Origin of the sequence: Mycobacterium sp. IS-1590, assembly GCF_001500025.1 — a bacterium.
GTDB lineage: Bacteria > Actinomycetota > Actinomycetes > Mycobacteriales > Mycobacteriaceae > Mycobacterium.
In genome coordinates this window covers 1-57,671 of sequence record NZ_LQIW01000008.1, presented here as the reverse complement: position 1 = coordinate 57,671, position 57,671 = coordinate 1, and the positions used below count along the sequence as shown (strand labels likewise).

Annotated in this window: 50 protein-coding genes and 4 pseudogenes (1 of these 54 running past the window's edge); 30 read left to right on the top strand and 24 right to left on the bottom strand. The window is 67.6% G+C overall.

The window, feature by feature from the left end:
• The 6 genes and pseudogenes from AU197_RS07855 to AU197_RS07830 all read right to left on the bottom strand — a co-directional run.
• Positions 1-2,789: the 5' portion of a helix-turn-helix transcriptional regulator gene (locus tag AU197_RS07855; RefSeq protein WP_064401967.1), read on the bottom strand. 10 nt of this gene lie to the left of the window's left edge; the window shows 2,789 of its 2,799 coding nt (coding positions 1-2,789); its start codon is at positions 2,787-2,789; its stop codon lies off the left edge, out of view.
• A 173-nt stretch (positions 2,790-2,962) separates the two neighbouring features.
• Positions 2,963-3,717: pseudogene (locus AU197_RS07850) on the bottom strand (SDR family oxidoreductase).
• Between the two features lie 249 nt (positions 3,718-3,966).
• On the bottom strand, positions 3,967-5,070 hold the full coding sequence (locus tag AU197_RS07845) for a spore photoproduct lyase family protein (protein ID WP_502687865.1): 1,104 nt from the start codon (positions 5,068-5,070) through the stop codon (positions 3,967-3,969).
• A gap of 2 nt (positions 5,071-5,072) precedes the next feature.
• Positions 5,073-6,281, bottom strand: coding sequence for a flavin-containing monooxygenase (locus tag AU197_RS07840; protein WP_082696553.1), 1,209 nt, complete (start codon positions 6,279-6,281; stop codon positions 5,073-5,075).
• A complete protein-coding gene (locus AU197_RS07835; RefSeq protein WP_064401965.1) occupies positions 6,282-7,358 on the bottom strand; it encodes an NAD-dependent epimerase/dehydratase family protein in 1,077 nt (358 codons plus the stop codon).
• 38 nt (positions 7,359-7,396) lie between these two features.
• Positions 7,397-8,518, bottom strand: a complete 1,122-nt coding sequence (locus AU197_RS07830; RefSeq protein WP_156434343.1) for an alpha/beta hydrolase — start codon at positions 8,516-8,518, stop codon at positions 7,397-7,399.
• Positions 8,519-8,746: 228 nt separating this feature from the next.
• On the opposite strand from AU197_RS07830, the gene AU197_RS07825 reads away from it, so the two are divergent.
• Complete coding sequence (locus tag AU197_RS07825) at positions 8,747-9,718, top strand: aldo/keto reductase (protein ID WP_064402016.1); 972 nt, start codon at positions 8,747-8,749, stop codon at positions 9,716-9,718.
• Here the strand turns inward: AU197_RS07825 and AU197_RS07820 are convergent.
• From AU197_RS07820 to AU197_RS07800, 5 genes and pseudogenes are all read right to left on the bottom strand, one after another.
• On the bottom strand, positions 9,715-11,523 hold the full coding sequence (locus AU197_RS07820; protein ID WP_064402015.1) for a fatty acyl-AMP ligase: 1,809 nt from the start codon (positions 11,521-11,523) through the stop codon (positions 9,715-9,717). The two genes, AU197_RS07825 and AU197_RS07820, sit on opposite strands and share 4 nt — an antisense overlap.
• A 55-nt stretch (positions 11,524-11,578) precedes the next feature.
• Positions 11,579-12,741, bottom strand: a pseudogene (locus AU197_RS07815) (metallophosphoesterase).
• Positions 12,742-12,889: 148 nt separating this feature from the next.
• Entirely contained in the window at positions 12,890-13,978 is a 1,089-nt protein-coding gene (locus tag AU197_RS07810; protein WP_064401964.1) for an acyl-CoA dehydrogenase family protein, read from the bottom strand.
• A gap of 7 nt (positions 13,979-13,985) precedes the next feature.
• Entirely contained in the window at positions 13,986-15,158 is a 1,173-nt protein-coding gene (locus AU197_RS07805) for an acyl-CoA dehydrogenase family protein (protein WP_064401963.1), read from the bottom strand.
• 84 nt (positions 15,159-15,242) lie between these two features.
• Positions 15,243-15,962, bottom strand: coding sequence for an NUDIX hydrolase (locus AU197_RS07800; RefSeq protein WP_064401962.1), 720 nt, complete (start codon positions 15,960-15,962; stop codon positions 15,243-15,245).
• Positions 15,963-16,044: 82 nt separating this feature from the next.
• Between AU197_RS07800 and AU197_RS07795 the strand changes: the two genes are divergently transcribed.
• The 3 genes from AU197_RS07795 to AU197_RS07785 are packed head-to-tail and all read left to right on the top strand — an operon-like array spanning position 16,045 to position 18,441.
• On the top strand, positions 16,045-16,293 hold the full coding sequence (locus AU197_RS07795; protein WP_064401961.1) for a hypothetical protein: 249 nt from the start codon (positions 16,045-16,047) through the stop codon (positions 16,291-16,293).
• Positions 16,294-16,306: 13 nt separating this feature from the next.
• The gene (locus tag AU197_RS07790; protein ID WP_064401960.1) at positions 16,307-17,551 is read left to right on the top strand and encodes a cupin domain-containing protein; all 1,245 of its coding nucleotides are present in this window, start codon (positions 16,307-16,309) and stop codon (positions 17,549-17,551) included.
• Positions 17,548-18,441 (top strand): ferredoxin family protein, encoded by an 894-nt coding sequence (locus AU197_RS07785; RefSeq protein ID WP_064401959.1) that lies wholly within the window; start codon positions 17,548-17,550, stop codon positions 18,439-18,441. The genes AU197_RS07790 and AU197_RS07785 overlap by 4 nt, the downstream gene beginning before the upstream one ends.
• Positions 18,442-18,486: 45 nt before the next feature.
• Here the strand turns inward: AU197_RS07785 and AU197_RS07780 are convergent, their stop codons facing one another.
• Positions 18,487-19,344: an acyl-CoA thioesterase gene (locus AU197_RS07780; RefSeq protein WP_064401958.1), complete on the bottom strand. Its 858-nt coding sequence runs from the start codon at positions 19,342-19,344 to the stop codon at positions 18,487-18,489.
• A gap of 28 nt (positions 19,345-19,372) precedes the next feature.
• Complete coding sequence (locus tag AU197_RS07775) at positions 19,373-20,437, bottom strand: threonine aldolase family protein (protein ID WP_064401957.1); 1,065 nt, start codon at positions 20,435-20,437, stop codon at positions 19,373-19,375.
• Between the two features lie 106 nt (positions 20,438-20,543).
• Between AU197_RS07775 and AU197_RS07770 the strand changes: the two genes are divergently transcribed.
• Together AU197_RS07770 and AU197_RS07765 are read left to right on the top strand one after the other, a co-directional pair.
• Complete coding sequence (locus AU197_RS07770) at positions 20,544-21,026, top strand: MarR family winged helix-turn-helix transcriptional regulator (RefSeq protein ID WP_064401956.1); 483 nt, start codon at positions 20,544-20,546, stop codon at positions 21,024-21,026.
• Positions 21,023-22,273, top strand: coding sequence for an MFS transporter (locus tag AU197_RS07765; RefSeq protein WP_064401955.1), 1,251 nt, complete (start codon positions 21,023-21,025; stop codon positions 22,271-22,273). The genes AU197_RS07770 and AU197_RS07765 overlap by 4 nt, the downstream gene beginning before the upstream one ends.
• An 11-nt stretch (positions 22,274-22,284) precedes the next feature.
• Here AU197_RS07765 and AU197_RS07760 read toward each other — a convergent pair whose 3' ends face one another.
• The 5 genes and pseudogenes from AU197_RS07760 to AU197_RS07740 all read right to left on the bottom strand — a co-directional run bounded on the left by AU197_RS07760 (position 22,285) and on the right by AU197_RS07740 (position 28,001).
• On the bottom strand, positions 22,285-23,124 hold the full coding sequence (locus AU197_RS07760; protein WP_064401954.1) for an SDR family oxidoreductase: 840 nt from the start codon (positions 23,122-23,124) through the stop codon (positions 22,285-22,287).
• 54 nt (positions 23,125-23,178) lie between these two features.
• Positions 23,179-24,537 carry a WS/DGAT/MGAT family O-acyltransferase gene (locus tag AU197_RS07755; protein WP_064401953.1) on the bottom strand — a complete coding sequence of 453 codons (1,359 nt, stop codon included), beginning with the start codon at positions 24,535-24,537 and terminating at the stop codon, positions 23,179-23,181.
• A gap of 141 nt (positions 24,538-24,678) precedes the next feature.
• Positions 24,679-26,256, bottom strand: coding sequence for an FMN-binding glutamate synthase family protein (locus AU197_RS07750; protein WP_064401952.1), 1,578 nt, complete (start codon positions 26,254-26,256; stop codon positions 24,679-24,681).
• A 43-nt stretch (positions 26,257-26,299) separates the two neighbouring features.
• Positions 26,300-27,058 (bottom strand): class I SAM-dependent methyltransferase, encoded by a 759-nt coding sequence (locus tag AU197_RS07745; protein ID WP_231744856.1) that lies wholly within the window; start codon positions 27,056-27,058, stop codon positions 26,300-26,302.
• Positions 27,055-28,001, bottom strand: a pseudogene (locus tag AU197_RS07740) (methylenetetrahydrofolate reductase). The gene AU197_RS07745 and the pseudogene AU197_RS07740 overlap by 4 nt, the downstream one beginning before the upstream one ends.
• A gap of 141 nt (positions 28,002-28,142) precedes the next feature.
• Here AU197_RS07740 and AU197_RS07735 point away from each other — a divergent pair.
• Positions 28,143-28,874 carry a ZIP family metal transporter gene (locus tag AU197_RS07735; protein ID WP_064401951.1) on the top strand — a complete coding sequence of 244 codons (732 nt, stop codon included), beginning with the start codon at positions 28,143-28,145 and terminating at the stop codon, positions 28,872-28,874.
• Between the two features lie 7 nt (positions 28,875-28,881).
• Here the strand turns inward: AU197_RS07735 and AU197_RS07730 are convergent, their stop codons facing one another.
• The gene (locus AU197_RS07730; protein ID WP_064401950.1) at positions 28,882-29,484 is read right to left on the bottom strand and encodes a TetR family transcriptional regulator; all 603 of its coding nucleotides are present in this window, start codon (positions 29,482-29,484) and stop codon (positions 28,882-28,884) included.
• 231 nt (positions 29,485-29,715) lie between these two features.
• Here AU197_RS07730 and AU197_RS07725 point away from each other — a divergent pair, with 231 nt between their 5' ends.
• From AU197_RS07725 to AU197_RS07690, 8 genes are all read left to right on the top strand, one after another.
• Positions 29,716-30,459 carry a hypothetical protein gene (locus AU197_RS07725; protein ID WP_064402013.1) on the top strand — a complete coding sequence of 248 codons (744 nt, stop codon included), beginning with the start codon at positions 29,716-29,718 and terminating at the stop codon, positions 30,457-30,459.
• Positions 30,456-31,205 (top strand): hypothetical protein, encoded by a 750-nt coding sequence (locus AU197_RS07720; protein ID WP_064401949.1) that lies wholly within the window; start codon positions 30,456-30,458, stop codon positions 31,203-31,205. The genes AU197_RS07725 and AU197_RS07720 overlap by 4 nt, the downstream gene beginning before the upstream one ends.
• Before the next feature lie 112 nt (positions 31,206-31,317).
• Complete coding sequence (locus tag AU197_RS07715; protein ID WP_197415486.1) at positions 31,318-31,836, top strand: cytochrome c oxidase subunit 3; 519 nt, start codon at positions 31,318-31,320, stop codon at positions 31,834-31,836.
• 50 nt (positions 31,837-31,886) lie between these two features.
• A complete protein-coding gene (locus tag AU197_RS07710) occupies positions 31,887-32,138 on the top strand; it encodes a cytochrome C oxidase subunit IV family protein (protein WP_064402011.1) in 252 nt (83 codons plus the stop codon).
• 27 nt (positions 32,139-32,165) lie between these two features.
• Positions 32,166-33,005, top strand: a complete 840-nt coding sequence (locus AU197_RS07705) for a class I SAM-dependent methyltransferase (protein ID WP_502687864.1) — start codon at positions 32,166-32,168, stop codon at positions 33,003-33,005.
• 185 nt (positions 33,006-33,190) lie between these two features.
• Positions 33,191-33,655 (top strand): hypothetical protein, encoded by a 465-nt coding sequence (locus AU197_RS07700; protein ID WP_064401948.1) that lies wholly within the window; start codon positions 33,191-33,193, stop codon positions 33,653-33,655.
• A 53-nt stretch (positions 33,656-33,708) separates the two neighbouring features.
• Positions 33,709-35,178, top strand: a complete 1,470-nt coding sequence (locus AU197_RS07695) for an amidase (protein WP_064401947.1) — start codon at positions 33,709-33,711, stop codon at positions 35,176-35,178.
• Between the two features lie 41 nt (positions 35,179-35,219).
• Positions 35,220-35,993 (top strand): enoyl-CoA hydratase/isomerase family protein, encoded by a 774-nt coding sequence (locus tag AU197_RS07690; protein ID WP_064401946.1) that lies wholly within the window; start codon positions 35,220-35,222, stop codon positions 35,991-35,993.
• A 3-nt stretch (positions 35,994-35,996) separates the two neighbouring features.
• On the opposite strand, the gene AU197_RS07685 is transcribed toward AU197_RS07690, so the two are convergent.
• A complete protein-coding gene (locus AU197_RS07685) occupies positions 35,997-36,812 on the bottom strand; it encodes a formate/nitrite transporter family protein (protein WP_064401945.1) in 816 nt (271 codons plus the stop codon).
• 198 nt (positions 36,813-37,010) lie between these two features.
• Between AU197_RS07685 and AU197_RS07680 the strand changes: the two genes are divergently transcribed.
• The 8 genes from AU197_RS07680 (at position 37,011) to AU197_RS07650 (ending at position 47,143) form a co-directional block, all read left to right on the top strand.
• On the top strand, positions 37,011-37,427 hold the full coding sequence (locus AU197_RS07680) for a hypothetical protein (protein ID WP_064401944.1): 417 nt from the start codon (positions 37,011-37,013) through the stop codon (positions 37,425-37,427).
• 129 nt (positions 37,428-37,556) lie between these two features.
• A complete protein-coding gene (locus tag AU197_RS07675; protein WP_064401943.1) occupies positions 37,557-38,651 on the top strand; it encodes an acyl-CoA dehydrogenase family protein in 1,095 nt (364 codons plus the stop codon).
• A 1-nt stretch (position 38,652) separates the two neighbouring features.
• Positions 38,653-39,855 carry an acyl-CoA dehydrogenase family protein gene (locus tag AU197_RS07670; protein ID WP_064401942.1) on the top strand — a complete coding sequence of 401 codons (1,203 nt, stop codon included), beginning with the start codon at positions 38,653-38,655 and terminating at the stop codon, positions 39,853-39,855.
• A 3-nt stretch (positions 39,856-39,858) separates the two neighbouring features.
• Positions 39,859-42,201, top strand: a complete 2,343-nt coding sequence (locus AU197_RS07665) for a CaiB/BaiF CoA-transferase family protein (RefSeq protein ID WP_064401941.1) — start codon at positions 39,859-39,861, stop codon at positions 42,199-42,201.
• 65 nt (positions 42,202-42,266) lie between these two features.
• The gene (locus tag AU197_RS07660) at positions 42,267-43,199 is read left to right on the top strand and encodes a LysR family transcriptional regulator (protein WP_064401940.1); all 933 of its coding nucleotides are present in this window, start codon (positions 42,267-42,269) and stop codon (positions 43,197-43,199) included.
• The gene (locus AU197_RS07655) at positions 43,192-45,723 is read left to right on the top strand and encodes a DEAD/DEAH box helicase (protein ID WP_064401939.1); all 2,532 of its coding nucleotides are present in this window, start codon (positions 43,192-43,194) and stop codon (positions 45,721-45,723) included. Before AU197_RS07660 ends, AU197_RS07655 begins: the two co-directional genes overlap by 8 nt.
• 131 nt (positions 45,724-45,854) lie before the next feature.
• Complete coding sequence (locus AU197_RS26760; RefSeq protein ID WP_263987676.1) at positions 45,855-45,986, top strand: hypothetical protein; 132 nt, start codon at positions 45,855-45,857, stop codon at positions 45,984-45,986.
• A gap of 62 nt (positions 45,987-46,048) precedes the next feature.
• Positions 46,049-47,143 carry an NADH:flavin oxidoreductase gene (locus AU197_RS07650; RefSeq protein ID WP_064401938.1) on the top strand — a complete coding sequence of 365 codons (1,095 nt, stop codon included), beginning with the start codon at positions 46,049-46,051 and terminating at the stop codon, positions 47,141-47,143.
• 29 nt (positions 47,144-47,172) lie between these two features.
• On the opposite strand, the gene AU197_RS07645 is transcribed toward AU197_RS07650, so the two are convergent.
• Together AU197_RS07645 and AU197_RS07640 are read right to left on the bottom strand one after the other, a co-directional pair.
• Positions 47,173-47,571 (bottom strand): DUF302 domain-containing protein, encoded by a 399-nt coding sequence (locus AU197_RS07645; protein ID WP_064401937.1) that lies wholly within the window; start codon positions 47,569-47,571, stop codon positions 47,173-47,175.
• Positions 47,572-47,598: 27 nt separating this feature from the next.
• Positions 47,599-47,868, bottom strand: coding sequence for a metal-sensitive transcriptional regulator (locus AU197_RS07640; RefSeq protein ID WP_064401936.1), 270 nt, complete (start codon positions 47,866-47,868; stop codon positions 47,599-47,601).
• 132 nt (positions 47,869-48,000) lie between these two features.
• On the opposite strand from AU197_RS07640, the gene AU197_RS07635 reads away from it, so the two are divergent.
• The 5 genes from AU197_RS07635 to AU197_RS07620 all read left to right on the top strand — a co-directional run bounded on the left by AU197_RS07635 (position 48,001) and on the right by AU197_RS07620 (position 52,585).
• Positions 48,001-49,380 carry an MBL fold metallo-hydrolase gene (locus AU197_RS07635; RefSeq protein ID WP_064401935.1) on the top strand — a complete coding sequence of 460 codons (1,380 nt, stop codon included), beginning with the start codon at positions 48,001-48,003 and terminating at the stop codon, positions 49,378-49,380.
• A gap of 28 nt (positions 49,381-49,408) precedes the next feature.
• A complete protein-coding gene (locus tag AU197_RS26880; protein WP_502687863.1) occupies positions 49,409-49,573 on the top strand; it encodes a DUF8730 family Cys-rich protein in 165 nt (54 codons plus the stop codon).
• Positions 49,574-49,591: 18 nt separating this feature from the next.
• On the top strand, positions 49,592-50,365 hold the full coding sequence (locus AU197_RS07630) for a sulfite exporter TauE/SafE family protein (protein ID WP_064401934.1): 774 nt from the start codon (positions 49,592-49,594) through the stop codon (positions 50,363-50,365).
• A 16-nt stretch (positions 50,366-50,381) separates the two neighbouring features.
• On the top strand, positions 50,382-51,722 hold the full coding sequence (locus AU197_RS07625; protein ID WP_064401933.1) for an MBL fold metallo-hydrolase: 1,341 nt from the start codon (positions 50,382-50,384) through the stop codon (positions 51,720-51,722).
• 68 nt (positions 51,723-51,790) lie between these two features.
• On the top strand, positions 51,791-52,585 hold the full coding sequence (locus AU197_RS07620; protein WP_064402009.1) for a TspO-related membrane protein: 795 nt from the start codon (positions 51,791-51,793) through the stop codon (positions 52,583-52,585).
• Positions 52,586-52,661: 76 nt separating this feature from the next.
• Here AU197_RS07620 and AU197_RS07615 read toward each other — a convergent pair whose 3' ends face one another.
• Positions 52,662-54,173 carry a flavin-containing monooxygenase gene (locus AU197_RS07615; RefSeq protein WP_197415481.1) on the bottom strand — a complete coding sequence of 504 codons (1,512 nt, stop codon included), beginning with the start codon at positions 54,171-54,173 and terminating at the stop codon, positions 52,662-52,664.
• Between the two features lie 139 nt (positions 54,174-54,312).
• Here AU197_RS07615 and AU197_RS07610 point away from each other — a divergent pair, with 139 nt between their 5' ends.
• Positions 54,313-55,572: an oxygenase MpaB family protein gene (locus AU197_RS07610; protein ID WP_064402007.1), complete on the top strand. Its 1,260-nt coding sequence runs from the start codon at positions 54,313-54,315 to the stop codon at positions 55,570-55,572.
• On the opposite strand, the gene AU197_RS07605 is transcribed toward AU197_RS07610, so the two are convergent.
• Positions 55,573-56,244 (bottom strand): L,D-transpeptidase family protein, encoded by a 672-nt coding sequence (locus AU197_RS07605; RefSeq protein WP_064402006.1) that lies wholly within the window; start codon positions 56,242-56,244, stop codon positions 55,573-55,575.
• A gap of 187 nt (positions 56,245-56,431) precedes the next feature.
• Here AU197_RS07605 and AU197_RS07600 point away from each other — a divergent pair.
• Positions 56,432-57,671 (top strand): annotated as a pseudogene (locus AU197_RS07600) (HNH endonuclease signature motif containing protein); the annotation flags it as partial.

Sequence of the window (57,671 nt, the reverse complement as noted above, 5' to 3'; positions counted from 1 at the left end):
CACGAGACGGTGCGAAGCTGTCTGCGGGAGGTGATGCCGAGCTTGACGAACACCTTGCGCAGATGCCATTCGACGGTGTGCGTGCTGATGAAGAGCTGGGCCCCGATTTCCTGATTCGTCAGACCGTCGGCGGCGAGCCGGGCGATCTGGGCTTCCTGGGCGGTCAGCTCGCCACCACCCGAACTCGACTGCTTTTTGCGCACCTTCTCACCGGTGGCCACCAGTTCGCGGCGCGCACGTTCGGCGAAGGCCTGCGCACCGATGCGCGTGAACGTCTCGTGGGCTTCGGTGAGTTCGCGCCGGGCGTCGATCCGGCGATTGGACCGGCGCAGCCATTCGCCGTAGAGCAGCCGGGCTCGCGCGACGTGTACGTTGATGCCGGCACGGTCCAGGCGTTCGATGGCCTCGGTGAACAGCCGATCCGCGTCGTCATTGTCGGCCAACAGGGCCTGCGCGTTGGCCACCGCGCCGAGTCCCCAGTCGGTGCCGCTGGCGCCCGCCCGCTCTTCGAGACGACCGAGGGCCCATCTGGCCACGTCCTCGGCCCCGGCGCGCGTCGCCGCCTCGACAAGTTCGAAAAGACACCACCCGTGGATTCCGAAGTCGTCGTAGTCACACGCCTCGCGCGCTGCGGCGAGCGCCTCCTCGTAGCGGCCGAGCCCGTTGTACAACAACGCGGTCGCATAACCCGTCAGACCGAGCAAACGGCCTTCGCCACTGGCGATTCCGTCGGCCGCGGCGCTCTCGAGCAGCGGAACGGCCTCCGTCGTGTCGCCGCGCCACGCGCTCAGCAGCACCCAGTGGTACCGCACCGGGGAGTTGTGGTCGGTGGCCGCGGTGATCGACGCGGCCTCTTCGAGAAGCTCCGCTGCCGTGGCGAATTCACCGGCCAAAGTGTGGACGCCGGCTCGGTAGATGAGTGCTCGCGGCAGGCCCGCGAGCGCCCCGGTTGAACGGGCATAGCGCACTGCGGCGGTCGACAACTTTCGCAATGTCCGCTCGTCCCACAGTTCGTGGGCCGAGGACTCCTGCAATATCGGGAATCCGGGTACCTTCAACCATCGGCCGACCGCGGTTTCGTCGGACTCCGCCTGCTCACACATCGCCTCCAGCCCCGCCCGCAACGCGGCCCAACCCTGTCCGACCCCGCCGGTGATCCGTTCGGCCACCCCTTTGAGCAGATGGTCAATGGCGCGCGGCAGTTCCGAGACATCCTGCAGCGCAACGCGTGCATCCTCGGCAGCTCGTACGAGCGCACCGGATTCCCCCAGGCGGCCCGCGTACATCAAAGCCGCGATTCCCTCGAGGTAGCTCTCCCTGGACGAATAACCGTCGACACCGTGGAGGCGGCGGGCGGCGTCCAGCAGCGGTGGCGCGGTCTGTGCCAGTCGCGGCGCACCGGCTTCACCCGCCCGGCTCCGGACGAAGTCCATCTGTGCCCGCAGCCGCGCCACCTGTGCCCGCTGCAGGTCGGTCAGGGGGCCGAGTTCAGCGATCGCGAGGAGTTCGTGTGCAGCTCCCGGTGCCGCGGCGTCCCGTTTGGCGTAAGCGGCCGCCAGTGCCCTCGCCCCACGCAGCAACGGGTCGGAGGTCAACGCGGTGGCGCGCTCCAAAAATGTTGCCGCCGCGGCTATTCCGCCTCTGCCCTGGGCCCGGGCGGCGGAGTTCTCCAGCTCGGCAGCGATCCCCTCGTCTGGGCCCGCCGCGGCGTTGGCCGCGTGCCACGCGCGGCGGTCCGGGTCGACCAAAGGATCGGTGACGTCGGCGAGGGCGCGGTGGACGGCACGGCGGTCCGGCAGCTCTGCTGCACGGTAGGCGGCCGAGCGGATCAGCGGGTGATGGAACCGCATCCGTGGGCCGAACTCGATGAGTCCGTCGGCTTCCGCGGGGGCGAGCTCGTCGACCGGGATGCCCATTTGCGCTGCGGCGCCGAGGAACAACGCCGCGTCGCCGATGGGTTCAGCGGCGGCGATGAGCAGCAATTGCCGGGTGGGTTGCGGTAGCGCCTGGATACGGCGGATGAAGCCCTGTTCGACCGCTGCCGCCGACGAGCGTTTACCCGATATCCAGAAACCACCCGAGAGTTCGGTCGCCGACACGCTGCGCGGCACCTCGAGGATGGCCAGCGGAATGCCGCGCGTCTCGGCGACGATGCGGTCACGCACCCGAGTGTCGATACCGCCGAACATCACCGATTCCAACAGTTCTCGCGCATCGGTGTCGGACAGCCCGTGGATCGGCAGCTCGGGCAGGCCGGCCAGCAGTTCGGGTCGGTCACGGACGGCGAACACCAACGCGACGGGTTCGGCGAGCAACCGGCGCGCGATGAAACCGAGTGTCTCCACCGAAACCTGGTCAAGCCATTGCGCATCGTCGACGACGCAGAGCACCGGTTGTTCGTCGGCCGCGGCGGCCAGCATGCTCAACACGGCGAGGCCGACCAGGAAGCGGTCGGGTGTCTCTCCGACTCCGCGACCGAACGCGACATTGAGCGCTTGGCGTTGTGGTTCGGGGATCGCGTCGAGATGCGCCATCAACGGGGCGCACAGCTGTTGCAGCCCCGCGAAAGCGAGTTCCATATCGGATTCCACACCGGCAACGTGCACGATCTGGAACCCGGACGCGGTTTCGCAGACGTAATCGAGCAGGGCCGTCTTACCGACGCCCGCCTCGCCGCGCAGGACCAGCACCTGACAACTACCCGACCGCACCGTCGCGACCAGGTTCTTCAGCGCCTCGCATTCGCGGGTGCGGCCACGGAGGGCTTGTGCTCCACCCTGGCCAGACATAGACACCACCGCGCTCTGGGGCGGACCCGCGACGGTCGCCGGCTTACCCGATCTTGGATCGTACGAGGCGCGCGGCGAGGGGTCCACACCGCGATTTGTGAGTGATTCCGCTCGCTGGGCGAACGTTTTCACTCACAAATCGCCCCGGGGGGCCGGGGGGGCGGGGGGCCGGGTCAGGCTGTCGCGGCGGCCTCCAGGATCCAGTCCTCGAACCGAGTGCCGAACAGCGTCGCGCCCTCACCGGGCACCAGCGTGCGTTCGGCCAGGTCGATGCCCCAGTACTTCGCCGACGGGTCGGTGACGACCTGACGGGTATCGCCGCGGGCGGTCAACGCTGTCCGGATCAGGTCGGGAAGCAGGAACTGCACCGGTCCGCCGATCTCGACGATGCGATTCACCGGCTCGTTCACCGCGGCGATCGCGAGCCCTTCGGCGACGTCGGCGGCGGCCATCGGCTGGAAGTACGCCGGCGGCATTCGCACCGTGTCACCCTCGGTCGCCGAGTCGGCGAGTGTCTGGAGGAACTCGAAGAATTGGGTGGCGTGCACGATCGTGAACGGGATCGGGCCGTCGCTGATCAGCCGTTCCTGATCGAGCTTGGCCTGGAAGTAGCCGCTCTGGGGGCCATCTGATCGGTGCCCACCACCGAGAGCGCGACGTGGTGGCCGACGCCTGCGGCCCGTTCGGCGTCGAGCAGGTTCGTCGTCGCGGTCTGGAAGAACTCTCGGGCCGAGTCGTCGAGTTGCGGCGAGTTCGAGACGTCGACCACCACCGCCGCCCCTTCGAGCGCGTCCCGCAAGCCCTCGCCGGTGAACGTGTTGACTCCGGTCGACGGCGCCGCAGCGACCGTGTCGTGGCCCTGCCGGTCCAGGATCTGCACCAGTTTCGAACCGATGAGGCCGGTTCCGCCGATGACGACGATCTTCATGATGAGCCTTCCGTTTGGTCGACAGCTTCCTGCCCACCAGAACGGATAGCCGCAAGCGAACTCATCCCGACCGCCGGAAAACCCTCCCGCGAGCGACCGGGTCTGCACGCGACACGCCGCGCGCAGCTGGCGTTGCGCGGTCGCTCGCGGCACTTGAGGGACCCACAGGCAACAGTGGAGGGACCCACAGGCGACAGTCGAGGGACCCAGTGGCGGCAATTGCGCGGTCCCTCGCGGCAGTTGAAACCGTCAGAACGCGTAGCGCACCCGGCACGTCGGTAGCTTCGCGGCGATCAGGTCGGTCAGCTCGGTGACCCAGCGACCTTTCCACGGCGTCTTGTAGCGCACGTTGAACTGCCCGCTCTGGCTGCGCTTGACCTGCTGCAGATCTGGACGCCACAACAGGTCCTCACCTCTGGGATGCCAGCCGAGGTTGACCTCGTGCAGGCCCTCGTTGTGGGTCAGGAAGATGATCTCGGCGGCCAACTGCTGTTTGGTGCGATCCGATGTGCCGTCGGCGATCTGCTCGAGCAACTCGGCCCACTCGGAGAGCCAATTCTCGTGTACGACAACGGGACTGAAGTTCAGATGTACCTCGTATCCGGCGTCGACGAAATCGTCGATCGCGGCGATCCGTTCGGCGATCTTCGACGTACGCACATCGAGCACCCGCGACGTCTCGACGGGCATCAGGCTGAATCGCACGCGGGTTCCGCCGCGGGGGTCGTAGTCGAGCAGACCGCGATTGACGAGCTTGGTCGCGAAGCTGGCCTTCGCGTTGGGAATTCGCGCGAACAGCTCGACGAGGTCTCGGACGTTGTCGGAGACCATCGCGTCCACAGAGCAGTCGTTGTTCTCGCCGATGTCATAGACCCAGTCGACCGGATCGCACTGGTTCGGGACCGGCTTCACGCCCTGCCGGGCGGCGTGACGATCGAGGTATCCGATGATCTTCTCGATGTTGGTGAACACCGTGATCGGGTTGGCGTAGCCCTTGCGGCGCGGGACGTAGCAGTACGAGCACGCCATCGCGCAGCCGTTGGCGGTGGACGGGGCGATCCAGTCGCTCGACCGCTCGTTGCGCCGCGCGCTGAGGCTCTTCTTCTCACCCAGCACCAGGACTTCCCGCTTGTTGCGGACCCAGTCCTCGACATTGCCCTCGTTTCCGTACAGACCGGGTATCGCCTGGTGCGACAACACCTCGATGCGCTCGGCGTCGGGGAAGCGTTCGAGTACCTGACATGCGCGGGAGAACCGCTCGATGTCGGGCTCGTGGTAGATCCGCTTGATATCAAGAAGACGGTCGGCGAGGGCGGCGGGTGCGCGCCGGGCCACGGCGTCCGGGTCGGCCACTGTCATGCCTCGTTCAACGAACGACGGCCGCGCTGCGATGCAGTTGATCTTGTTGGCTGGCAATGATGTTCGTCACTCCCGCCGAGGTGGCCGGCGATATCGCGCGCGATCGGCGAGGCCTGTAGGCGGAAGGACCGGAGCGGTCCGATCAGCGGCTCGTCGTATCCGGCGAACCACAGCCCCGGCGCTGCGGCAGGCACCCCGTTGCCCTTCGGGGCGCCCTCGTCGTCCAACACGTCGTGATGGCCCACGAGTGGCTCGAGTCCACGCCGGTAGCCGGTCGCGGCGATCACCGCGTCGGGTGCCAGCGAGCTGCCGTCGGACAGCACCACCCTCTCACCGTCGAACGACTCCACTGCGGCGACAACCTCGATGCGCCCCGCCTTGACATGCGGGACGAGCTGGTCTCCGATCGTCGGGATCTGTTCGTCGGTCAGCAGCGCCGAATAGATCCCCCGCCGCGGCACCGGCAGCCCCTGGCGACGAAGGTCTCCGAACCACACCCTGCGCATCAATGCGGCCGCCCGGTCCAGTACGGGCACCGGCAGGCGTTCGAACGCCGCGCTGAACGTGTCGACCGGTATCCCTGCGGCCGACCGGGGCACGAGATGCGGCGGTGTGCGCACCGCCATCCGCACCCGCCGGGCTACTGATGAGCTGAGCTGCAACGCGATGTCGACCGCGGAGTTCCCCGCGCCCGCCACCAGCACGTCGCGGCCGGCGAACGGCGTGGCGTTGCGGTAGCGCGCGGAGTGCAGCACCTCGCCGGCGAACGACTCGATTCCGGGCCACTGGGGCAGCACCGGTGTGTGGTAGTTGCCGGTCGCGACGACGACGGCCTCCGCGGTGATCGAGGCGTCCCCGGTCGACAGTCGCCAACCACGTCGCTCCCGATCCACCCGAACCACGTTGACGCCCAAGGCTAATCGCAGAGACTGCCGCTGAACGTAATCGTCGAAGTAGTCGACCATGTCGTCGCGGTTCGGCCAGCGTCCGTAGCGCAGTGGTATCCGCTGCCCGGGCAGATGTGACCACCACCCACAGGTGTTGAGCCGGAACCCGTCGTAGCGGTTCCGCCACGCCGATGCCACCGCATCCGCCCGATCGACGACGAGCGCGTCGACACCGCACTCGTGGCGCAATTGTCGTGCGATCGCCAGTCCGCAGGGACCGGCGCCGACGATGACGACGGACTCGTCGTGCTCGGCCATCTACGGCAGGCGTCGTGTCGTCAGCAGGCCCTCGGTGAGGTCGCGTTGGAACTGCTCGATCAGCGACCGGCGTCGCAGGGGCGGACTCTCGGTGTGCGCTTGTCGGGCCACCCCGCCGATGACGTCGGCGAGCGCGTCGACCGCATTCCACCGGGGGCTCCAGCCGAGTTCGGCCTCGGCGCGCCCACAGTCGAGCAGCGGAACGCTGAACGCCATGTCGAGCCAACCCCGGTCGATGGGCTGCAGCCGGGCCCGCCAGCTGAAATCGACCAGGGCCCCGAGCGCCCCCGAGGACACGTGGACCGGTTTCGCGTGCAACACCTCGGCGACCTGCGCGCGGCCCACCGGGGGTTCGGCCGCCACATTGAACGGCCCGCTCGCACCGCGCTCGATCACCCTGGCCAGCGCGTCGGCGACATCGTCGGCATGGATCAGCGGGATGCACAGGCGCCGGTCCAGCGGCAGCACCGGCAACAGGGGAATCGCGAGCATCGGCACATAACCGGGCAGGGCGTAACGCATCAGGCCGCTGGCCGCGGCGCGCTGCACGATGAAGCCGGGGCGCATGCGCGCAATCGGAACTCCCGCCGCCCCGTTCTGGCGTTCGTAATCGTCGAGCAGCGCTTCCGCGTCCGACTTGTCGCGGCTGTAGGGGGAGGTCCGGATGCCGGTGGTCGGCCACGACTCGTCGACGTACTGCCCGTAGCGGCCCGGCGCGTAGGCGCCGACCGACGACTGGTGCACCAGCCGACCGACCCGCGCGTCATGCGCCGCCTCGAGGACGGCAGCCGTGCCGCCGACGCCGACGCGGTTCAGGTATCCGGTGTTGCGGGTCGGCTGAAAACCCCATGCGAGGTGGACGACGGCGTCGGCGCCGTCGAAGAGCCCGCGCAGCTGGGTGGCCGCGTCGGGATCGGCGAGGTCGAGTTTGTGCCAACGGATCCGCCCATAGACACCGGTCTGCTCGGGCGGCCTTCGCACCACCCCGACGATGTCGTGTTCGGTGCCGCTCTCGGTGAGCCGCCGCAGCAACGCGGTTCCCACGTTGCCGGAGGCTCCGGTGATGACGATGCGCATGCCTGCAGACTTCCCGCGTTGCGCCCGATCAACACGGGTCAGACGGCTGCGGCGCTCAGACTTTCGAGTTGCCGGGATCGGACACCGTTGAGGAACCTACCGACCTCGACCGCAAGCCGACGCGCGTGCGACGAGTCCACAAGGTCGAACGCATGGCCGGCACGCCGAATTTCGGCGTATTCCACAGGATTTCGTGACACCGCACGCAATTCTTCGGCGAACACGCGGGCCTCCCCGACGGGAATGATCGTGTCCTGCTCACCGTGGATGAGGAAGAACGGCGGCGCATCGGCATGGATTCGCGCCAGCGGTGACGCAGCAGCGAAGACGTCTGGCTCGCGAGACTGCTTGCGCCCGACGACAACTCGTTCCAGGAAGTTCTGGAAGTTCTTGCGCGTGGGCGTCGAACGGTCCTGCCAGTCATACCGGCCGTAGATTCCGACGACGGCGTCGACGGTGGTGTCGGCGTCCTCGGTGAGCTCGCCGCGGAACCTCGGGTCACCGGGAGTCAGGCCCGCAAGGGAGGCCAGGTGGCCGCCCGCGGAGCAGCCGGCGATCGCGACGAAGTTCCGGTCGCCACCGTATTTGTCGACGTTGGCACGCGCCCACGCGATCGCCGCGTTGACGTCGCCGATATGGCGAGGCCAACGGTGCACCGGGGAAACCCGGTAGTCCATCGTCAGACACACCCAACCCTGCTTGACCAGGTGATGCAGCATCGTGTGCCCCTGCATGACGCGAGAGCCCTGCACCCACGCGCCGCCGGGGACGAACAACAGCACCGGCGCATCCGGCGGCAGGTCGGGCAGCCGCCACACGTCGAGCAACTGGGCGGGATGGTCGCCGTAGCGCACCGAGCTGCGATAGAGGCACCGCTGACGCTGTGCGCGGAAGCGCAGGTAGGGCGGCATCCGCTTACCGCGCGAGGGTGTGATGGCCTCGTTGGAGACATCGACGGGCGCGGCGGCCGCCGGCTCGGCGCTGAGACGGCGCGAAACCATACCCTTCAGCGCTGCGGGCGCGTAGTGGTGGCCGTACATCATCATCGCGGTCAGGCCCGCGAACGGCTCGAGGTGCCTGCCGACCACCGGTAGCGAGGAGTACATCCGCGTCGAGGCCATGACCAGGTCGAACGGGTGCAATGAGCGGTTAACAGACATCGTTACCCAGCCATCGCCAGGTCGGTGTCGCCGGCGCGACCGCTGCAGGACCCACAGACGGCTTCTTCGAGGCTGAAATGCCCGCACGTGGGGCAGATGAACTCGAGCATGCGTTACGCCTTTCGAGACTTGTGTCATGCCGACTTTCTGCAGCCCGCCTCACATACCCCGGCGTCTGGGCGGCGAAACCCGCCGTTATCGATCCGATGCGTCAGTACTGTGGCGTCCGTGAAGTACTTGGAGGTCGAGGGAGTTGGCCGGGTCAGCCGGATAGGGCTCGGGACCTGGCAGTTCGGGTCTCGGGAGTGGGGGTACGGCGACAGCTACGCCGCGGGTCCCGCCCGCGAAATCGTGCAACGTTCGCTGGCGCTGGGCGTCACATTGTTCGACACCGCCGAGATCTATGGTTTCGGCAAGAGCGAGCGGATCCTCGGTGAGGCGCTGGGCGACCGGCGCGCCGAGGTCGCGGTGGCCAGCAAGGTCTTCCCGGTGGCCCCGTTCCCGGCGGTGGTCAAGCAACGGGCGCACGCCAGCGCGCAGCGGCTCGGGCTGCAGAAGATCCCGCTGTATCAGATCCACCAGTCCAACCCGGTGGTGCCGGATTCGGTGATCATGCCGGGGATGCGCGACCTGATCGATGACGGTGTGATCGGCGCGGCGGGTGTGTCGAACTACTCCCTGTCGCGCTGGCAGCGGGCCGACACCGCGCTCGGACGACCGGTGATCAGCAATCAGGTGCACTTCTCGCTGGCCCATCCCAAGGCGCTCGAGCGTCTGGTGCCGTTCGCCGAACGGGAGAACCGCATCGTGATCGCCTACAGCCCGCTGGCGCAGGGGCTGCTCGGCGGCAAGTACGGTCCCGACAACCGGCCCGGCGGCGTCCGTGCGACGAACCCGCTGTTCGGCACCGAGAACCTGCGCCGGGCCGAACCACTGCTGCAGACGCTGCGCGATGTCGCCGCCGACGTCGGCGCGAAACCCGCGCAGGTGGCGCTGGCGTGGTTGATCCACTTGCCCAACGTGGTCGCGATCCCTGGTGCGTCCAGCGTCGAACAGCTCGAGTTCAACGTGGCAGCCGCCGACATCGAGCTCAGCACCGAGGCTCAGGAGGCGTTGACCGCCGCCGCCCGGGCGTTCAACCCGGTGTCGGCCGTTCGTTCCCTCGCCGACACGGTGCGCGAGAAGCTCGGCGTCGGTTAACCTTTCAGCTTCTCACTGAGGTACTCGCTGCGACTGGCCCCGCGGGCCAGCTTGCCGCTGGTCGTGCGCGGGATGGCGCCCGCCGCGACGAACCGGATGTCGACGACCGGAATCCTGTGCCGCGCAAGCACATCGGCGCGAATCGCGTCGATCTCCGGGCCGGGATCGTTACGGGCGGTTCCGGTGGCGCGTTCGGCGACGATCACGAGCGCGTCATCGTGGGGGCCGGGCACGGTGAATGCGACGACATGTCCTGCGCGCACCATCGCCGAGGCGGTTTCGGCGGTCGCCTCGATATCCTGCGGATAGTGGTGTCTGCCGTCGATGACGATCAGATCGGCACGCCGTCCGGTGACGAACAACTCGCCGTCGAGGTAAACGCCGAGATCACCGGTACGCAGCCAGTTCGCCTGCTCGTCAACCCCTTCCGCATGGCTGGCCGGTGCGGTCCGGGACTGGAGCCGGGCCCCGAAGGCGTGGCGCGACTCGTCCGGGCGGCCCCAGTAGCCGCGCCCGAGGTTGTCGCCGTGCAGCCAGATCTCGCCGACGTTCCCGTCGGACAGTTCGGTGCCGGTGTCGGGGTCGACGATGACGGCCCACTGGCTGCGCGCGACCCGGCCGCAGGACACGTGGGCCACGGCATCGGGTGAATCGGCGGTGACGGGTACCGCGCGGCCCGCGCTGAGATGCGCGCGGTCGAGGTAGACCGCGGTGGCGCGGGCGTCGGGTTCGATGGTCGCGACGAACAGCGTGGCCTCGGCGATTCCGTACGAGGGTCGAAATGCGTTCGGCGGCAGCCCGTAGGGTGCGAACGCGTCGTTGAAGGCGGTGATGGCGTCGATGCTGACGGGCTCCGAGCCGATGATCAGCACCGCTTTGCTCAGGTCGAGGTCGTCGCCGTCTGCGGGTCGGCCGCGTTGTGCCGCGTACTCATAGGCGAAGTTCGGTGCGGCGGTGACCACCCGGCCTTCGCGCGACCCGTCCGACAGCGCCCGGAGCCAGCGTCGGGGGCGGCGGATGAACGCGGTGGGCGACATCAGCGTCGAATGTCCCCCGTACACGGCGGGAAATCCGATCATCGACAGACCCATGTCATGAAACAGCGGTAACCAGCTGACGCCGTGTACTTTTCGGTCGAGCAGATCGATGGACAGGATCATCTGGATCAAGTTGGTGCCGACCGCGCGGTGCGTGATCTCGACTCCGGCCGGGGGTCGCGTCGCACCGGAGGTGTACTGCAGATGGGATACGGCGTCGAGCGCCAGCTCGACCGGCTCGAAATCGCCTGTCGCGCCGATGTCGTCGATCACCACCACCCGAGGCGTCGGTACGCCGTCGAGGTCGGACAGGAAGCTGCGCACGTTCGAGGCCGCGGCCGCTGTGGTCACCACGACGGACGGTTCGCAGTCGCGCAGCGCGGTGTCCAGTCGTTGCGCATGGCCCTGCAGCTCGGGTGCGAACAGCGGGACCGCGATCGCGCCCGCCTTGATCGCGCCGAAGAAGGCGACGACATAGTCGAGTCCCTGCGGCGCCAGGATCGCGACCCGGTCGCCTCGCCGTGTCACGCGCTGCAGGCTCGCGGCCACCGCCCGCAGGCGTACGCCGAGTTGTCTCCAGGTGAGTTCGTCGACCCGTCCGTCGCCGGTGTGGTCGAGGTAGCGGTAGGCAGGCGCGTCGCCGACGTTGGCGATGTTGCGGTCGATCAGGGAGATCAGGTTCACCCCTGCCGGCACCCTCACCCGGCCCTCGGCGTCCAGGCAGTCCTCGATCCGCAGCAGTCCGTCGTGCGGTACGGGACGGGACATCATGGAAGCAGTCTAGGTAGCGCCCGCGCCCGTCCTGGTACGGCCGTACCAAGACCTACGGCTCCAGCGTCAGCACCGTGATGTCCGGCGGGGCCCCGATGCGCGCCGGCGGGCCCCAGTAGCCCGCGCCGCGGGTCACGTACAGCTGGGTGTCGTCGACTGTCGAAAGGCCTGCGAGCGAGGGCTGCACGGCGCGCACGAGGTAGTGGAACGGCCACATCTGCCCGCGTGGGTGTGTCCGGACAGCTGCAAATCCACCCCGCGCGCGGCGGCCTCCTCGACGAGCACCGGCTGATGCGCGAGCAGCACCGTCGGCCCGGCCGAGGAGATCCCCGCCAGGGCGCGGTCGAAATCCGGTCCGTCCGAGACTCTTTCACCGGCGAGGTCATTGACGCCTGCCAGGTTGACGACCGCGCCGCCACGGCGGATTGCGGTGTTCTCGTTACGCAACGGATGGATGCCCAACCGCTCCATCTCGCGCAGCCACTCGAGAGTGTCGTCGACGAAGTACTCGTGGTTTCCAGTGACGAAGAAGGAGCCCTCGCGGGTGGTCAGATCGCCCAATGGTGCTGCGGCCGGGCCGAGCTCGGCGACGGAGCCGTCGACGACGTCGCCGACGATCGCGACGAGGTCGGGGCCGGTCTCATTGATCATGTCGACGATCCGCTCGGTGTGCGCCCTGCCTGCCAGCGGGCCGAGGTGGATGTCGGACACCACCGCGACGCGAAACCCGCGAAACGCCGGGTCCAGGTTGCGCAGCCGCACCGGCACCCGCAGTACGTCCGGCGGACCGACTGCGGTGGCCGTTCCGACACCGACCAGCCCCACCGACGCTGCGCCCGCGGCGACGGCACTCGCACGGGCCAGGAACAGTCGGCGGCTCAGCCCGTCCGGGTCCTCGGGGTCCGGAGCCGCCGCCGGCGCCCCGCGGACCCACCGCCGCAGCGCCAGTCGCACGGGCTCGAGGACCAGCAGCGCCAACAGCAGGTATGTGGCCAGGCCGAACCACACATAGCCCGGCCAGGCGTACGAGCCCGCGTCGGCCGGACCTGTCAGCCGGGGCAGGAACAACGCCGCGAGCAACAGCCCCGCCAGCCCGGCGAAGGCGGCGCTCAGGATCCTGCGCACTCGACCGGGCCGGGTGGTGTCCTTGATCAGCCGCTTCCACAGATAGGCGTGCATCAGCGCGAGCACCGCGCCGAGGATGACGATGAACATGCACACCCTTCGCTGCCGAGCCTCCGCGGCGTTGCGCGGGCTCACCCATCATGCCCTCGGCCCAACGAGCGGCCCCGCCGGGCCGAGCGCTCAGCCTTGTACAGCTGCGCGGCCGGAACCGTACAAGGGTGCGCGCTCGCGCCAGGGGCTACAGCGACACCGTTCCGTAGTCGCCGACGTGCTCGATGAGCGTGCGGAGCTGATCGTCGGTGGTGCCGAACGTGTTGTCGATGGCCGTCAGTCGCGCCGCGTAGTGGCCGACGGGATACTCCGCGGTCATTCCGATGCCGCCGTGCAGCTGGATCGCCTCCTGCGCGATGTGCCGGCCCGAACGCCCGATCTGGAACTTGGCTCGCGCGGCGATCACCGGATCGAACCTGCCGTCGGCGATCGACATCGCGGCATAGAAGTTCATGCTGCGCGCGAGTTCGAGCGAGACGTACATGTCGGCCGCGCGTTGGGTGAGCGTCTGGAACTTGCTCAGCGGAACACCGAATTGCTTTCGGCTGGTGAGGTATTCGGTGGTGAGCCGTAACGCCTCCTCCATCGCTCCGACCGCCTCCGAGCACAGCGCCGACTGATAGCGGATGACCGCGCGAGTGACGTGTTCGGTCGCATCGCCGCCGCCGAGGGGTTCGGCGGGTGTGGAGTCGAAGTCGAGTTGCGCACCGCCCCGGCCGTCGAACATCCGGTAGGGCGCGCGGTTGACCGCGTTGCCGTCGACGACGAACAACCCCACGCCGCCGCCGGGCAACGCCGCGGTGACGACGATCGAGTCGGCGGTGTCGCCGGCCAGGACGGGATTCTTACGACCGGTGAGAGTCCAGGCGTCCCCGTTCTGTTCGGCGCGCGTCGCGGGTGCGGCCGACGGCAGCCGCGATCCGGGTTCGGAGTGGGCGAAGGCCAGTAACGCCTCACCGGTCGCCACCGCCTCGAGGATCTCCTTCTGCTGGTCGTTGCCCACCTCAGCGATCAGGACGCCCGGGATCATCGCGGCCTGCGCGACCGGTTCGGGCGCGAGCCGCCTGCCGATCTCGGTCAACACCACCATCACCTCGATGGGGCCTGCCTCGTCGGGATCGAAGCCGAGCCCGAGGATGCCGACCTCGGCCAGTTGGCCCCAGACCTCTCGGCTCCAGCCGGGCTCGCCTTCGACGCGCACACCCTCGCGCCGTGAGAGCACGTCGCGGGTGACGTCGCGCAGTAGTTGCTGTTCCTCGGTCAGGTCGAAGTCCACGGCAGGCTCACAATCCCAGGATGGTCGAAGCGATGATGGTGCGCTGAACCTCGTTGGTGCCGCCGTAGATCGACGTCTTCCGATAATTCAGGTAGCGCGGTGCGGCGTCCTGCGCCCAGGTGGGCACGTCGAGGTCCCCGGCCTCGAACGGCAACGCCTCCGGTCCGGCCACCTCGACGAACAGCTCGGTGGCGGCCTGCTGCAACTGGCTGCCGCGCAGCTTGAGGATCGACGACGCGGGGTTCGGCTTTCCGTCGGCTTCGGATCCGCTGACGCGCATCTGCGTGAGTTCCAATGCGAGCAGCCCGGTTTCGATCTCGGCCACCCGAGCGGCGAACAGCGGATCCTCCAGCAGCGGCGTGCCGTTGACCTCGAGCTTGGCGGCGTGTTCCTTGACCTGCGCCATCCACAGCTTCGTCAGGCCGATGCGGGCGATGCCGGTGCGCTCGTTGCCGAGCAGGAACTTCGCGTACGTCCAGCCCTGGTTTTCCTCGCCGACGAGCTGGTCGGCCGGGATCCGGACGTCTTCGAAGAAGACCTCGTTGACCTCGTAGCTGCCGTCGATCAGTTCGATCGGACGCAGCGTGATGCCCGGCGTCGACATCTCGGCCAGCAGGAACGAGATACCGGCCTGACGCTTGGGCGCGTTCGGGTCGGTGCGCGCCAGCAGGAAGATCCAATCGGCGTACTGACCTAGCGTCGTCCACGTCTTCTGGCCGTTGACGACGTAAGTGTCGCCGTCGCGCACGGCGGTGGTCCGCAGCGACGCGAGGTCCGAACCGGCCTCCGGCTCGGAGAAGCCCTGGCACCACCAGATGTCGATGTTGGCCGTCGGCGGCAGGAAACGTTCCTTCATCGCCTGCGAGCCGAACTGGGCGATCACCGGGCCGACCATCTTGGTGTTGAACGCCAACGGTTCGGGGACGCCGGCCAACTGCATCTCGTCGAGCCAGATCTGGCGCTGCAACGGCGACCACTCCTTACCGCCCCACTCGACCGGCCAGTTCGGCACCGCCAACCCGTTGGCGTGGAGGATGCGCTGGCTGGTGACCATGTCCTCGGGGAACTTCGTATGGCCGGTCTTGCCGCGCTCGCGGATGTCCTCGGGAATCTCGGAGGTGTAGAAGCGCCGCAGCTCCTCGCGGAATGCGGCGTCCTCGTCACTCAACGCCAATTTCACGGTCTACCCCGTTCTGTCGTGTTGTCGCTCGCCGAGTACCCGCGTCTGGTGGGTCCATGTAGGTACATATCGATTGTGCTCGCTCTACTTCCATGCGAAGACGGGTTGTTCGAGTTCGTCGACCGGATCGTGCCGGCCCTCCAGTCCGAGCCACCGCAGCTGCAGCAACACCGCGCCGGTCGGCGCGTGGATCAGGTCGTTGCCCAGCGGGACCTGCACGACGGGTCGCGAGCTCTCCGGGATCTCGATGAACCGCGGCGAGTCGGGGCGCTGCAGCTGATGCAGGCCGACCCGATACACCGCGACCACCTCGTCGGGCGCCGGCCGCGGGTCGAGCCGGCCCCCGCCCCAGAGCACCACGGGAGTGATGACGTATCCCGACCGTGTCGGGTAGTCGTCGAGAAGGCCCAGCACCGTCGATTCCGGCAGCCGGACGCCGACCTCCTCGTCGAGTTCGCGCAGGGCCGCGTCGACCACGGTCTCGCCCGGGTCCAGCCGGCCACCGGGCAGCGCCCACTGCGCGGCGTGCGACGTCAGCCGGGATGCCCTGCGGCACAGAAGGAAAGCGGCACCACCGGAGACGTCGACCATCCGGCCGTCGAGGCGAGAGTCGGGCATCCCGCGCCCGTCGTTCCAGCCTTCGACGTCGACCGGGTCCACCCTGTCTTCACCGACCTCGGAGTCGACGAGCACGACGGCGACCGCGGCGTGCCTTTTCGTCGGGTCGCTCACCGCGCGACGTTCGTGTCCCGACAGGTTCGCCTCGATCCGCTCGCGCAGCGACTCGTCGTAGGAGATCGTCACCGCTCGACCATAGTTTCGCGGTGTTTCGTCCGAACCGTCCGGGGCAACTCCCTCCAAACCACAGCCCAAAGAAGGGATCGACATGGCACTCGACGATGACGACATCACCACCTCGGGCGCAGGTGGCGAGGGAACCGCTGACGGCGGCTCGAACCCCGAAGGACACGACGGCGGCGCCGACGGCACAGCCGGTGGCGAGGGCCCGGCCGACGGCGGCTCCAACCCCGAAGGACACGACGGCGGCGCCGACGGCACAGCCGGTGGCGAGGGCCCCGCTGACGGCGGCTCCAACCCCGAAGGACACGACGGCGGCGCCGACGGGACCGCGTGACCCCAGTTCGATGATGCTTCGGCGCTGCGCTGCGGTTGAGGCCCGACGGTTCGCCGACGAGTACTGGGGCCGTCGACCGTTGCTCACCCGGGCCGACGCGTTGCCCCGCGATTTCAGCGATCTGCTGTCGCCCGGGACGGTTGACGAACTGATCGCCGAGCGCGGGGTGCGCGCGCCGTTCATCCGGCTGGCCAAAGAGGGCGATCTCCTGCCCAAGGACTGCTATCTCGGGCCCGCCGGCTTCGGCGCCGAGATCGCTGACCAGATCGACTCGGCCAAGCTGCTGAGCCAGTTCGCCTTGGGCGCAACGATAGTGCTACAGGGCCTGCACCGGTTGTGGCCTCCGCTGATCGAGTTCGTCCGGCAGGCGGTCGACGAGTTCGGCCATCCGGTCCAGGCCAACGCCTATATCACCCCACCGGTCAACCGGGGCTTCGATCCGCACTACGACGTGCACGACGTCTTCGTTCTGCAGGTGTCGGGCCAAAAGCGCTGGATCGTGCACGAGCCGGTGCACGAGCATCCGCTGCCGTCGCAACCGTGGACCGGGCACCGCGCGGCGATCGAGAAACGGGTCGCCGAGGACGCACCGGTCATCGACACGGTGCTCGAGGAGGGGGACGCCCTCTATCTGCCGCGCGGGTGGGTGCATTCGGCGCAGGCGTTGCAGATGACGTCAATCCATCTCACCATCGGGATCTCCCCGGTGACGGCGGTCGACGTGGCGCGCGCGGTCGTCGACCAGTTGGCCGCCGACGCGAGGTTCCGCGGGTCGCTGCCCATGGGTGTCGCCGATGCGGATGAGACGATGGCGACGGTGTCGAAGGTGATGGCGGAAATGGTCGAGTCGCTGCGCGACGATGCGGCGAGCCTCAGCGCGGGAGCTGCCGCGCACCTGTCCCGGCGGCACGCCGAACGCACCCGTCCGGTGGCGGTTCGGCCGCTGGCCTCTCTCGCGGCGGCCGATCGGGCCGGGGAAACGGTGGTCGGTTGGCGACGTGGGCTGAGCGCGACCGTCGAACGGTCCGGTGACCGAATTGTGTTGCGCCTGCGGGATCGGACCATCACGTTCCCGCAGATTTGTGCAGCCGCCGTTCGCGCCCTGCACGAGGGCACCGTCATGGATGCGGTGAGCATGCCCGGCCTGGACGCCGCCGACGCGACGGTCCTGATCCGGCGACTGTTGCGGGAGGGGGTCCTCGTTCCCGTGAACAGCGTCGTTCCCGTGCAACGCAACTCTCCGGCCGATGCCGGATGACGGTCGCCAAGAGAATCCCGTGCAGCGACCAATCGCTGGCCCGCGACGATCCGATGTACGGCACCGCATCAGCGGGCTCGTCGTGGTTGCTGCTCGAGTTGAGCGGCGCCTGGGGGCCGTCGGCGTTCCTGCAGTCGCCGAACTGCATCGACCCGCAACTCGGCCGCGCGATCGTGCGCCGGGTGGAGAAGGCGGGTATGCGCATCACCGCGATCCGCAAGCATGGTCGTCGACCCGACACGCCGCGGTGGCGCTGGTATGTGGCGCATTGCGGCGTCGGCGACGAGGCGCTCCATCACGGGGAGGTCGACGACCCTCGTGACTTTCTCGAGCTCGCGCTCGACGGTAGTGACGGGAACCTGACGTCCGATCCGGTCATCGCGATCTGCTCGCATGGCAAACACGACCAATGTTGCGCGGTCCGCGGCCGCAGCGCGTGCCGTGCGATCGCCGCCGAGTATCCCGAATTCACCTGGGAGTGTTCGCATCTCGGCGGTGACCGGTTCGCGGCCACCATGCTGATCCTGCCGGAGGGCCTGTGCTACGGCAGGGTCGATTCCGCCGACGCCGCGGGGCTGGTACGTCGGTACCTCGAAGGCCGGCTGGACAACCGGTTCCTGCGCGGGCGCACATCGCTACCGCACGCCGTGCAGGCCGCCCAGTATTTTGCCCGCGAGCGCTACGGCGACGACCGCATCGATGCGCTGCACCCGCTGCAGGTCGAACGCGGCGAACACCGCATCCAGGTCCTGCTCGACGGCGAGGCCGGGCCCATCGAGGTGATCCTGCACGAGGAACTGTCCGAACCCCTTCTGTCGCAATGTCATGCGCAGGTCAAAGGTCAGGTTCGCGTCTTCACGCTCGGCTCCATCGGACCGCACGACGCGTAGCGACGGCCGCGGGCGGAATCGACGGAGCGACCGGGCGGTGACGTTTCAGGCGGCGGCCCGGCCGAAGTACAGCTCCTGGGTGGCCAGGCAGACCAGCTGTCCCGCCCGGTTGTACATCGTCGACGTGCTCAGCCCGCGCCCGGCGATACCGCTTGGCGAAAACTGGTCAGACAGCACCCAATCCGACATGTCGACCGGCCGGTGGAACCACAGCGCGTGGTCGATCAGCGCGTTGAACGTCCCGATCGGGGTGGCGCCGCGCATGGCGAGTGCCGTTTCGACCATCGTGGTGCCGGACAGATAGGCCAGCAGGCAGCTGTGCAGCACCTCGTCGTCGGCTACCGGTTCGCCGGGACGCCACCACATCCGCATCCGCGGCGACGGCTCGCCGAGCTCGAGCGCCAGGCGCGGCGGCGCGTCGACGTAGCGCAGGTCGAAGGGCTGGGGCCGCACCCAGAAGCCGTTGTGTTCCTCGGCGAAGTCCGCCAGTTGCTCCTGCACCGGCAGAAGCGAATCCGGCTCTGGCACATCGGGAATCGGCCGATGATAGTCAAGTGAATCGACCGGTGCGCTCAGCGACACCAGGGCCTCGAGCAGAATCTGATCGTCCTGGCGGGCGGTGACCTGGCGGGTCGACAGGGTTCCGCCGTCGCGGGCGACGTCGACGTGGAGGTCGACCGGATAACGGGCATCGCCCGCACGCACGTAGTAGACGTGCGCACTGTGTGGCGTGCGGCCGGGAGCCGTCCTGCTGGCTGCCATCAGGGCTTGACCGGCGATGTGTCCACCCACGATGTGGTGCGCCGGATTGTCGAGTTGCGTCGCGACGAAGTGGTGGTCGCCCCGCCGGTCCACCTCGAGCGTGGCGATGATCTCGGCGAGGGTCGGAACGCGATAAGTCACCCCGGCATCATGCCAGTGCGGTTCGGCGTCACAGCTCGGCGAGGATCGCCGCCACGAACTCGTCGACGTCGGCCTCGGTGGTGTCCCACGCCGTCATCCAGCGCACCTCGCCGCGTGACCGGTCCCAGTCGTAGAACCGCACCCGCGCCCGGATACGGTCGGCCGCTTCGGTCGGCAGCGTCGCGAAGATCGCGTTCGCCGGACTGTCCTGGGTGAACGCGAGCCCGGTGAGCCGTCCATCGGCGATGTTCGCCTCGAGGGCCGCGCGCAGCCGCGCCGTCATCGCGTTGGCGTGCGCGGCGCTGCGCAGGCCGAGGTCGTTTTCGAAAAGCGCGAGCAGCTGGACGGAGGTGAACCGCATCTTGCTCGCCAGCTGCATCGTCAGCTTCCGCAGATACCGCAGTCCGCTCGTGCGGCCCGCGTCGAGCACGACAACGGCCTCGGCGCCGAGCAGTCCGTTCTTCGTGCCACCCAAGCTGAGCACGTCGACACCCGCATCCGCGGTGAACGCACGAAACGGCACCCCGAGCGCGGCCGCCGCGTTCCACAGCCGCGAGCCGTCCATGTGCACCGCCATCCCGTGGGCGTGGGCGAAGTCCGCCACCGCTCGCACCTCGTCCGGGGTGTACACGGTGCCCATCTCCGTTGTCTGGGTGATGCTCACGGCGAGCGGTTGGGCCCGGTGCTCGTCGCCCCATCCCCACGCCTCGCGGGCGACGAGTTCGGGGGTCAGCTTGCCGTCCGGTGTGGGCACGGTCAGCAGCTTGATCCCGGTCATACGCTCGGGTGCGCCGGCTTCGTCGGTGTGGATGTGGGCGGTCGACGTGGTGACGACGGCGCCCCAGCGCGGCAGAACGCTGGTCAGCGCAACCACATTCGCGCCGGTGCCGTTGAACACCGGATAGACCTCGGCGCCCACGCCGAAGTGTTCGCCGATCACCTCCTGCAGCCGCGCGGTATAGGCGTCCTGCCCATAAGCGGGTTGGTGACCGCCGTTGGCGGCGGCGAGCGCGGCGAGCACCTCCGGATGCACACCGGCGTTGTTGTCGCTGGCGAAACCTCGCCGGTTGGGATCGTGCAGACGAGACGTCACACCTCATCCTTTCACCGTCCCGATGGCACTCCCACATACGAGATTGCGCTCAGGGCTGTCGCCGTGAGGGCAGGTCATCGGCCACGATTTCGACGCGAATATATGTATGTGCTATGCATACTTAGTGGCGCCGTCACGATACGACCAACTCGACGAACTGCTGACCCGCATCGCGGTCGCGCGGCAGCGGCCCGGTTGGCGGGATCGCCTTCTCGCCGACGCAGGACCCGTGACCAGCGCGTCGACCCTGCGGGTACTGCGCGCAATCGAGCAGTGCCAGCAGCTTTCCGGCGGCGCCTCCATCCGCGACGTCGCCGACTTTCTGGCCGTCGACCACTCGACCGCGAGCCGGTCGGTGGCCGCTGTCGTCGCTGCAGGCCTGGTGACGAAGACGTACGCCGCCGACGATCAGCGGCGCTGCATGCTCGTGCTGACCGAAGCCGGTCACCTGGCGTCGCAGACGGTGACCGACCGGCGGCGCGAACTGGTCGCCGAGATGATCGAGGACTGGCCCGACGCCAACGTCGACACCCTGGTCGATCTCCTCGACCGGTTGGCCGAACGATTTGAACGGGCGTCGGCCCGATGACCGCCGAAGCCACCGCCCCGCCGCAAGCACGCGGTGCATTCGGGTTGATCTTCGACCCGGTGTTCGGCGCGCTGTTCTGGGGCAAGATCTTCTCGGTCGTGGCGGTGTGGACGCACGGCATCGTCGCCGCGATCGTGATGTACGACGCGACGCGATCAGCCCTCATGGTCGGATTGGTCGGCGTCGTCCAGTTCGCACCGCAGTTGATCCTGAGCCCCATCAGCGGCAAATGGGCCGACACCGGGGACCCGGCGCGACAGATTCTGCTCGGGCGCGTGTTGTGCGTGGCGGGCTCCGGTTTCACCGCGGTGTGGTTGCTGGCCGACCCCGCCGGACACGACATCTCCGATGCCATACCCGTGCTACTGGGCACCTTGCTGGTCGGCTTCGGGTTCGTCGTGGGCGGACCGGCGCTGCAGTCAATCGTGCCGAACCTCATCCGCGACGGCGAACTGTCGACGGCGATGGCGCTCAACAGCTTTCCGATGACCATCGGACGCATCGTCGGACCCGCCGCGGGCGCATACATCGCCGCACACCTCGGCGCCGGCGCGGCGTTCGGAGTCAGCGCCGGACTGCATCTCGTGTTCGCGCTGTCCCTTCTCGCGGTGCGATTCCCGGCCCCGCCGACTCGGCACGCCGACACGGACTATCGCGTGCGGGTGGCGCTGCGATACGTCTGGCGTGATCGCCCGCTGTTCCTGGCGCTGCTCGCAGTGACCACCGTCGGGCTGGCATCCGACTCCTCGATCACGCTGACTCCGTCGATGGCCGACGAACTGGGTGGCGGCGCCAGCCTGGTCGGGACGCTGTCCGCGGTGTTCGGTGTCGGCGCGGCGGTCGGGATGGCGACGCTGGCGCTCATGCGCGGCCGGATGGCGTCACAGAACGTGTCCGCTATCGGTATGGCCGGTCTCGGCGCGGGCTGCGCATCGCTGGCCGTAGCGCCGACCCCCGCGCTCGCGCTGGCCGGTTTCACACTCGCCGGACTGGGGTTCGGCTGGGCCATGACCGGGCTCAGCACCCTGGTTCAGGAACGGGCGCCCGAGGTGCTGCGCGGCCGGATCATGGCGCTGTGGCTCGTCGGCTTCCTCGGTTCACGGCCTATCGCTGCGGCACTGCTGGGCGGCGCCGCCGACCTGTTCAATGTTCAGGTCGCCTTCGGGGTGGCGGCGGTGTTCTGTCTGGCCGCCGCGCTCTGGAGCCGTCCCGCCAAATTGGTGGGCCCGCTACCGGCACACGTATAGGTGTCTGCGCCTCAAGCGCTTTCGGCTGCCTTCCGCGCCCGCTCCGTCATGGACGCGACCACACCACCGTCGTTGAGGATGTCGGTTCCGGTGAGGTAGCCCGCCTTGGGACTCACGCAGAACGCGAACAACTCGGCCATCTCCTCGGGTTTACCCCATCGCGGGACGGCGGCGTCGGCCACCATCGCACCGGCGCCCGCCTGCTCTTCCAGCCTGCCCATCTCGGTGTCGACGGACCCCGGGGAGACCGAGACGATGCGCAGGCCCTTGCCGTTGAACCGTTCGGCCTGCGACGAGCTGTACCACCTGACGAAGCTCTTGCTGATCGCGTACGCGATACCCGAGCGGCCTTCCGGGCCGGCGATGTCACACGCGTCCAGCATGTGCGTCATGAACGCCTTTTGGTCCGTGAACGCTTGCGGGAATTGGCTTTTCGGGAGCAGCTCGTCGGGCAGCATGTGCGCGGCCATCGACGCGACGTTCACGATCGCCGCGCCCTCGGCCGCCGCCTCGAAGAACGCCTCGTTGACGTTGAGCGTGCCGATCGCGTTGGTGCGCATGACATATTCGGCCTCGCCCATGCTGGGGCTCACGCCCGCGGTGTGGATCACCGACCCGACCGTTCCGAGGCCGCTCGCGGTTTCGAAGAGCCGGTCGACCGCCGCCCGGTCGGTGACGTCGCCGTGAACGACGGTGGCCGTGATGCCGGCGTCGGCCAACGCTGCGGCCGCGGTGTCGAGCCGGTCCTTCCTGACGTCGCACAGGACAAGGGCATGGTCACGCCCGACGATGCGGGCCGTCGCCTGACCCATACCACCTGCACCGCCCGTGATGATCGCGACTCGACTCATACGGGGAACGGTATACCGAAAGCGCGACGGGATGGCCGACGGGTATGACGCCCGCTACACGCCGACCGCGCGCTCCAGGTCCTTGAGCGACGTCTCGAGGTGGCCGAGCAGGCGCTGCAGCGACGGCACGCTGCGGCGGTCGCCGACCAGCCCGAAGTCGAGGTTCTCGGCGTTGTTGGCCAGCGTGATGTTGAGCGCCTGCCCGTCGAGCGGAATCGAGAACGGGTAGTTGCCGTCGAGCCGGGCGCCGTTCCAGTACATCGGCTGCCGCGCGCCCGGCACGTTCGAGATCACGATGTTGAACGGCGGGGGCGCGGTGGCGACGAATCCCGGCAGCAGTCCGAGCGCCAACCCACCGACCAGCAACGCCGACACCGCCAGTTGCTGAACCCGCGGCAGTTCCGCGTACACCTTCTTGTTGTCGCGCATCGACTTCGCGATCGTCTCCAGCCGCTGCACCGGGTCCTCGACGTCGGTGGCGAGGTTGCACAGGATGGCGCCGACCAGGTTGCCGCCGTTGTCCGCGTCCTTTTCGGTGCGCAGGTTCACCGGGACCATCGCGACCAGCGGCGTGTCCGGCAGCGCGTTCTCCTCCGCCAGGTACGCCCGCAACGCCCCCGCGCACATCGCCAGCACGACGTCGTTGACGGTCACGCCCGCAGCGCTTTTCACCTTCTGGATGCGCTCCAGCGCCCACGACTGGGCGGCCACCCGCCGCGCCCCGCCGATGCGCACGTTCAACATCGTCTTCGGCGCGCGGAACGGAAGGGTCAGTTCCTGTTCCAGCAGCGCGGCGCGGGCCAGCGACAGCGTGGTCGGCGCGGCACCGGCGACGGAACCCGCGGCGTCGGTCAGCGTCCGCAGCAGTGACGGGCGGTCTTTCGGGCCCGACCTGCTGCGCGGCGGCAGGCTCCACGGCGCCTGAATCGTGGTGTCGCCTGGATCGGTGGAAAGCGTCCGCTGTACCAGCTTCATCGCCGACACCCCGTCGATCAGCGAATGGTGGAACTTCGTGTACACCGCGAAGCGTCCGTCGTCGAGGCCCTCGATCAGGTGCGCCTCCCACAACGGACGATGCCGGTCGAGCAGCGTGCCGTGCAACCTCGAGACCAGCTCCAGAAGCTCGCGCACCCGGCCCGGCGCGGGTAGGGCCGAGCGGCGCAGGTGGTAGTCGAGATCGACCTCCTTGTCCGACGTCCACACCAGGTTGGTGACCCCACCGAAGAACGCCGGATGCTTCCGGAACGTCGGCTGCACCTCGGTTTGTGCGACCAGGGCGTCGTAGATCCCGCGCAGGAAGTCGGGTCCGGTGTCCTCCGGGGGCTTGTACAGCGTCAGACCGCCGACATGCATTGGGTGCTCGCGGGATTCGCCGAGCAGAAAGATCAGGTCGGTCGGTGATATCGGTTGCATGCAGCCTCCGGCTCCGGTGCTCGAGAATGCTCAGGACTTGTCTGAACATCCCCGTCGGCGCCGTTCGACAAACGTGGGCGGTGCGCGCCCGCCGTCACGGCGATGATTCCAGCTTCCCACTCGCGGCGCGGCCGCGCGAGGTCATCGGACGGCGGATGACGACGGTGGCGCGGAGTGCCCGTCGGGTTCGCGACACGTCATCAGCCGCACGATCTCTTTGCGGTCCGCCTCCGACGGCAGCCCCATGCCCGGCTCGTAGCCGTACACCTCGTGCAACGGTGTGGAGGCGGTGCGGGTGTCGAGGATGTCGACGTCTTCGGTGCTGATCAGCCCGGGGTGCTCGACGCCGCACGCCTCGGCCACCTTGACCAGGTCGCGGCGCAGCGTCTTGACGTAGTTCGCGACGCGCTCGGCCTTGACCTCGGGCACCAGGCCGCGCGCCAGCCAGGCGTTCTGGGTGGCGACTCCGGTCGGGCACGTGTCGGTGTGGCACTTCTGCGCCTGGATGCAGCCGATCGCCAGCATCGCCTCACGCGCGACGTAGACCATGTCGCAGCCGAGCGCGAACCCGACGACGGCGTTGTCCGGCAGGCCGAGCTTGCCTGCGCCGATGAACACGACGTCCTCGTGCAGGCCCCGTTCGGCGAAGATCCGGTACGTGCGCGCGAAGCCCAGCTGGAACGGCAGTGAGACGGTGTCGGTGAAGATCAGCGGCGCGGCGCCGGTGCCGCCCTCGCCACCGTCGATCGAGATGAAGTCCACGCCACGATTCGTGTCCCGCATGAGATCGGCCAGCTCACACCAGAATTCGAGGTCGCCGACAGCCGACTTGATCCCCACCGGCAGACCCGTCTCGGCCGCGAGCAGTTCCACCCAATCCAGAAGGCTGTCGGTGTCGCAGAATTCCGCGTGCCGCGACGGGCTGACACAGTCGCGTCCCTGCGGGATTCCGCGGGCGGCGGCGATCTCGGCGGAGACCTTGGGAGCGGGCAGCAGCCCGCCGAGGGTCGGTTTGGCGCCCTGACTGAGCTTGATCTCCAGGGCACGCACCGGCGCACCGGCCACCACGTCCTTGAGCTTGGCCAGATCGAAGCGGCCCTCGGCGTCGCGGCACCCGAAGTAGGCGGTGCCGATCTGGAAGATCAGTTCGCCGCCGTGCCGGTGGTAGCGCGAGACGCCGCCCTCACCGGTGTTGTGCAGACAGTCGGCCAGCACCGCTCCCCTGTTGAGTGCCTCTACCGCGTTGGCCGACAGCGATCCGAAGCTCATCGCGGAGATGTTGACCACCGAGTTCGGCCGGAACGCGGCGCGACGACCGCGCGCCGCCCCGATCACCTTGGCGCAGGGCACCTCTATCTCGCGGCTGGTGCCGGGCGAGGTGGGCGGGACGGTCCTGGCGAACGTGCGATGTTTGATCACCGGGTAGCCGGCGGTGTACTCCAGGTCGTTGTCGGTGCCGAAGCCGAAGTAGTTGTTCTCTTTCTTGGCCGATGCGTACACCCACCGTCGCTGGTCCCGGGTGAACGGCCGTTCCTCATCGTTGGCCGCGACGATGTACTGCCTCAGCTCCGGGCCGATGGCTTCGAGTAGGTACCTCGCATGCCCGACGACGGGGAAGTTTCGCAGAAGCGCGTGTCTGCGCTGGAACAGGTCTCGCGCGGCCACGGCACCCAACGTCGAGGCGGCCGCGGCGGCGAAACCACGTACGGTGCGGCCCATGGCGTCAGGGTTTCCGAACCGGCGCGGCCCGAAACCCGGCCGGTCACCGGGCGTGACGCAGGATCAGGAGTTCGCCGGTCAGCGTTCCGTTTTCGAGCAGCCGGCCGATGTCGCTGCTCTGCTCTTCGGCCAGCCGCCACGCTCGCTTGTGGCCGTGCCGCTCGGACAGCGCGGCCTCCACCTTTTCGGCGCGTTCCTCCCAGGCCGCGGGGATTTCGGGTAGGTCGGCGGTGCTGCGCCGTACCTCGGGGAGGAGGGTCGCCTGCTGGATCAACGCGTCGAGGCGCTCCGGGGTGGGGAAGTGATTGTCCGGCAGAAGATCGTCGGGGATCGCGCGGTGCGCCACGAACGCGAGCAGCCCGACGCACCCGCCGGGCCGGACCGTGCGGCGCAACTCGTTCAGAAGCGAGAGCTGATCCGGTGTGGTGCACAGGACCCCCAGCGACCACGCCGCGTCGAACCTCGCGTCGGCGATCGGCAGCGCCGATCCGAGCCCACAGATCACCGGGTGATCGAACAGCCTGGCCGCCGCGTGGCACGCTCCGGTTTCGGGCTCGACCAGCACCGGTCGCACCGAGCGCTGCTGCGCGGCGTAGGCCGCCGGTCCGCCGACGCCCGCACCGCAATCCAGCAGCGAGTCGCCCTCCGAGAGCCCCATGTGCTCGATGAGCCAGTCCAGCGCGGCGGGGCTACCGCTGCCGCGGCACGCCGCGGGGATGTGATAGTCCGGGCCCAGGTCCGCCGCCACCTGCGCCGTCCACTCGGCGACCGTGTCGAACTCGGCCTCCATCGCCTCACTCACGCGGCCACCTCCCGAACACGGCGTCCCACTTCGGCCTTGATCTCGGCCCCGACCCGGGCACCCGATGCCGAGGCCAGCCCGGAGACGTTCACTCCCTCGACTCCGTCGATCGACAACAACGCCTGCGCTTCGGCGACCGCCGCCTCGATTCCCGCCACCACCGGATCGGCGGCACCCAGGACGCGGTCGGTCACCGACGGGTCGAGGTCGAGTCCCGGCAAGCCCTGCAGCACGGCGGCGGACACGTGGTCGGTGAACACCGCGACGGCCGCGATCACCGGGATGGACAGGCCTGCGGCCCGCGCCGACTGCATGAAATCGGCGATCATGGCCGGGAACGGTACGTGGTTAAGGACCGCCAGACTGGCTCCGGCGCGCTGCTTTTCCACCAGGCGAGCGGGTCTGCCGGCGACCGGCGGCGCCGTCGGAGTCTCGGGTACCGCCGCGATCATGCCGATCGATGCCGCGAGCTCGACCAGGCGTGGCCCGTCCAGATCGAAGGTCTGCGTCACGTCGGGCCGCACGTCGTAACCTCGCCCGTCGCCCGTCACGCACATCGCGGTCTTTACGCCGATGCTGCGCAACCCCCGCAGTTCCTGCTCGAGGACCACCCGGTTGCGGTCCCGACACGACAGCGTGATCCACGGCGTCACGCCGGCGTCGAGCAGAAGGCTACCCATCAGCGTCGGCGGGAAGTCCGGCTTGTTCTGATGCTCGCCGACCAGCACGGCGTCACACGAAGGTGCGAGCAGAGCGGCGGTCGCGGCGACGTCTTGCGCGTCGAAGCGACGCTGCTGAAGTCGGTGAGCACCAGCGGCGCCCTGACCGGGAGGGGTTCGTGCCGCGGTCCTGTCCACGGCACCACCTCGGTGAACATGCAGGGGCCCGGTCGCATCTCGCACTGGCCGTCGGGGCGCACACCACCACACGGACCGAACTCCATCCGTTTGGGACAGCCCAGCTCCGGTGGCGACGTCACGTGCCTCCCCTCGACGCTGAGCTCAGATACCCATCGCGTGCCCGCGGCAATCGCCGCGCGGGTGCGTCCGGTTTGAAAATCGGCGGGCAGGGGCATCAAGCCGCCGTGCTGACGGCAGTATGGTTCGGCCTGGCCGCATCCAGCGCCCTCGTCATCGGCTCGATGGTGGGTGCGAAATGGAGTCCACCGAAACGGGTGACGGGCGTGCTGCTCGCCTTCGCGAGCGGGGCGCTGATCTCCGCGCTGGCGTTCGAGCTTTTCGAAGACGCGTACCACATGGGCGGTGCGGTGCGCTCGGGTCTCGGCCTGCTCGCCGGCGCCGCCACGTTCGTCGCCGTCGACACCGCGTTGGACAAGTACATCAGCGGTAAATCCGGGCCCGACAGCCGCGAGGTCGCCACTTCCGGAGCCCGCGGCGGGGTCGGTTTCGCATTGTTGGCCGCGGTGACGTTGGACGGCGTGCCTGAGAACCTTGCCCTCGGTGTCTCCCTGGTGGGTGGTGTCTCGCTGTCACTGCTGGTGGCGATCTTCTTCTCGAATCTGCCGGAGTCCCTCGTCGGCGCGGTCGCGATGCGCGAGTCAGGGACCAGCGCCCGCGCCGTCGTGCTGACATGGCTGCTGTGTGCGGTGTTGCTGGCCGCCGCCGTGGTGCTGGGTCGTTCGGTCGCTTCCGGATTGGACGACACCCTGCTGGCGGTCGCGTTGTCCTTCGCCGGCGGCGCGGTTCTGGCATCACTCGCCGACACGCTCATGCCGGAGGCTTTCGAACACGGCCGGCCGCTCAACGCGTTCGCGACCGCGGGGGGATTCTTCCTCTCGTTCGTGCTTGCCGGGTGAGCGCCCGTCACTGCGCGCGTAATCCGTACATGTACGTGGTGAGGTATCCGTCGATGACGGGACGGCGGATCTTGGGAGCCTCGGGCATCGTGATGAGCAACGCGTAGAGGCCGACGAGGAACGAGATCCCATTCAGCATCACGTCGACGTCACGGGGAATCTCCCCTCTGTCCTGTGCGCGGCGCAGCTCTTCGACGACGGCGACGATGACCGGATGTACGGTCCATTCTTCGGACGGGGCTCGGGTCGTCGAGAAATGTAGGGCGAGAAAGTCTTTGAACAAGCGTGCGCCGAGTCTGCGTTCGAGCGCCTCGAGCACGGTGACCGCCTTCGCCAGCGTCGTGCGCACATCGTGAGGCCGTCGGTAGGACCGCGTCAGCTCCGCGGCCATGCGCTCCTGTTCACGCAGCTCCAGCTCGAGAAGGACGTGTTCCTTGGTCGGGAAGTGGAAGAAGAAGGTGCCGTGCGCGACGCCGGCCGCCGAAACGATGGCACCGATGTCGGCCGCCGCGATTCCGCCGCGCTTGAACTCGGCGATGGCCGCGCCGAGCAGGCGTTCACGCGTCTGAAGGCCTTTCTTGCCGCGCTCGATTCTCTCGGGTTTGAGCACTGCTGTCCGTTCCGTGTTCGTGGGGCTCCGCTTGATGAGACTCTACGCACGACACAGGAGAAACTGACTCAAATCAGATTTCGGGGTTCCCTTCCAAGCCGGGAACCGATACGGTCCTGCAGGAACACCGACTGAAAGCGAACGCTTTTGGGTCGTAGGCCGGGTGCGCCGGGGCGCTTGCTGCGGCAGCCGAGCCGCATGGGAATTGACTCGAGTCAAATGGAGGGTGCGGTGCAGATCCTGGAACAGGTGCAGGACCTGCCGAAGGCGGGCAACATCCGGGCTCAATGGGTCAGCCTGTGGACCGGGCCGGTGGTCGGGGTGGTGTTGTTGGCCGCGCTACTGGCGTTCCCCGGTTTCTGGCCGCCACTGTCACCGCTGCTGTCCGCCGACCAGGTCGCGGCGTTCTACGCCGACAACACCGCGTGGATCCGATTCAGCCAGGTCACGTTCAACCTGTGCGGAATCATGATCCTGCCGTTCTTCATGGTGATCGTCGTGCAGATGAAGCGGATGAAGACGCAGAGCCACGTCTTCGCCTATTGCTATCTCACCGCGATCGTCAGCGGCGCAACGATTTTCGCCCTGTCGAACATCTTCTTCCTGGTCGCGGCGTTCCGCCCCGGCCGTAACCCCGACGTCGTGCTGGTGCTCAACGACCTGGCGTGGATCGTGTTCATCGCCCCGGTCGGCATGGTCGTCACACAGTTCGTGCTGCTGGCCGTGGCGGTCTACTTCGACGACGGGCCCGACCCGGTCTTCCCGCGCTGGGTCGGTCATTACTCGTTGGCCACCGGCCTGGCGATGGTGCCCGCGGCCGGTGCGGCCGTGTTCCACACCGGCCCGCTGGCATGGGACGGGCTGCTGTCCTTCTGGGTGCGCAACGGGGCGTTCGCGTTGTTCGTCGTCGTGATGTTCTTCGTGCTGCGCCGGGCGGTGCTCAAACAGGCGCACGACGAGGGTGTCACGCAGTGAGCACGCTGCTCACGCGCCGGTTCACCCGGCAATCCGACGGGCCACCGGGCGGGAAACGCGATGTGCGGCTGGTCTGTTGGTTCTTTCCGGCCTGGTATGCGGTTTTCGGCGTCATCATCTGCGTACTGGCCAGGGTGACGCCGCCGCCGCGTCCCGACGTCACCGCCGCCGACAAGGTCGCGTTCTTCGCCGAGAACGGGCTGACGATTCGGGTCGGCTTCTGCGTGTTGCTGATCCTGCTCGGCGGGGCGGCCGTCACCAACGGGCTGGTGGCGTATTTCATCCTGCGCATGTCGGTCGGCTCCGTGTTCGCCTACGGCTACATCGGCGGCATGGGGGTCGGGGCGCTGCCGGGGTTCCTTCTGGTCGCGGTCTGCTTTCTGACCGCCACCTTCCGGGTCGACCGCGACCCCGAGCTCGTCAGCATGCTCTACGACCTGGGGATGCTGTCCTACAACGGCTCGCTGGGGTGTTTCTCGGCGGCCTATCTGGTGTTCGCGCTCGCGATCCTCTACGACAAGCACGACATCTTCCCGAAATGGTTTGCCTACGTGACTATCTGGCAGATCGTCACCGAGGTCATCGCGACCCAGATGTTCGTGGCCTACTCGGGTCCGTTCGCCTGGAACGGTTCGCTCGCGTTCTGGTGGTCGGTGGTGGTGTTCAGCCTCTGGCTGGGCGCGCTGATCGTCCTGCTCAAACGGGCCACCAACCGCGAACCGATCGATGCCCCGGCTCTGGATTGAGGATTGCGCTGTGACACAGTCTGATTCACGGGAACTGCCGTCACCGGCCGGGCCCGCGCCGGCCTCCACCGCGGCGGCCCCGTCGGCCGGCCATCTGCCCGGCGACATCCACATGTGGGTGATGGTGCTGGGTGACCTGGTCATCTTCGCCGGATACTTCGTCATCTTCATGGTCTACCGAGCCATGAACCCGGCCGAGTTCCTCGCCGCCCAGCAGCACCTCGACATCAACATCGGGGTGCTCAACACCGTGATCCTGTTGACCAGTTCGTGGTTCATCGCCCGCAGCGTGCTGGCGGCCCGAGGCGGCTCGCACGTCCAAGCGATCAGGTTCGTCTACGCGGGCGGCTTCTGCGGACTGCTGTTCATCGGGTTCAAGGGCTACGAATGGGCCAGCAAGATCTCGGCGGGCCACACGAACTCCGAGATGTTCTACTCCTTCTACTACGTGCTGACCGGGGTGCACCTGGTGCACGTGCTGATCGGTCTGATCGTGCTCGGGGTCATCGTTCGCGAACTGGGCAACCCCGGCAGGCGCAGGACATCGATGGTCGAGTCGGGTGCCGTGTACTGGCACATGGTCGACCTGCTCTGGGTGATCATCTTCGGACTGCTCTACGTGATGAGGTGACAGTGACCAGCACATCGGAGACCCGACGCCACAGCACCGCGACCAAGACCATGGCGTGGACCTGGGTGGTGCTCACCGCGATCACCGTCGGCGCATGGTGGCTGGCGCCGGCCCACTTCACCGACACCGTGCACGCGAGCACCTCGATCACTGCGCTGGTTCTGGCACTGACCTTCGTCAAGGCGCGGTTGATCATTCGCAACTTCATGGAGGTGAACACCGGACCGCGCTGGCTCAAGCGGTCCACCGACGCCTGGCTGGGCCTGCTACTGGTGACGGTGTTCGTGATCTACCTGGTCTGACGTCGGGCGCGCACAGGTAGGTTCGATGTGGTGGATGACGCAGACGACCGGAAAGCCGACGACATCGCCCTCACCGGGGTCTCCGAGACCGCGCTGCTGACGCTGAACGGAAGGGCCCATCAGGCCCGTCATCCGAACGCGATCATCGACGATCCGATGGCGATCCGCCTCGTCGACGCGATCGACTTCGACTTCGACAAGTTCGGCCGCAAGGGCCAGGAGATGGGCTTGCGCTCGTTGGCGTTCGACCGAGCGGCGAGCCGATATCTGGCCGAGCATCCGCGCGCCACCGTGGTCGCGCTGGCCGAGGGCCTGCAGACCAGCTTCTGGCGGCTCAACACCTTGCTGCCTCATGCCGAATTCCGCTGGCTGACGGTCGATTTGCCGCCAGTCATCGAGCTGCGCGAAAAGCTGCTGCCCGCATCGCCGCGGATCACCACGCTGGCCCAGTCGGCACTGGACTACTCGTGGATGGAGAAGGTCGACGACAGCAACGGCGTCTTCATCACCGCGGAGGGGTTGCTGATGTACCTGCAGCCCGAGGAGGCCATGGGGCTGATCGCCGCGTGCGCGGCGCGCTTCCCGGGCGGGCAGATGGTCTTCGACCTCCCCCCGGTCCTGGTCAAGAAGCTCGCGCCGAAGGGCATGCGGTCGTCGCGCCGCTACCGTGTTCCGCCGATGCCCTTCAGCCTGTCGGCCGCGCAGTTGGCCGCACTCCCGGACACCATCCCCGGGATCCGCGCCGTACACGACCTCCCCATGCCCTCGGGGCGGGGCTGGTTCTTCGAGAAGGCCTTTCCCGCCTTCTGGCGGTTCAAGCCCACGCGCAACTTCCGCGGCGCGTACACCTTGCTCGAGTTCGGCTGACCGAGATCCCCCGGGCGACCCGCTCTTGACCTGGAAAAACCAGCTCTGAGCTGCGGTTCAGGCCATCTCCACTGTGATTGGATCGTTACCGAGGTTTGTCACTTTCATCACTCGGGTAACTTTGATAACAGACCGGTCACACGGCCGGCCCCCACACCGAAGAAAGAGACGAATGGGAATTCGCCATGAACACCGTCCTGTACTTCAGCACCAACGGCCCCGTTTATGAAACCCGCGCCTATACCACCGCGGATATCGACCAACTCGTAGAGGATCAGGGCCTGCAGTGCCTGACCAGCGCCGACCGGCAGTTCGACTTCTGGTTCAGCCCGTCGACGCAGCGCTGCCAGCGGCGCCCCAACCGAAAAGCCACCGAGCTGCTGCTGGCGACCAGCACCTTCACCCCGAAGACCGTTCCCCTGCTGCGCGGAGGCGTCGTCGTCGCCACCCATGACGAGGACGGCGAGCTCGACGGGCTCAGCTGGCAACAACTGGACCTCCTGGTCAGCCGCAGGCGCGCGCTGACCAAACGCGACGAGCGAGCGCTGCACAGGCGGTTGGTGCGCGATGAACGCAAGCAGCAGCCGATGGTCCCCAGCCTGGCACCTGTCGCCGTCGGCTGCGCCAGGCCGCGCTCGGCCGTGCACTGACCCGTCGGCCGAGGGGCGCCCACCGCTCGGGCGGCGCCACGTACGGTCGAACGGTGAACTTTGAGGAATACCGCGGTCACGACGCCACCGGACTGGCAGAGCTCGTCGCCGACGGCGAGGTGACGCCCGCAGAGTTGCTGGACCTGGCGAGAAACCGTGCCGCCGCGGTCAACCCGCGGATCAACGCGATCGTCCGTGACGTCCCGGCTTCGCCGGCGGATGCGGCCGCAGGCCCGTTCTCGGGCGTTCCGTTCCTGATCAAGGACCTCGCCCAGGACTACGCGGGGTTGCCGACGTCGCGGGGATCGCGCGCCCTGATGTCGAAACCGGTGGCCGAGCACTCGGAGATCGTCCGGCGGTGGCAGGACGCCGGCTTGGTCATCTTCGGTAAGACCAACACCCCCGAGTTCGGGGCGAAGGGGATCACCGAACCGGACGCGTGGGGCCCGGCCCGCAATCCGTGGGACCTGACCCGGACGCCGGGCGGCTCGTCGGGTGGGTCGGCCGCCGCGGTCGCGGCCGGGATCGTGCCGTGCGCCGGGGCGAACGACGGCGGCGGTTCGATCCGGATACCCGCGGCATGCTGTGGCCTCGTCGGGCTCAAACCGGGCCGCGGGCTGACCCCGTCGGGACCCGCGACCGGTGAGTCCATGCACGGTGCGGCCGTGCAGGGCGTGGTGTCACGAACCGTCCGGGACACAGCGGCGATGCTCGACGTCATTCGCGGCGGCGAACCATGGGGTCCGTATGTGCCCGGCATTCCGTCCTCGACATTCGCGTCCTGTGTGGGAGCCGAACCGGGCGCCCTGCGTATCGGTGTGCGGGTGCCCTCGGCGATCAATCCGTCACCGCATCCCGAAGCCGCGGCTGCCGTCGAGGCGACCGTACGAACGCTGACCGAACTCGGCCACCACGTCGACGAACTTCAAAGTGCCCCCTTCGATGACGCGGCCCTGGCGCGCGACTTCCTGCTCACGTGGTTCGTCTACACCGCGTTGGAACTCGATGAAGCCAAACGCATCTCGGGCGCCGGAGACGACGCGTTCGAACGCGACACGCTCATCCTTGCCGCGCTGGGCCGGGCCACGAGCGGTGTCGACTATGTGGACGCCGTGCAGCGGCGCCACGAGCACACGCGCAGACTCACCGCGTTCTTCGAGTCGTACGACCTGCTGTTGACGCCCGCGCTGGCGACCCCGCCGCCGACCATCGGCGAGTTCGACCTGCCGGTCGTGCTGCAGCGCGCCGCGGACGTGCTGATCAAGACGCGCACGGCGAAAGTGTTGCGCTACACCAAAATCGTCGATGACATGGTGGACAAGAACCTCGGTTGGGTGCCCTACACTCAGCTCGCCAATCTGACGGGGCGTCCGGCGATTTCGCTGCCGCTGCACTGGACCGCGGACGGGCTGCCGCTGGGGGTGCAGTTCGTCGCACCGCTGGCCGGTGAGTCGCTGCTAATCCGGCTGGCCGCCCAGCTGGAGCAGGCGATGCCCTGGTCCGATCGCGTGGCCCCGGTCTAGCGGCCGATGTCGGCGCGATCTCACCTGGCTAGGGTGCAGCCATGAGCCTCGTCACCTACGAGTTGGACGATCACATCGCCACCATCACCCTCAACCGGCCCGAAGCGCGCAACGCGATCAACGGCGAGGTGCGGCGCGGCCTGAACGCGGCTTGGGAGCGGTTCCGCGACGACGAGGACGCGTGGGTCGGGATCCTCACCGCCAACGGCGATGTCTTCTGCGCCGGCGGTGACCTCAAGGACGGCGAGGGCTCGGTCGGCACCTTCGGGGGCACATTCTGGGAGAAGCCGACGATCAACTCGTTCGAGAGCGGCATGGAGCTGTTCAAGCCGACTATCGCGGCGGTCAACGGTCCGTGCATCGGCTACGGCCTGACCGGTGTCCTCTTCTGCGACTTCGTGATCGCCTCCACCGCAGCCACTTTCGCATTCCCGGAGGTCTCCATCGGCGTGCCCACGATCGTCGGCGCGATCCGGCTGCCCGAACGGGTCCGCTGGGCCGACGCCATGGAGTTGCTGTTGACCGGTAAACCGATCGACGCCGAGCGCGCCAAGGAGATGGGGTTGGTGTGGCGGCTGGTCGAACCCGCCGATCTGCAGACCGAGGCGCGGTCCTGGGCGCGCACGCTCACCGAGGCGGCCCCGCTGGCGCAACGCGCCACCAAGGAGGTGGCCTGGCGCACGGCCAACATGGGCTGGATCGAATCGGTCCGGTTCGGCGAGACGATGCGCAAGGTCGCCGCCGCGACCGAGGATGTGCACGAAGGCATCACCGCGTGGCAGGAGAAGCGCGCACCGCGATGGCGCGGCCGCTGAGGTTCACGACTCCTCCGCGTCCTGCCGCTCGTCTTTCAAACGGTCCTTACTGCGCAGCAGCCGAAGCAGGGTCACGAGCAGCAGACCGCCCACCACGTTGCCGACGACCGTATAGCCGAACCACCTCGCCCAATCGCCGTAACCGAACGGCGCACCCGCGATGAGCGCACCGAAGATCAACAGCGAGTCCAGAATCGAGTGAAACATCTGCAGGCCGGCAAGCAGGAAGCCGCCTGCGATCGCGGCGGCGATCTTGCCGAACGTCGACTCCGTGCCATGCTGCATGCGCGTCATCAAGGTGATGACCATGCCGCCGAGCAGCGACAAGGTCACCGTCTCGGCCGACAGCGGTGCGGTGGCGAAGTGGCCGGCGGACTCGATCGTCTGCTCATGCAGCTTGGGATAGGCCGTCATGATCAGCCACATGATCGCCCACCCGCCAACAAGATTGGCGATCAGCGTTCCGCTCCACAACTTCAGCAGCTGGCCGATGCCGGCGCGTTTGGCCACCACCGTCGTGACCGGCACCAGAAAGCCCTCGGTGAACAGTTCGCTGCGACCGAGCAGCAGCGCGAGGAACCCGATCGAGAACGCGATTCCGGCGAGCAGCTGGTTGTGCGTGGCGGCCAGCACCGACAGGTACGCGAGGACGCCGACAGCCACCTCGGTCCCGCCGAAGAATCCAGTCACCAGGACCTCACGCCAGCTCCGGTGCAGGCGCTGCGTGCCTTCGTCGACCATCCTCTGGAAGGCCTCTTCCAGCTCGTCCTCGATGGGGCTGTCGGTATCACCCAGTTGACGCTTACGCGTATCGCTCATGTGCGGGCCCTTCCGAATCGACGGCGGTCACGGATACCCGCCCTTCGCCGCGCCGAAGCACCCCGGCCCGAGCTCACGGCGTTGTGGGACGGCGACAACCGGTGGCGTCGAGGTTGTCGGGCACCGGCAAGCCCAAAGCGGCGATCGGGTTCACCATGGGTGAAAGAGGCAAAACCCCGATCGTGAGAGGAGAGCGCGGTGTACCGCCCGGGTGGCAACGACCAACCCCAGACGGCTGATCGGCCGGGTGACGACCAGGACTGGGTCACCTTCAGCCTTCGCCCGCCCCGGTGGCCCACGCTGGTGCGCCTGAGGGGCCGCGACCCCCTGGTCCGCTCCGTGGATCGGATCGAGGCCCTGATCATGACCTTGGTCGTCGTCATGTCGCTGGTCGCCGTGCCGATCGCCGGCGCCGTCGGCACCGCACTGTTCGATTCCAGGCACGCGGCGGTGGAAGCCGTCACCGCCGGTGCGCTCGTCCTGCTCGCCGTTCTCGGAACCGCGGCGGCTGTCGTCCTGATCACCCGCACGGTGTGTGACCGCGCCCGCTCCGCCAGATGGCAACGCGGCCTCGACACCCTGATCGACGGTCGCGGCCAGGCTCGTATGCAGTAGCCCCCAGGCAAGCGCGGCGGCCAGGCGGCGGCATGTCCCAAACGGAAACCCGCCGGTGTCGCGATTCGTGATTTACACCCGGTCGCCGGGGCCCAACCATGGACCCAGCTAGCCAGGGAGGCGGTTGGGATGACGATCAGTGTGGCCGAGCGCGCCCAACTGCGCTCGGCGGTCCGCGACTTACTGGACGACAGGTGCACCGAAGACGACGTGCGCCGGGTGATGACCTCCGACGACGGCTTCGACCGCGAACTGTGGAGCCGGCTCGCCGAACAGGGTGTGCTCGGCATGCTCGTCGATGACGAGCTCGGCGGTCTCGGATTCGGGACACTCGAGCTCGAGGCCGTCGCCGAGGAGACCGGCGCGGCGCTTCTGCCCGCGCCGTTCATCTCCAGCGCGGTGTTGACGGTCGCGCTCGTTCAGGCCGCAGGCTCCGCCGAGGACAAACGCCGACTCCTGCCGGGACTGGCCGGTGGGACGGCCATCGGCACCGTCGCGATCACCGGACAGTCCGGCTCCTGGACGGCCGAGGGCGTCGACGTCGCGGCCGGCGAAGATGGCGCCCTCACCGGTGCCGCGCACTACGTCACCTGGGGTCAGGTGGCCGACGTCGTGCTCGTGGTCGCGCGCACCAGCGACGGTGTCGGCGTCTTCGAGGTGGCGCCGGACGCCGAGGGTTTCACCCGCACCGCGGCAACGGTTTTCGACCCGACCGTGCGGTTGTCGACGTTCACCTTCGCGGGTACACCCGCGCGGCGACTCGGCACCGCCGGATGGGACGCCGTACAGCAAGCCCTGGACCACGCCGTGATCGCGTCGGCCGGTGAGCAGGTGGGCGGCTCGCGCCGGCTCTTCGATCTGACCGTCGACTACCTCAAGACCCGTGTCCAGTTCGGTCGTCAGATCGGCAGCTTCCAGGCGCTCAAGCACATGGCCGCCGACCTTCTGATCGAGGTCGAGAATGCGACGTCGGCCGCCCAGCACGCCGCCGCCGAGACGGCCGCGCGAAGTGAAACCGCCACCCGGGCCGTCGCATTGGCCGGTTTCGCCTGCGCCGAGGCCTACGAGACCATCGCCATGAATGCGATTCAGATGCACGGCGGCATCGGCTTCACCTGGGAGCACCCCGCCCACTTGTTCCTGCGCAGAGCGCGCACCGGTCTGCAGTTGTTCGGCGGCCCGCGCCTGCATCGCGAGCGCTACCTCGTCTCGAAAGGCGCCTGACATGACTTCTCCGCTTCCGGGTCCGCTGCCCACCGCCGACGAGCTCCGCGCCGAGGTACGGGAGTGGTTGCGCGACAATTGGACTCCACTGCCCAAGTCCGACGACCCGTGGGCGTCGTCTCCTGAGCGGATCGCCTGGCTGGAGAAGGTGCTCGACGCCGGTTACGCGGTGCCCACCTACCCCACCGAGTGGTTCGGCCGCGGGTATCCAAGTGACCTCGCGGCCGTCATCGGCCAGGAGTTCTCGGCGATCAAGGCGCCGGGATCGCGGCAGGACAAGTACAACATCCCGGCCAACACCGCGCTCAAGCTCGGCACCGAGAAGCTCAAACACGATCTGCTGCGCGACTTTCTGGTCGAGCGGTCCCGCACCTGCCTGCTCTACAGCGAGCCCGGCGCGGGTTCCGACCTGGCCAGCGTGCGCACCACCGCGGTCCGCGACGGTGACCAGTGGGTGGTCAACGGCCAGAAGGTGTGGACGTCGGGCGCGCTCACCGCCGATTATGCGTTGCTGCTGGCACGCACCGACTGGGATGTGCCCAAGCACAAGGGCCTCAGCCTGTTCATCATGCCGATGAAGCAGCCGGGCATCGAGGTGCGTCCGCTGGTGCAGATCACCGGCGAATCGCACTTCAACGAGGTGTTCATCAACGACGCGACCGTCTCCGACGACTACCTGCTGGGCGGTGAGGGCCACGGTTGGCGCGCGCTTCAGACCGCGCTGGCTTACGAACGCTCTATCATGGGCGACAGCGGCCGTGGCTCACGTAACCGCAAGGCGGACAGTCTGATAGAACTCGCCCGCGAGCACGGCGTCCTCGACGACCCGGCGGTGCGCTACCCCCTGGCGAAGGTGCTGGCCCTGCGGGAGCTCAACCGGCTCAACAACGCGCGCGCGAAAGCCGCCACGACACAGGGCACGTCGAGCTCGATCATGTCGCTGGGCAAGCTCGCGATGTCGAAGATCCTGCACACCGAGGCGGCGATGAAGACACAGATCATCGGCGCGCAGGCGTTGTTGGCCGGCCCGGAGAATCCGGTGGCCGACGACGTCAACTTCCTGACGCTCAACGCGTTCTTCACCTCGATCGGCGGCGGGACCGACCAGATTCAGCGCAACATCATCGGCGAGCGCGTGCTCGGACTCCCCAAGGAGCCCGAGGCCGATCGCGACATCCCCTTCCGCCAGGCCCGCAGGAGCTGACCTGTGTCCCACGCCGCCGCATACGATCCGCCGCTGTCCGGGACGCGGATCCTCGATCTGAGCTCGGGTCCGATGAGCGCCGTCGCCCGCCTGCTCGCCGACCTCGGTGCGCGCGTGACGGTGTTGCACCTGCTCGGTGTCACCGACGACGACGTGGTGGGTCCGCACGTCGCCGGGGTAGGTGTGCAGACCGCCATCGACCGGCACGGTATGGAGACAGTGGAGCTGGATCCTTCGACTGCGGCCGGTCGCGACGAGTTCACGAAAATGCTTGCCGCAACCGACATTCTGATCGAGAACACCCGGCCGGGGTCACTCGCCGAGGCGACACTGGCGGTGCGCGAGATCCGCAGGCAGCACCCGGCGCTGGTGGTCCTGTCGCTCAGCGACTTCGGTCGCGACAACGACTACCGCACCTGGCAGGGCACCGGCCCGGTGTTCCACGCCTTGACCAGCGAGCTGTCGCGGTCCGGCATCCCGGGCCGCGAGCCCTTGATACCGCCGGCCGAACTGCCCTACCACGTGGCCGCCGCGCAGGCCGCGGTGATGACCGTCGCCGTCTTCTTGGATCGCCTGCGCACCGGCGAGGGAGACCTCATCGACTTCTCGATCCTCGACGGGGCGATGCAGACGCTCGACCCGCCGTTCGGATCGGCGGGCAGCGCGTCGGCGGGCGTCGCGGTGAAGCTACAGCAACGCGACTGGGACGCCGAACGCCAGCGCTATCCGATCATCCCCTGCAAGGACGGCCACGTCCGCATCTGCATTCTGGCCAAACGGCAGTGGCGCGGAATGTTCACGTGGATGGGCAGTCCCGAGGAGTTCGCCGACCCGTCATACGACAAGCTCGGAAAGCGTTTCCGCTCACCGCATCTGCTCGCCGCCATCGCCCGCTTCTGCGCCGACAAGACCCGCGCCGAGTTGGAGTCCCAGGGCCAGGCCCACGGCGTTCCGACGGCGGCGGTGCTGACCTTGTCGGAGGCGTTGACCGCCGAACACTTCAGTGCGCGCGGCTTTTTCCGCAACGTCGAGCTGGCGCCCGGTGTGGTCGCCCCGGTCCCGGTGGGCGTCAGCGAGATCGACGGGCACCGCGCCAGCGCACTGGACACGGACCCCGAGCGGCCCGCACGGCTGGCCGCCGCTCCGCTGCTGGCCGGCCGGCAGCGCCAAAGGGAGGGCCGGCCGCTGGAAGGGATCCGCGTCCTCGACCTCGGGGTCATCGTGGTCGGCGCCGACACCGGCCGGCTCTTCGGCGATCTGGGCGCCGACGTCGTCAAGATCGAGCACTCCGCCCACCCAGACGGCCTGCGCGTCGGCAAGCTCACCACGATGACCCAGCCGTTCGCCGCGGGACACCGCAACAAGCGCTCGATCGGACTCGATCTGCGCACGGGGGAAGGCCGCGAGCTCGCGCACCGCCTGGTGCGGGTTTCCGATGTGGTGCTGACGAATTTCAAACCCGGCGTCGCCGAAGCACTGGGCATGGACTACGCGACGTTGCGCCGGATCAATCCGGGCATCGTCGTGGTCGACAGTTCGGCCTTCGGTCCCAGCGGTCCATGGGCTAAGCGACTCGGATACGGGCCGCTGGTCCGCGCGGCCGTCGGGTTCACCAGTCAGTGGGTGTACCCGGGCGAGCCCGAGACGTTCTGCGACACCGTCACCGTGTACCCCGACCACGTCGCGGCCCGGATCGGCGTCCTGTCTGCGATCGCACTGCTCCTGCGCCGGGAACGCACCGGCGAGGGCGGGTCGGCGAGCATCGCGCAGGCCGAGGTGATGCTGAGTCATGTCGCTGCGGACATCGCCGCCGATGCCCTCGAACGTGCGGGGCATTCCCGCTCCGGCACGGGACGCCGGGCGCCGTGGGGACTGTTCCCGGCCGCGGGTGAGCACAACTGGATCGCGATCACGGTGCGTGACGACGCCGAACTGCAGGCGCTGCGCTGGGTCATCGGTCTGCCCGGCGACGGTGAGGTCGACCCCGACGCCGTGCGGGCCTGGACCGCGCGGCATTCACGGACCGAGGCGATGGAGAAGCTTCAGGCCGCGGGCGTGCCCGCGGGCGCCGTCATGCACGCCGACGAACTCCCGTCATGGGGGTATTACGAGCAGCGGCGATCGTTCCGTGATGAGCTCCACCCGCACGCAGATGTCCCGTTCACGGTGGAAAACGTGCAGATCCACTGCGATCACGTCGCCGATCCCCCGCTACTGCAGGCCCCTCTGATCGGCGAGCAGACCGCCGAGATCGCCACCGAGCTTCTCGGTCTGAGCCCCACGGAGATCGAGGCGCTACATCGGCGAAAAGTACTCGAGACCACCACCGGCGACGTGCACGTCTGACCGGGGTGCACCGGTGATCTCGTAGCATTCGGGTTGCACGGCCACCCGTTCGAGACACCGCAGGAATCGACATCGACTTCACCAGGCTCAGGTATTTCGTCGCCGTCGCCGACGAACTGCACTTCAAGCGGGCCGCCGACAAGCTGATGATCACGCCGCCCCCGCTGAGCAAGCAGATCAAACTTCTCGAGAAGGAACTCGGCGGGCCGTTGTTCGAACGCGGTTACCACGACGTGCGGCTGAGCCCGCTCGGCGAACAATTGATCGGCCCCGCCCGGGAAATCCTGCGACAGATCGAAGAGTTCAAAGCCACCGCGAAGCGCAGCGTGCAGGGGTCGGCGCCGCTTCGGCTGAGCGCCACCGCCTATGCGCCGTCCGACCTTCTCGCTCAACTGGAGACGGTGCTGGCCGACCTATCCGGCCCGACGGAGTTTCGCGTTCCGGGGTCGGGCACCGAGGTCGCCGCCACGCTGATCGCCGGACAGGCCGAACTCGGCCTGATCCACCTGCCCGCCGGGGACAAACGCCTGCGGCACAAGGTGGTCGCCAGCTATCAGGGCGCGGTCGCGGTGCGCTTCGACGACCCCCTGGCCGCCAGGGACCTCGTGACGATCGACGAACTTCGCGACCGGGAGGTCGTCATCGACTTCGCCCGGCCCAATCCGGTGGTGCTGGCCGGGTTGACACGACAACTCAACAGCCGCGGTGTGCACCGCATCGTCCGCGCGACCAACCAGCGCGGCGGCGAACTCGAGATGGCCACCGCCGTGTTCAACCGGCATCTCGTCGCGCTGGTGAGTTACGCACCCGAATCGTTCATCGGCAAGATGTTCTCCCCACCGGAGTTCAAGTTGGTCCCGATCGACGAAACCAACTGGCCCCCGGCGCGAATCGCGCTCGCCTGGGTGCCCGAACGCCTACGGAGCCGGCTCGCCGAGGTCGAGTCGGCCGCCGAGCAGATCGCCGACCGGCTGGGGCCGGTGCATCGGGGTGCCTGAGACTTCACTCACCGACGTCGCACGAGGGCTCGGCACCGACCCCGACGAGCTGTTCACGACCTTCGCCGCCTGGGCCGAGGAGAACGGCACCGTGCTGTATCCGGCGCAGGAAGAAGCGCTGATCGAGTTGGTCAGCGGAGCCAACGTCATCCTGGCGACCCCGACCGGTTCAGGGAAATCGCTGGTTGCCACCGGCGCGCTGTTCGCGGCACTGGCTCGATCTCGTGCAGGGCGTGGCCGCAGCTTCTATACCGCGCCGATCAAGGCGCTGGTCAGTGAGAAGTTCTTCGCGCTGTGCGAAGTGTTCGGCGCGGCCAACGTCGGCATGCTGACCGGCGATGCGGCCGTCAACGCCGAGGCTCCGATCATCACCTGCACCGCCGAGGTGCTGGCCAATATCGCGCTGCGTGAAGGGGCCGACGCGGACATCGCGTTGGTGGTGATGGATGAGTTTCATTTCTACGGCGACCCGGACCGCGGATGGGCGTGGCAGGTTCCGCTGCTGGAGCTGCCGAAGGCGCAGTTCCTGTTGATGTCGGCGACGCTGGGTGACGTCTCGTTCCTGCGCGACGACCTCACCCGCCGCACCGGCCGCCCGACGGCGCTGGTGGCCAACGCCGAACGTCCTGTGCCGCTGTTCTTTTCATACGCGACCACCCCGATGCACGAGACGATCGGCGATCTGCTCGAGACCGGGCAGGCCCCGATCTACGTCGTACACTTCACCCAGGCCTCGGCGCTGGAGCGCGCGCAGGCGCTGATGAGCGTCAACGTCAGCACCAAAGACGAGAAGACCGAGATCCGGGAGATGATCGGCGCGTTTCAATTCTCCACGGCCTTCGGCGCGACGCTGTCACGGCTGGTGCGGCACGGCATCGGCGTTCATCACGCCGGGATGCTGCCGAAGTATCGGCGCCTGGTCGAACAGTTGGCGCAGGCCGGTCTGCTCAAGGTGATCTGCGGCACCGACACGCTGGGTGTCGGCATCAATGTGCCGATCCGCACGGTGGTGTTCTCGGCACTGTCGAAGTACGACGGTGTGCGCACCCGCTTGCTCAACGCGCGCGAGTTCCACCAGATTGCCGGCCGAGCCGGGCGGGCCGGTTACGACACCGCGGGCACCGTCGTCGTGCAGGCGCCCGACCACGAGGTGGAAAACCTCAAGCAGTTCGCCAAAGTCGCCGACGATCCCAGGAAGCGCCGAAAGCTGGTGCGCCGCAAGGCTCCCGAAGGAATGGTGCCCTGGGGTGAGTCGACGATGAACCGGTTGATCGAGGCCACACCCGAGCCACTGACCAGCAACATGCGGGTGTCGACGGCCATGATGCTCGACGTCGTCGACCGCGCCGGTGACCCATTCGAGGCGATGCGGCGGCTGCTGACCGACAACCACGAGCCACGCAAACGGCAGCTGCAGCATATCCGCGAAGCCGTCGGCATCGCGCGGTCGCTGCTTCAGGCCGGTGTGGTCGAGCGCCTCGACGAGCCGGGTCCCGACGGTCGCAGATATCGGCTGACCGTCGACCTGCCGCCGAACTTCGCGCTGTATCAACCGTTGTCGACCTTCGCGCTGGCCGCCGTCGATGTGCTCGATCCGGCGTCGGACACCTTCGCCTTTGACGTTGTTTCGGTGATCGAGGCGACGCTGGAGGATCCGCGTCAGATCCTGGCGGCGCAGCTGAACAAGGCCCGAGGCGAGGCCGTCGCCGCGATGAAGGCCGAGGGCATCGAGTACGACGAACGTATCGAGCTGCTCGACGACGTCACCTATCCCAAGCCGCTCGAGGACCTGCTCGAGCACGCCTTCGAGGTCTACCTGCAGAGCAACCCGTGGGCCGCCGACGCCCGGTTGTCCCCGAAGTCGGTGGTGCGCGAGATGTGGGAACGCGCCATGACGTTTCGCGAATACGTCAGCGAGTACGGCCTCACCCGCGCGGAGGGCGCGGTGCTGCGCTACCTGTCCGATGCGTACAAGGCGCTGCGGTCCGGGGTACCCGCCGCGGCCAGGACCGAGGAGCTCACCGATATCGTCGAGTGGCTCGGTGAGCTTGTCCGCCAGGTGGATTCGAGCCTGCTCGACGAATGGGAGCAGCTGACCGACCCCGACCAGCCGAATGACGCGCCGGCGGCGGTGCCGGCCCCGCCGCGCCCGCTGAGCGGCAACCAGCGTGCGTTCACCGCGATGGTGCGCAACGCGTTGTTCCGGCGGGTGCAGTTGTTCGCCCGGCAACGCTGGGACGAACTCGGCGCGCTGGACAACGGTTCGGGATGGACGGCGCGGCGCTGGGAGCAGGTCGGGCAGCACTACTTCGACGAGCACGACGACGTCGGCACCGGCGCCGACGCGCGCGGTCCGGCGCTGCTGATCATCGACCGTGCGCCCGGGGTGTGGCGGGTGCGGCAGATTTTCGACGATCCCGCGGGCGACCACGACTGGGGGTTCACCGTCGAAGTCGACCTTGCCGCCTCCGACGAGGCCAGCGCGGTCGTGTTGCGGGTCATCGACGCCGGTCGGTTCGATTAGTCGCCCCGCTCCGGCGTTCCGCCGAGTGTGGCCTCGCGTCACGCTTTCCGCCGATTCGCGTGACACAACCCCACACTCGGCGGAACGCTTTGTGTGATTACCGTTGAGCGCCTACGGGTACGGAGTCGAACATGACATCTCCAGACGAGAACGTAACGCCAGAGCCCGCCACCAAGGACGCCGACGTGATGGCGCCCGCCACTCCCGGGGCCGAGGCGCTTCCGCTGCCCGAGGACCAGGTCGACAAGCCCTCCGAAGGTTAGGTGAAGCCCGCGCCGGGTGGCCCGATGGAATCAGCCTGGGCGGTGTCGCGTTGGATCGGTTCATGGCGATTGACGATCTGTTTCGACCGTTCACGGTCCGCTCCTTGACGGTGCCCAACCGGTTCGCGATGGCCCCGATGACCCGTCAGGCCTCACCCGACGGGATTCCGGGCGCCGACGTGGCCGAGTACTACCGCCGGCGGGCCGCGGGCGGGGTCGGACTGATCATCACCGAAGGCATTCGGCTGCCGGATCCGGCCGCCGGATACCCGGCCAGCATCCCGACGATCGCGGGCGACGAGGTGCTCGCCGGCTGGCGGCGCGTCGTCGGCTCGGTTCATCGCGAGGGCGGCACGATCGCCGCGCAACTGTGGCATCAGGGCGTGCAGCGTGACGACGCCGACGGTGTGGTGCCCGTCGGCCCCTCGGGTGTCGACGGCCGGGGTCGTCCGCGGGGCCGGGCACTCGAGGTCCGCGAACTACATCGACTCGCCGACCAGTACGCCGACGGCGCTGCCACCGCTCGAGAGGTCGGCTTCGACGCGATCGAGCTGCACGGTGCCCATGGCTACCTGCTCGACGAGTTCTTCTGGGACCGAACCAATTTGCGCAAGGACGAATACGGCGGATCGCTGACCGCGCGGACCCGGTTCCCTGCCGAGGTGGTGGCCGCCGTCCGCGCCGCCGTCGGCCCGGACTACCCGATCATCTTCCGGTTCTCACAGTGGAAGGGCACCGACTACACCGCGTCCATCGCCGACGATCCGACCCAGCTACAGGAGCTGCTCGCCCCACTGGTGGATGCCGGCGTCGATGTCCTGCACCCGTCCACCCGCAGGCACTACCTGCCGGCGTTCCCCGACCACGACGGCGAGTTGAGCCTGGCCGGGTGGACCAAGAAGGTCACCGGCCTGCCCGTCATCGCGGTCGGCTCGGTCGGGTTGGAGACGCAGTTCCGCAGCGAGCAGCCGGGCCAGGTGATCCAGCCCGCCTCCGTCGACCGACTGGTCGAGCAGTTCGACGCCGACGAGTTCGACATCGTGGCCATCGGGCGGGCCCTGCTCGCCGATCCGGCGTGGGTCAACCGGCTGCGCGACGGCCGCCTCGACGGGTTCGCCGGATATGACCCCGAGGCCGCGCTGGCCAAGCTCGCCTGAGCGTTCTCGGCGACACTCGCGCCAATCGATCATTCCGATAGCGCGTCAATCGCCGCTCGAAGCTTGTCACCGACTTCCTCGGCGATCGGTTTCAGTCCCGGCTCCTCGGTGACGTCCACCAGCAACTGCGGATTCATCGCCTCGACGAGCGTCGTTTCCGGGTCCTCAGGGTCGCTGCGCACCACGACGTTGCACGGCAGCAGTAGACCGATCTGACGCTGCGCGTTGATCTCCCGGTGCGCCAGCGGCGGGTTACACGCGCCGAGGATGAGGTAGTTCTCCATGTCCTCGTCGAGTTTGTTCTTCAGCGTCGCTTTGACGTCTATTTCGGTCAGGACGCCGAACCCTTGTCCGGCCAGCGCCTCGCGGGTGCGTGCCACCGCTTCGTCGAACGATGTCTTCAGGCTCGTGGCCAGGGCGATACCCATGATGACTCCTCTGTCGATCGTGAATGGTCAGGCCAGTGCGAGGAACAGCTTCTCCAGTTCGGCCTCGGTCATGGGCCGTTCGTTGCCCTCTTGGTCGCCGGTCATGCATTCGCGCAGACCCGTCGCGACGATCTTGAAGCCGGCACGATCGAGCGCTCGCGACACCGCCGCGAGTTGAGTGACAACGTCCTTGCACTCGCGCCCCTGCTCGATCATCGCGATCACGCCGGCGAGTTGCCCTTGCGCGCGCCGCAGCCGGTTGAGCACGGCGCCGACAGCCTCCTGGTCACCAACCATTGAAAATTCCTTCCACTTCATTGCCCAGCTTACCCCTGGGGGTATTTGCGGAGTAGATACCCCCGGGCGTATTGTCAATATACCCGTGGGGGTATCGCAGACCGACGCCCCGACGACGAGAAGGGACAAAAGATGATCCTCGAGCAGTACTACATCGAATGCCTGTCGCACGCGTCTTATCTGATCGGTGACGAGTCGACCGGACGCGCGATCGTCGTGGACCCGCGCCGCGACATCACCGAATACCTGGCCGATGCGCGTAGACACGGGCTGACGATCGAGGGCGTCATCAACACCCACTTCCATGCCGACTTCGTCTCCGGTCACCTCGAACTCGTCGACGCAACCGGCGCCTGGATCGGCTATGGAGAGGCCGCCGAGACCGACTATCCGATCCGCCGCCTGGCCGACGGGGAACACATCTCACTGGGGGAGGTCGACCTGGAGATCCTGTCGACACCGGGCCATACCTGGGAATCGATCAGTGTGCTGGTTCGCGAGCGTGCAGATGCTGAGCCGACAGCCGTGCTGACGGGCGACTCGCTGTTCATCGGTGACGTCGGCAGACCGGATCTGGTCAATATCGGCGACAGCTCGACCAGTGATCTGGCTCGTGCGATGTTCCACACCATCCACGACGAGCTGATGACACTGCCCGACCACGTTCAGGTGATGCCGGCGCACGGCGCCGGCTCGTCGTGTGGAAAGAACCTGTCGACGGAGCTCACATCGACGATCGGCGAACAGCGGGTGAGCAACCCTTCGGTGCAACCGATGAGCGAAGAAGCCTTCATCGAGATGCTCACCCACGGCCAGCCCGCGGCGCCTGCATACTTTGCCGCCGATGCCGCGATGAACAAGCGGGTCCACCCGCTGCTGCAGCCAGAGCGCACGGTGCCCGCAATGAATCCCCAACAGGTCCGGGCCGCCCTCGATGCCGGTGTGCGGGTGATCGACGCGCGCGCGGTCGACGATTTCGCCTCAGGCCACCTACGTGGGTCGGTGAACGTGGGCTTCGACGGCCGCTTCGCCGAAACCGCTGGGATGGTGGCAGACGTCGCCGACCAGATCGCCCTGATCACCTATCCGGGGGAGGAGCAGTCAGCATCGCTCCGCCTGGCCCGCATCGGCTTCGACAACGCCGTCGGCTACCTGACCATCGGTCGAGACGGGCAGTTCCCCGCAGAGCTGCGCGATCTGATGCAGACTGCGCCGCGGACGTCGGTTTCCGAGCTGGACGAGATGACCGCCGCGGGCAACGTGACATTGATCGACATTCGCAACCCCGGCGAGCGTGAAGCCGGCGCGATCCCGGGCTCAGTTCACATTCCGCTGGCGCAATTGCGGATGCGTATGCGCGAAGTGCCGAGCGGAAGGCCCATCGTGCTGCACTGTGCAGGTGGGTGGCGCTCGAGTGTTGCCGCATCATTGTTGCGCGCCAACGGGTTCCGCCAGGTGTCGGACCTCAGCGGCGGATACAACGCTTGGGCCGGCGCTCACGTCACGGTCTGAAATTCGGGAAAGCAAGGAGATATCGAAAATGTGTTACCCGGTCCGATGTCCCGATTGCGGCAAGACGACGTGGGACGGCTGCGGCCAGCACGTCGACGATGTGATGCGTTCGGTCCCGCCCGTGCAGCAATGCCGCTGCCAACGTGCCCCGGAGCAACCTCGCCGCTCCGCCCGCGGGTTCTGGCGCCGGTAGGCGGGTAGGGAACCAGTCATGGCATTGGCGATAGGCCTGGCTCTCGGTGCGCTGATCGGGGTACTGCTGGGACTGCTCGGTGGCGGGGGGTCGATTCTCGCGGTTCCCGCGCTGGTCTACGGGATCGGTCTCGGAATCGAGGAAGCCATTCCGATCTCGCTGGTCGTCGTGGCCACGGCATCGGCAGTTGGCGTGCTACCGAAAATCCGTGCCGGACAGGTTCGGTGGCGCTTGGCCGGAATCTTCGCGGTGACCGGTGTCCCCGCCACCATGCTCGGCAGTGCCATCAGCAGACACCTACCCGCATCGGCACTGCTCATCGGGTTCGCGATCGTGATGGTGGTCGCCGGCGTCCGCATGCTGGCCGATCAGAACAGCACCGGCACCGCATGCGAAGCCCGTTCCGGGCAGGTCAATTGGCGTCGGTGCGCGCCGCGATCGATCGGAGCCGGCCTCATCGTGGGCCTGCTGACCGGGCTGTTCGGCGTGGGGGGCGGCTTCCTCATCATTCCGGCGCTGGTGGTGGCGCTCGGCGTCGAAATGTCCACGGCCATCGGCACTTCACTGCTGATCATCGTGGCCAACTCGACAGCCGGCGTCTTCTCCCATCTTCAGGGCATCAGCGTCGACTGGCCGCTCACCGCGGCATTCGTCACCGCCGCGATGGCCGCCTCGCTCGTAGCCGGGTACTTCGGCACCAGGGTCGACACGGATCGCCTGCAGCGTTGGTTCGCTTACCTCGTCTTCGCGATCGCCGCTTTCGTTCTCGTCGACACCGTCTTCCTACGTTGACCGTAAAGGAGCATTCATGGACGTCTCGATCATCGAAACCTCCGGACTCGGTGACCGCAGCTATCTGGTCTGCCACGGCGACGTCGCTGTTGCGATCGACCCGCAGCGCGACATCGACCGGATACTCACGCTTGCCGCTCATCACAACGTCCGCATCACTCATGTGTTGGAGACGCACCTACACAACGACTATGTGACCGGCGGACTCGAACTGTCGCGCACCGTCGGCGCAGAGTATGTGGTGCCGGCGGGTGACGAAGTCAGCTACCCCCGTCGCGCGGTCAGCGATCGCGACGTCATCGACGCCGGCCCCATCCGGTTGGAGGCGATGCACACGCCCGGGCACACCCATCATCACGTCAGCTATGTGCTCCGCGACGACGCCGACGGGGTGCGCGGTGTCTTCACCGGAGGTTCGATGTTGTTCGGCACCACCGGACGGACTGACCTGATCGGCACGGAGGACACCGAGCAACTCACCCGCGCGCAGTTCCACTCCGTCCGCAAACTCGCCGACATCTTGCCTGCCGACACGCCGGTGTACCCGACCCACGGCTTCGGTAGTTTCTGTTCGGCCACACCGGCTTCCGGCGACGAATCGACGATCGGCGAGCAAAAGGACATCAATCCGGCACTCACACAGGACGAACAGGACTTCGTCGACGAACTGCTGGCCGGACTTTCGGCCTATCCGGCGTACTACGCGCACATGGGAGTCATCAACAAGGAGGGCCCGGCCCCCGTCGACCTGACACCACCCAAGCCGATCGACCTGTCCGAATTGTGGCGCCGCCTACAGGTCGGCGAGTTGGTGGTCGATCTTCGGAACCGGACCGCGTTCGCTGCTGGGCATCTGCAGGGCTCGTTGGGTTTCGAACTGTCCGGCCCGTTCGTCAGTTATTTCGGGTGGCTCTACGACTGGGGCGCCCCGGTAACGCTGATCGGCGAGTCGCCGGACCAGATCGCCGAAGCCAAACGCGAATTGGTACGCATCGGGATTGACCGGCTCACGGGCGCCGCCACCGGTGTCATCGACGGGACTGCGCTTCGCTCGTACCCTGTCGTCGAGTTCGACCGTCTGGCCGAACGGCTCCGAACGGAAAAAGTCCCGGTTCTCGACGTACGGCAGAATCACGAGTTCGAGTCCGAACACGTTCCGGACGCAGTGAACATACCGCTACACGAACTGCCGAAGCGACTCACCGAGACCCCGCCAGGGACCGTGTGGGTGCACTGCGCGTCCGGGTATCGAGCCTCGATCGCGGCCTCGCTACTCGACCGCGCCGGGCACGACGTCGTCCTCATTGACGACGACTTCGACAAGGCGAGAGAACTCGGCCTCACGGCGACGGTGTGAGCCCGAGGTTCGAAGTCACTTGGAACGGGCATGAAGCACTTACCCGCTTGACTGTGAAGGAGCCCGACATGGTGAGCCGCACCGCCGACCGCCGATCCACCTCGTCAGTGCTGTGGCCGCTCGCCGTGGGCGTGGCCACCGCGGCCACGCTCGTCGTCAACTACCTCGCCAACAGCCTGCCGATCAACGGCCAGACCACAGGCGACGTCACCCGTCGCGTCGAGGTGTACTTCGTGCCCGCCGGTTACGTCTTCTCCATCTGGAGCCTGATCTACCTCGGGCTGATCGCCTACAGCGTGTATCTGGCCATCACGCTCGCGCAGCGCCGCGCCGACAGCGGCGCCGCACGCGCCATCGCGCCCTGGTACCTGCTGACCGCCGCTGCCAACTGCTGCTGGCTGTTCGCGTGGCACCACAACCAGTTTCCGCTGAGCATGCTGGTGATGGTCGTACTGCTGAGCGCCTTGATCGTCATCTACCGCCTGCAAGCCTCCCGCCCACCGACCTCGACACTGGAGCGGTGGACGGCGCAAATCCCGTTCCGGGTGTACCTGGGCTGGATTTCGGTCGCGACCATCGCCAACGCGACGATCACGCTCGACGACGCCGGGTGGTCGGGGTTCGGTCTGTCCGAGCCGACCTGGGGCGTCATCATGGTCGTGGTGGCGGCCGCACTTGGACTGGTGATGAACCTACGCCACCGCGACATCGCCTACGGGCTGGTCATCATCTGGGCGCTGATCGGCATCGCGGTGCGGCTGAACGAAACCACGCCGGTCCTGATCGCCTCGTTGGCGGGCGCGGCGGTGGTCGGCGTCGCCGTGCTCATCTCCGCACAGCAGCTGCGCAGCCGAACCGCCTGACGCGGCGGTTTGCACAGGCGGATTTCGTTGTGCACCAACCCCTGTGGGAGATCCGGACGTTCCCCGCAGCGCCGGCTCAGACCTCCTGCGCCGCAGCGGTTTCGTAGGCGTCCAGATCGAATCGTTTCGTCTGTCTGCGGAAGCGGAATGTGAAGTCGGGCCACAGGGTGGTGTTGTTGCCGTGGGCGTCCAGATACCAACTGGCGCAACCGCCGGTCATCCACACCGAGCCGGCGAGCTTGTCCTGTAATTCGTCGTTGTAGGCGTCCAGTGCGTCCTGGCGCACGTCAACACGGCTCAGGCCGCGGCTCGTCATGGTGGTGATGGCGTCGACAACATAGTTGAGCTGCGACTCGATCATGTACACCATCGATGTGTGCCCGAGTCCGATGTTCGGTCCGACGAGGATGAACATGTTCGGGTAGCCGGCGATCGTCGTGCCCTTGTACGCACGCATGCCCTTGTCGGCGAAGGTCTGGCTCAGGCTCCGTCCGTCGGTACCGCAGATGGTGTCGAACATCGGCGAATCGGTGACGTGGAATCCGGTCGCCACGATGATCGCGTCGACCTCACGAGCGGTGCCGTCCTCGGTGATGATGCGGCGCCCGTCGATCTCGCGGATGCCGTCGGTGACGAGATCGACATCGTCGCGGTCCAGCGCCGGATACCAGTCATTGGCGATGAGCATGCGTTTGCAACCGATTCGGAAGTTCGGCGTCACCTTGCGTCGCAACTCCGGATCGCGGATCTCTGCGCGGATCTTGGCGCGTGAGATCAATTCGAACAGCTTCATCAGGCGAGGGTTCTTCGCCAGTCCGACCACTTGGGTCTCACGGGCCGCGTAGATCCCCGCCCGTGCGAGCCGCAGCACTCCGGGGATGTTGCGGAAGGCCCAGCGCTCGGCGCGGGTGAAGGGCCGGTCGAAGCGGGGCAGCAGCCAGGGCGCCGTGCGCTGGTAGACGTCTATGTGGGCGACTGTGTCGGCGATCGCCGGAACGATCTGGATCGCCGAGGCCCCGGTTCCGATCACGGCCACCCGTTTACCGGTGAGGTCCGCGTCGTGGTTCCACTGCGCCGAGTGGAAGAGCTCGCCGTCGAAGTCGTCGATGCCCGTGATGGCGGGCAGTGACGGTTCAGCCAGGGCGCCGAACGCGCCGATGAGCACGTCTGCCGTCAGGGTTCCGCGGGTCGTCGAAAGCTCCCAGCAATGGCGATCCTCTTGCCAGGCGGCTCTTCTGACCTGACATCCGAAGACATGCCGATCGAGAACGCCGGCCCGGGTCGCGACACTGCGGATGTACCCCTCGATCTCCGGCTGCGTTGAGAACGACCGGGTCCAGTTCGGATTCAGCGCGAACGAATACGAGTACAGATGCGAGGGCACGTCGCACGCTGCGCCGGGATAGGTGTTGTCGCGCCACGTTCCACCGACGTCGTTTCCGCGTTCCAGGACGACGAAGTCGCGGTGTCCGGCCTCGTCCAGTCTCACCGCCGCGCCGAGACCGGAGAATCCGCTCCCCACGATCGCGATGCGTGTGTGGCCGGGCAGGTCCCGCGACTGCGATCCGATCGGTGGTTCGTCAGGCACGATGCCCCCTCGCGCTACGCTGCCCTGCTTCCGGTGTAGGGAACAAGTAGCCGCTTGCGACGGTCCTTACACACCGGCCGGACAGCGATGGGAACGTGTTCCGTGTACATGCGCGATGTGTATGCGATATGACAAAGCCATGCCGGAATCGACAGTTCGCCCGCCCGGGGCTCCGTCCGCTTTCCGGTACCCGGGGCTCACCGGTCGCCGCGCCCCGCTCCGAAACGTGGTGAAGCGACTGGCGGGTGTCGATCTGCTGCCCTCCGACGACATCGCGCGGGCGTTCATAGCCGGCCTGAACGAGGGCGACCCCGTCGCCGAACGCTTTGTCGCCGAGACCTATCACGGTGAACTGGGCGCGAGGAAGGCCCGCGAGCTGGTCGAGAAGGCCCAGCGGGAAGGCATCGACAATGTGCCCGAGGCGCCCGAGTCGATGCGTGCATTGTTCGAGGAGTTCGAACAACTCCCCGAGTGGGTCGACCCGGACCTCGTCGAGGAGGGAGCGGCGGTCTGGCGCCGGTGGGCCTACGCACTGGGCGCGCTCGGCAACGCCGGCACCAACGACACCTACACCGAGGGCTGGCTGGCGGTTCCCCTGTCGCTCTCCGGCGGTTACGCCGGCCAACGCGCCCTTCACCGGTATCTGGAGACATCACGGTGGTGGATCGAGGTCTGCCGACCGGGCGCCATCCTGACGCCAGGATCATTGGGCCGCAACATTTCCCTGCACGTGCGGATCATGCATGTCAGTGTTCGCGATCGCGTCAGAGCGCACCCGGAATGGGAAGCCGAACGCTGGGGGCTGCCGATCAGCCAGTCCGCCATGCTGCTGACGCTCTTGGGCGGCAGCGTCGCGCCGGCGTTCGGCCTGTTCCTTCTCGGCCACCTCACCTCACCGCGAGAGATGCGCGCCGTCCTGCATTTCAACCGCTACTGCGGCCACCTCGTCGGGGTGCGATGCGACGGCTACTTCCCCGAGACCGTCGCCGATGCCTGGCGCATCCTGTACATGTGCGACGCGGCGCGCAGCTATGACAGCGCGGACAGCGGCACCGAACTCATTCAGTCCTTCGTTCCGGCTTTCGCGCCCGCGACGTCGCACCACGGCCTGCAGCGGCTTCGCGCCGAGTACCACTACCGCCTACAAGCCGGATATCTCGGGCTGTACATGCTGCCGTGGAATCGTCGTCGCTACCGGCTACCGTCGGCTCTGCCGGGAATCCTGTTGCTGGTGAGCCGATTTCCGATGATCCTCACCCTGGAGATCGCGCGGCGGTTGTCGCCGAAGGTCGATCGCTGGTGGCAGGCCTCGAACCTCAAACGGTGGGAGAATTGGCTGCAGTGGCAATCCGACGGCAAGGCAGCGGCTTTCGAGGCCGCCGTACCGTTGCGCCGCTGATCACGCGCGCGACGGCACCAGCGACGGGCTGCCGACACCGATGGTGATCTGCGGCGCCGCCGCGGGGTCGAGCCAGGTCAGCAGCGTGCGCATCTCCTCGCGCCCGATGGCTACACAACCCCACGTCGGATTCCCGTCGGTCACATGAAGAAAGATTCCCGACACCCGTCCAGGGATCCGCTGGGGGTTCACCGTGATGTTGACCGCGTAGTCGTAGACGGGACCGGAGTCATACAGGTTCTCGGCGATCGACGACGGTTTACGGGGCCCACGCACGTGGGTGTTGTATGTGGGTGAGGAGGCGTCCTCGTCCCACCAGTCCTGGTTCGTGGTCTGGAAGTACGGCATCTTGGTGCCCGGGTTGGGTTGACGGCCGAAGGCCTGGTCGAACGTGAAGGTTCCCACCGGTGTGCGGTGCACACCGTCAGCGGGTGCACCCACGCCGAGCGCACCCACCTTCGCAGGCGTCGGCCCCAGGACGGGCTTCCATTGCTGTCCGGTTCGCTGAAAGGCGGTCAGGGTGCCCGAGGTGGCGTCGGCGGTGGGTACGCCGACGACGATCCACTGCGTCGTCCGTGCGGTTGCGGCGGCGGGTTGCGCCGCCGCGGGTGCGGCAAGCGGTAGCGCCAGGAGCGTAACGCTGAGGTACGCCAGTGTCTTTCGCAGTCTCACGGGCTCCCTCGGGAACATAGGTCAGGCACTTGAAAGCAGAATCGAGACATCGTATCCGCGGTATACAGCACGGACCGGCGCTCGAAACCCGTTCGCGGCCAATATGAGACCGTGTCGCTACTTGGCTCAGTCGGTTCGGTTGATCGGCTGCACCGGATTTGTCGGACCCTTCTGTGATGATGTGGTCATGTCGGTCGCTTCTTCAGATATCCAGGTGGATGTGGGTCCGCACGAGCGTTTGGTGGGCCTGTTGGGGCAGTTGGCCGAGTTGTCGGGGCAGCGCAACGCCATCGATGGGCGCATCGTTGAGATCATCGCCGAGATCGACCGCGACGGGCTGTGGTAACCGCAGAAGGTGTGCGCTCGGTCAAAGCGCTGGTGGCCTGGAAGCTGGGCATGTCGGACACCACCGCCAAGAACGTGGCCGCCGTGGCGCAGCGATTCGATGAGTTTCCCCGCTGCACCTCTCAGATGCGCGAGGGCCGCCTGTCGCTGGATCAGGTCGGGGTCATCGCCCAGTACGCCGGGGCGGGCTCTGATGAGCACTACGCCGAGATGGCGCCGGTGGCCACGGTCAACCAACTACGGTTCGCGATCAAACTCGAACCGCGCCCCCAACCCGACCACCGCGACCCCCCACGCGGCATCAGCAAGACCGTGGGTGAGCAGTTCACCACCTACCGCATCACCCTGCCGCACCTGGAGGCCGCCAAACTCGACGCCGCCCTGCAATCGCACCGCGACGCGCTGAGCAACGAGCACACCGCCGATCACGGCCCCGACACCGGCGCCGACACCCACGAACGCCGACAGCTCGGCGATCTGCGGTGTCGCCCCCCGTATCCCACCTTGGCCGATGCGTTCATGCGCATCGTGCACACCGCCTGGGACGCCGAGGTGGCCCGGCGCCCCCACGATCAGCACACCACCGCCATCGTGCACCTGGATCTGGACAAGGCCGCGGCCTGGCCACACCTGGGACCGGTGCTCTCCGAAGCCGAACGGCGGATGCTGTTGTGCGACACCACCTGTGAAGTGTGGCTCGAACGTCACGGCCAACTCATCGGATCGGGGCGCTCCACGCGGGTGATCAGCCGCCGACTGCGCCGCGCGCTTGAACACCGCGACCGCACCTGCCAAGTGCCCGGCTGCTGGGCCACCCGCGGGCTGCACGCCCATCACATCGTGCACTGGGAAGACGGCGGAGCTACCGAACTGGACAACCTGGTGCTGGTATGCCCGTATCACCACCGCATGCACCACCGCGGCCAGATCATCATCACCGGCCCGGCCGACCAACTGCGCGTCAGCGGCCGCGACGGCGAACCCCTGGACCCCGGATCACTCGCACACCCACCCACCGAATCACCACCAACGGTCCCACCCTGCCCCGGCCCCCGCGGCGAACGCGCCGAATGGAAATGGTA

Bases quoted from the DNA above. Each gene is read 5' to 3' on its own strand.
- AU197_RS07840 (WP_082696553.1), bottom strand. From the start codon at position 6,281: ATGGCCGAGCACGACGAGTCCGTCGTCATCGTCGGCGCCGGTCCCTGC.
- AU197_RS07835 (WP_064401965.1), bottom strand. From the start codon at position 7,358: ATGCGCATCGTCATCACCGGAGCCTCCGGCAACGTGGGAACCGCGTTG.
- AU197_RS07830 (WP_156434343.1), bottom strand. From the start codon at position 8,518: ATGTCTGTTAACCGCTCATTGCACCCGTTCGACCTGGTCATGGCCTCG.
- AU197_RS07820 (WP_064402015.1), bottom strand. From the start codon at position 11,523: ATGTCCCGTCCCGTACCGCACGACGGACTGCTGCGGATCGAGGACTGC.
- AU197_RS07795 (WP_064401961.1), top strand. From the start codon at position 16,045: ATGGCACTCGACGATGACGACATCACCACCTCGGGCGCAGGTGGCGAG.
- AU197_RS07790 (WP_064401960.1), top strand. From the start codon at position 16,307: ATGCTTCGGCGCTGCGCTGCGGTTGAGGCCCGACGGTTCGCCGACGAG.
- AU197_RS07785 (WP_064401959.1), top strand. From the start codon at position 17,548: ATGACGGTCGCCAAGAGAATCCCGTGCAGCGACCAATCGCTGGCCCGC.
- AU197_RS07770 (WP_064401956.1), top strand. From the start codon at position 20,544: ATGTGCTATGCATACTTAGTGGCGCCGTCACGATACGACCAACTCGAC.
- AU197_RS07765 (WP_064401955.1), top strand. From the start codon at position 21,023: ATGACCGCCGAAGCCACCGCCCCGCCGCAAGCACGCGGTGCATTCGGG.
- AU197_RS07760 (WP_064401954.1), bottom strand. From the start codon at position 23,124: ATGAGTCGAGTCGCGATCATCACGGGCGGTGCAGGTGGTATGGGTCAG.
- AU197_RS07755 (WP_064401953.1), bottom strand. From the start codon at position 24,537: ATGCAACCGATATCACCGACCGACCTGATCTTTCTGCTCGGCGAATCC.
- AU197_RS07750 (WP_064401952.1), bottom strand. From the start codon at position 26,256: ATGGGCCGCACCGTACGTGGTTTCGCCGCCGCGGCCGCCTCGACGTTG.
- AU197_RS07715 (WP_197415486.1), top strand. From the start codon at position 31,318: ATGTGGGTGATGGTGCTGGGTGACCTGGTCATCTTCGCCGGATACTTC.
- AU197_RS07710 (WP_064402011.1), top strand. From the start codon at position 31,887: ATGGCGTGGACCTGGGTGGTGCTCACCGCGATCACCGTCGGCGCATGG.
- AU197_RS07700 (WP_064401948.1), top strand. From the start codon at position 33,191: ATGAACACCGTCCTGTACTTCAGCACCAACGGCCCCGTTTATGAAACC.
- AU197_RS07690 (WP_064401946.1), top strand. From the start codon at position 35,220: ATGAGCCTCGTCACCTACGAGTTGGACGATCACATCGCCACCATCACC.
- AU197_RS07685 (WP_064401945.1), bottom strand. From the start codon at position 36,812: ATGAGCGATACGCGTAAGCGTCAACTGGGTGATACCGACAGCCCCATC.
- AU197_RS07675 (WP_064401943.1), top strand. From the start codon at position 37,557: ATGACGATCAGTGTGGCCGAGCGCGCCCAACTGCGCTCGGCGGTCCGC.
- AU197_RS07670 (WP_064401942.1), top strand. From the start codon at position 38,653: ATGACTTCTCCGCTTCCGGGTCCGCTGCCCACCGCCGACGAGCTCCGC.
- AU197_RS26760 (WP_263987676.1), top strand. From the start codon at position 45,855: ATGACATCTCCAGACGAGAACGTAACGCCAGAGCCCGCCACCAAGGAC.
- AU197_RS07650 (WP_064401938.1), top strand. From the start codon at position 46,049: ATGGCGATTGACGATCTGTTTCGACCGTTCACGGTCCGCTCCTTGACG.
- AU197_RS07645 (WP_064401937.1), bottom strand. From the start codon at position 47,571: ATGGGTATCGCCCTGGCCACGAGCCTGAAGACATCGTTCGACGAAGCG.
- AU197_RS07640 (WP_064401936.1), bottom strand. From the start codon at position 47,868: ATGGTTGGTGACCAGGAGGCTGTCGGCGCCGTGCTCAACCGGCTGCGG.
- AU197_RS07635 (WP_064401935.1), top strand. From the start codon at position 48,001: ATGATCCTCGAGCAGTACTACATCGAATGCCTGTCGCACGCGTCTTAT.
- AU197_RS26880 (WP_502687863.1), top strand. From the start codon at position 49,409: ATGTGTTACCCGGTCCGATGTCCCGATTGCGGCAAGACGACGTGGGAC.
- AU197_RS07630 (WP_064401934.1), top strand. From the start codon at position 49,592: ATGGCATTGGCGATAGGCCTGGCTCTCGGTGCGCTGATCGGGGTACTG.
- AU197_RS07625 (WP_064401933.1), top strand. From the start codon at position 50,382: ATGGACGTCTCGATCATCGAAACCTCCGGACTCGGTGACCGCAGCTAT.
- AU197_RS07620 (WP_064402009.1), top strand. From the start codon at position 51,791: ATGGTGAGCCGCACCGCCGACCGCCGATCCACCTCGTCAGTGCTGTGG.
- AU197_RS07610 (WP_064402007.1), top strand. From the start codon at position 54,313: ATGCCGGAATCGACAGTTCGCCCGCCCGGGGCTCCGTCCGCTTTCCGG.